General features: G+C 69.3%; 51 protein-coding genes, 1 tRNA gene and 2 pseudogenes. 19 read left to right on the top strand and 35 right to left on the bottom strand.

The features are described 5' to 3' along the window. Positions 1–484: 484 nt before the first annotated feature. The 3 genes from ACFVWY_RS22195 to ACFVWY_RS22185 all read left to right on the top strand — a co-directional run bounded on the left by ACFVWY_RS22195 (position 485) and on the right by ACFVWY_RS22185 (position 3,557). On the top strand, positions 485–1,774 hold the full coding sequence (locus ACFVWY_RS22195) for an MFS transporter (RefSeq protein ID WP_389875054.1): 1,290 nt from the start codon (positions 485–487) through the stop codon (positions 1,772–1,774). Positions 1,775–1,887: 113 nt separating this feature from the next. Next, positions 1,888–2,826, top strand: a complete 939-nt coding sequence (locus ACFVWY_RS22190) for a polyprenyl synthetase family protein (RefSeq protein WP_389875066.1) — start codon at positions 1,888–1,890, stop codon at positions 2,824–2,826. 658 nt (positions 2,827–3,484) lie between these two features. Continuing rightward, positions 3,485–3,557, top strand: a tRNA-Arg gene (locus ACFVWY_RS22185). A gap of 103 nt (positions 3,558–3,660) precedes the next feature. On the opposite strand, the gene ACFVWY_RS22180 is transcribed toward ACFVWY_RS22185, so the two are convergent. From ACFVWY_RS22180 to ACFVWY_RS22130, 11 genes are all read right to left on the bottom strand, one after another. Beyond that, the gene (locus ACFVWY_RS22180) at positions 3,661–4,812 is read right to left on the bottom strand and encodes a tyrosine-type recombinase/integrase (protein WP_389875051.1); all 1,152 of its coding nucleotides are present in this window, start codon (positions 4,810–4,812) and stop codon (positions 3,661–3,663) included. Further along, positions 4,812–5,003 carry a helix-turn-helix domain-containing protein gene (locus tag ACFVWY_RS22175; RefSeq protein ID WP_385207215.1) on the bottom strand — a complete coding sequence of 64 codons (192 nt, stop codon included), beginning with the start codon at positions 5,001–5,003 and terminating at the stop codon, positions 4,812–4,814. Before ACFVWY_RS22175 ends, ACFVWY_RS22180 begins: the two co-directional genes overlap by 1 nt. Continuing rightward, complete coding sequence (repSA, locus tag ACFVWY_RS22170) at positions 5,000–6,379, bottom strand: replication initiator protein RepSA (protein ID WP_389875064.1); 1,380 nt, start codon at positions 6,377–6,379, stop codon at positions 5,000–5,002. The genes ACFVWY_RS22175 and repSA overlap by 4 nt, the downstream gene beginning before the upstream one ends. Before the next feature lie 110 nt (positions 6,380–6,489). Further along, the gene (locus tag ACFVWY_RS22165) at positions 6,490–6,807 is read right to left on the bottom strand and encodes a SpdD-like protein (protein WP_389875047.1); all 318 of its coding nucleotides are present in this window, start codon (positions 6,805–6,807) and stop codon (positions 6,490–6,492) included. Between the two features lie 23 nt (positions 6,808–6,830). Further along, positions 6,831–6,986: a hypothetical protein gene (locus ACFVWY_RS22160; protein ID WP_266690365.1), complete on the bottom strand. Its 156-nt coding sequence runs from the start codon at positions 6,984–6,986 to the stop codon at positions 6,831–6,833. 13 nt (positions 6,987–6,999) lie between these two features. Next, the gene (locus ACFVWY_RS22155) at positions 7,000–7,191 is read right to left on the bottom strand and encodes a mobile element transfer protein (RefSeq protein ID WP_383920488.1); all 192 of its coding nucleotides are present in this window, start codon (positions 7,189–7,191) and stop codon (positions 7,000–7,002) included. A 1-nt stretch (position 7,192) separates the two neighbouring features. Continuing rightward, positions 7,193–7,387 (bottom strand): hypothetical protein, encoded by a 195-nt coding sequence (locus ACFVWY_RS22150; protein ID WP_384750044.1) that lies wholly within the window; start codon positions 7,385–7,387, stop codon positions 7,193–7,195. A gap of 19 nt (positions 7,388–7,406) precedes the next feature. Continuing rightward, complete coding sequence (locus ACFVWY_RS22145; RefSeq protein WP_389875046.1) at positions 7,407–8,072, bottom strand: DUF2637 domain-containing protein; 666 nt, start codon at positions 8,070–8,072, stop codon at positions 7,407–7,409. An 82-nt stretch (positions 8,073–8,154) separates the two neighbouring features. Then, the gene (locus tag ACFVWY_RS22140) at positions 8,155–9,510 is read right to left on the bottom strand and encodes an FtsK/SpoIIIE domain-containing protein (RefSeq protein ID WP_389875043.1); all 1,356 of its coding nucleotides are present in this window, start codon (positions 9,508–9,510) and stop codon (positions 8,155–8,157) included. Between the two features lie 3 nt (positions 9,511–9,513). Then, complete coding sequence (locus tag ACFVWY_RS22135; RefSeq protein ID WP_384221436.1) at positions 9,514–9,870, bottom strand: hypothetical protein; 357 nt, start codon at positions 9,868–9,870, stop codon at positions 9,514–9,516. Between the two features lie 139 nt (positions 9,871–10,009). Then, positions 10,010–10,789 carry a GntR family transcriptional regulator gene (locus ACFVWY_RS22130; protein WP_389875040.1) on the bottom strand — a complete coding sequence of 260 codons (780 nt, stop codon included), beginning with the start codon at positions 10,787–10,789 and terminating at the stop codon, positions 10,010–10,012. 18 nt (positions 10,790–10,807) lie between these two features. Here ACFVWY_RS22130 and ACFVWY_RS22125 point away from each other — a divergent pair, with 18 nt between their 5' ends. Further along, positions 10,808–11,272: an NUDIX hydrolase gene (locus tag ACFVWY_RS22125; protein ID WP_389875038.1), complete on the top strand. Its 465-nt coding sequence runs from the start codon at positions 10,808–10,810 to the stop codon at positions 11,270–11,272. 585 nt (positions 11,273–11,857) lie between these two features. Here the strand turns inward: ACFVWY_RS22125 and ACFVWY_RS22120 are convergent. Then, positions 11,858–12,709 carry a TIGR02391 family protein gene (locus tag ACFVWY_RS22120; RefSeq protein ID WP_389875036.1) on the bottom strand — a complete coding sequence of 284 codons (852 nt, stop codon included), beginning with the start codon at positions 12,707–12,709 and terminating at the stop codon, positions 11,858–11,860. 291 nt (positions 12,710–13,000) lie between these two features. Here ACFVWY_RS22120 and ACFVWY_RS22115 point away from each other — a divergent pair, with 291 nt between their 5' ends. Continuing rightward, positions 13,001–13,312 (top strand): GIY-YIG nuclease family protein, encoded by a 312-nt coding sequence (locus tag ACFVWY_RS22115; RefSeq protein ID WP_389875033.1) that lies wholly within the window; start codon positions 13,001–13,003, stop codon positions 13,310–13,312. Positions 13,313–13,587: 275 nt separating this feature from the next. Here the strand turns inward: ACFVWY_RS22115 and ACFVWY_RS22110 are convergent, their stop codons facing one another. The 6 genes from ACFVWY_RS22110 to ACFVWY_RS22085 form a co-directional block, all read right to left on the bottom strand. Further along, positions 13,588–14,355, bottom strand: a complete 768-nt coding sequence (locus tag ACFVWY_RS22110; protein ID WP_389875031.1) for a hypothetical protein — start codon at positions 14,353–14,355, stop codon at positions 13,588–13,590. A gap of 499 nt (positions 14,356–14,854) precedes the next feature. Next, the gene (locus ACFVWY_RS22105; RefSeq protein ID WP_389875028.1) at positions 14,855–15,604 is read right to left on the bottom strand and encodes a hypothetical protein; all 750 of its coding nucleotides are present in this window, start codon (positions 15,602–15,604) and stop codon (positions 14,855–14,857) included. Positions 15,605–16,532: 928 nt separating this feature from the next. Further along, positions 16,533–16,841 carry a hypothetical protein gene (locus tag ACFVWY_RS22100; protein WP_389875025.1) on the bottom strand — a complete coding sequence of 103 codons (309 nt, stop codon included), beginning with the start codon at positions 16,839–16,841 and terminating at the stop codon, positions 16,533–16,535. Continuing rightward, positions 16,838–17,569 carry a GntR family transcriptional regulator gene (locus tag ACFVWY_RS22095; RefSeq protein ID WP_389875062.1) on the bottom strand — a complete coding sequence of 244 codons (732 nt, stop codon included), beginning with the start codon at positions 17,567–17,569 and terminating at the stop codon, positions 16,838–16,840. The genes ACFVWY_RS22100 and ACFVWY_RS22095 overlap by 4 nt, the downstream gene beginning before the upstream one ends. 8 nt (positions 17,570–17,577) lie before the next feature. Then, on the bottom strand, positions 17,578–17,802 hold the full coding sequence (locus ACFVWY_RS22090) for a hypothetical protein (RefSeq protein ID WP_389875022.1): 225 nt from the start codon (positions 17,800–17,802) through the stop codon (positions 17,578–17,580). A 529-nt stretch (positions 17,803–18,331) separates the two neighbouring features. Beyond that, a complete protein-coding gene (locus ACFVWY_RS22085; protein WP_389875020.1) occupies positions 18,332–18,610 on the bottom strand; it encodes a hypothetical protein in 279 nt (92 codons plus the stop codon). Between the two features lie 78 nt (positions 18,611–18,688). On the opposite strand from ACFVWY_RS22085, the gene ACFVWY_RS22080 reads away from it, so the two are divergent. Beyond that, positions 18,689–19,444: a GntR family transcriptional regulator gene (locus ACFVWY_RS22080; protein WP_389875017.1), complete on the top strand. Its 756-nt coding sequence runs from the start codon at positions 18,689–18,691 to the stop codon at positions 19,442–19,444. Positions 19,445–19,725: 281 nt separating this feature from the next. Here the strand turns inward: ACFVWY_RS22080 and ACFVWY_RS22075 are convergent, their stop codons facing one another. The 4 genes and pseudogenes from ACFVWY_RS22075 to ACFVWY_RS22060 all read right to left on the bottom strand — a co-directional run. Beyond that, positions 19,726–20,805, bottom strand: a complete 1,080-nt coding sequence (locus ACFVWY_RS22075) for a hypothetical protein (protein ID WP_389875015.1) — start codon at positions 20,803–20,805, stop codon at positions 19,726–19,728. A gap of 390 nt (positions 20,806–21,195) precedes the next feature. Next, positions 21,196–21,462, bottom strand: a complete 267-nt coding sequence (locus ACFVWY_RS22070; protein ID WP_389875012.1) for a DUF6959 family protein — start codon at positions 21,460–21,462, stop codon at positions 21,196–21,198. A gap of 309 nt (positions 21,463–21,771) precedes the next feature. Further along, positions 21,772–22,473 (bottom strand): GIY-YIG nuclease family protein, encoded by a 702-nt coding sequence (locus ACFVWY_RS22065; RefSeq protein ID WP_389875009.1) that lies wholly within the window; start codon positions 22,471–22,473, stop codon positions 21,772–21,774. A gap of 215 nt (positions 22,474–22,688) precedes the next feature. Beyond that, positions 22,689–22,832 (bottom strand): annotated as a pseudogene (locus ACFVWY_RS22060) (site-specific integrase); the annotation flags it as partial. 206 nt (positions 22,833–23,038) lie between these two features. On the opposite strand from ACFVWY_RS22060, the gene ACFVWY_RS22055 reads away from it, so the two are divergent. The 3 genes from ACFVWY_RS22055 (at position 23,039) to ACFVWY_RS22045 (ending at position 27,892) form a co-directional block, all read left to right on the top strand. Then, complete coding sequence (locus ACFVWY_RS22055; RefSeq protein ID WP_389875007.1) at positions 23,039–25,117, top strand: restriction endonuclease; 2,079 nt, start codon at positions 23,039–23,041, stop codon at positions 25,115–25,117. Between the two features lie 586 nt (positions 25,118–25,703). Continuing rightward, the gene (locus ACFVWY_RS22050) at positions 25,704–26,930 is read left to right on the top strand and encodes an NAD(P)/FAD-dependent oxidoreductase (RefSeq protein ID WP_389875004.1); all 1,227 of its coding nucleotides are present in this window, start codon (positions 25,704–25,706) and stop codon (positions 26,928–26,930) included. Next, positions 26,927–27,892 carry an RNA polymerase sigma-70 factor gene (locus ACFVWY_RS22045; RefSeq protein WP_389875002.1) on the top strand — a complete coding sequence of 322 codons (966 nt, stop codon included), beginning with the start codon at positions 26,927–26,929 and terminating at the stop codon, positions 27,890–27,892. Before ACFVWY_RS22050 ends, ACFVWY_RS22045 begins: the two co-directional genes overlap by 4 nt. A 115-nt stretch (positions 27,893–28,007) precedes the next feature. Here ACFVWY_RS22045 and ACFVWY_RS22040 read toward each other — a convergent pair whose 3' ends face one another. Together ACFVWY_RS22040 and ACFVWY_RS22035 are read right to left on the bottom strand one after the other, a co-directional pair. Continuing rightward, positions 28,008–29,891, bottom strand: coding sequence for an MFS transporter (locus ACFVWY_RS22040; RefSeq protein WP_389874999.1), 1,884 nt, complete (start codon positions 29,889–29,891; stop codon positions 28,008–28,010). A 153-nt stretch (positions 29,892–30,044) separates the two neighbouring features. Then, on the bottom strand, positions 30,045–32,459 hold the full coding sequence (locus tag ACFVWY_RS22035; RefSeq protein ID WP_389874996.1) for a D-alanyl-D-alanine carboxypeptidase: 2,415 nt from the start codon (positions 32,457–32,459) through the stop codon (positions 30,045–30,047). Positions 32,460–32,640: 181 nt separating this feature from the next. Here ACFVWY_RS22035 and ACFVWY_RS22030 point away from each other — a divergent pair, with 181 nt between their 5' ends. Further along, positions 32,641–33,363, top strand: a complete 723-nt coding sequence (locus ACFVWY_RS22030) for a GPP34 family phosphoprotein (RefSeq protein ID WP_389874993.1) — start codon at positions 32,641–32,643, stop codon at positions 33,361–33,363. Here the strand turns inward: ACFVWY_RS22030 and ACFVWY_RS22025 are convergent. Next, positions 33,360–33,509 carry a hypothetical protein gene (locus ACFVWY_RS22025; RefSeq protein WP_389874990.1) on the bottom strand — a complete coding sequence of 50 codons (150 nt, stop codon included), beginning with the start codon at positions 33,507–33,509 and terminating at the stop codon, positions 33,360–33,362. The two genes, ACFVWY_RS22030 and ACFVWY_RS22025, sit on opposite strands and share 4 nt — an antisense overlap. A 95-nt stretch (positions 33,510–33,604) precedes the next feature. Between ACFVWY_RS22025 and ACFVWY_RS22020 the strand changes: the two genes are divergently transcribed. Next, positions 33,605–34,471 carry a helix-turn-helix domain-containing protein gene (locus ACFVWY_RS22020; RefSeq protein WP_389874988.1) on the top strand — a complete coding sequence of 289 codons (867 nt, stop codon included), beginning with the start codon at positions 33,605–33,607 and terminating at the stop codon, positions 34,469–34,471. Between the two features lie 254 nt (positions 34,472–34,725). Then, positions 34,726–34,932, top strand: coding sequence for a DUF397 domain-containing protein (locus ACFVWY_RS22015; protein ID WP_389874985.1), 207 nt, complete (start codon positions 34,726–34,728; stop codon positions 34,930–34,932). Between the two features lie 127 nt (positions 34,933–35,059). Here the strand turns inward: ACFVWY_RS22015 and ACFVWY_RS22010 are convergent, their stop codons facing one another. Beyond that, positions 35,060–35,965, bottom strand: a complete 906-nt coding sequence (locus ACFVWY_RS22010) for a hypothetical protein (protein ID WP_389874983.1) — start codon at positions 35,963–35,965, stop codon at positions 35,060–35,062. A gap of 91 nt (positions 35,966–36,056) precedes the next feature. Between ACFVWY_RS22010 and ACFVWY_RS22005 the strand changes: the two genes are divergently transcribed. Further along, entirely contained in the window at positions 36,057–36,839 is a 783-nt protein-coding gene (locus ACFVWY_RS22005; RefSeq protein ID WP_389874980.1) for an SDR family oxidoreductase, read from the top strand. Between the two features lie 23 nt (positions 36,840–36,862). Here the strand turns inward: ACFVWY_RS22005 and ACFVWY_RS22000 are convergent, their stop codons facing one another. Both ACFVWY_RS22000 and ACFVWY_RS21995 read right to left on the bottom strand, forming a co-directional pair. Next, on the bottom strand, positions 36,863–37,978 hold the full coding sequence (locus ACFVWY_RS22000; protein WP_389874977.1) for an ADP-ribosylglycohydrolase family protein: 1,116 nt from the start codon (positions 37,976–37,978) through the stop codon (positions 36,863–36,865). A 785-nt stretch (positions 37,979–38,763) separates the two neighbouring features. Next, positions 38,764–41,346: a bifunctional FO biosynthesis protein CofGH gene (locus tag ACFVWY_RS21995; protein ID WP_389874975.1), complete on the bottom strand. Its 2,583-nt coding sequence runs from the start codon at positions 41,344–41,346 to the stop codon at positions 38,764–38,766. A 236-nt stretch (positions 41,347–41,582) separates the two neighbouring features. Between ACFVWY_RS21995 and ACFVWY_RS21990 the strand changes: the two genes are divergently transcribed. After that, entirely contained in the window at positions 41,583–43,109 is a 1,527-nt protein-coding gene (locus ACFVWY_RS21990; protein WP_389874973.1) for an FMN-binding glutamate synthase family protein, read from the top strand. 52 nt (positions 43,110–43,161) lie between these two features. Beyond that, a complete protein-coding gene (locus ACFVWY_RS21985) occupies positions 43,162–44,067 on the top strand; it encodes a phosphotransferase enzyme family protein (protein WP_389874971.1) in 906 nt (301 codons plus the stop codon). Positions 44,068–44,278: 211 nt separating this feature from the next. Here ACFVWY_RS21985 and ACFVWY_RS21980 read toward each other — a convergent pair whose 3' ends face one another. Beyond that, positions 44,279–45,013: a translation initiation factor IF-2 gene (locus ACFVWY_RS21980; protein ID WP_389874969.1), complete on the bottom strand. Its 735-nt coding sequence runs from the start codon at positions 45,011–45,013 to the stop codon at positions 44,279–44,281. 123 nt (positions 45,014–45,136) lie between these two features. On the opposite strand from ACFVWY_RS21980, the gene ACFVWY_RS21975 reads away from it, so the two are divergent. Further along, positions 45,137–45,550: a GNAT family N-acetyltransferase gene (locus ACFVWY_RS21975; protein WP_389874966.1), complete on the top strand. Its 414-nt coding sequence runs from the start codon at positions 45,137–45,139 to the stop codon at positions 45,548–45,550. A gap of 171 nt (positions 45,551–45,721) precedes the next feature. Here the strand turns inward: ACFVWY_RS21975 and ACFVWY_RS21970 are convergent. Then, a pseudogene (locus tag ACFVWY_RS21970) lies at positions 45,722–46,469 on the bottom strand (AraC family transcriptional regulator). Between the two features lie 54 nt (positions 46,470–46,523). Here ACFVWY_RS21970 and ACFVWY_RS21965 point away from each other — a divergent pair. Further along, entirely contained in the window at positions 46,524–47,702 is a 1,179-nt protein-coding gene (locus ACFVWY_RS21965; protein ID WP_389874963.1) for an MFS transporter, read from the top strand. A gap of 498 nt (positions 47,703–48,200) precedes the next feature. Beyond that, positions 48,201–49,460 (top strand): esterase/lipase family protein, encoded by a 1,260-nt coding sequence (locus ACFVWY_RS21960; RefSeq protein ID WP_389874960.1) that lies wholly within the window; start codon positions 48,201–48,203, stop codon positions 49,458–49,460. A gap of 95 nt (positions 49,461–49,555) precedes the next feature. Here ACFVWY_RS21960 and ACFVWY_RS21955 read toward each other — a convergent pair whose 3' ends face one another. From ACFVWY_RS21955 to ACFVWY_RS21940, 4 genes are all read right to left on the bottom strand, one after another. Beyond that, positions 49,556–50,203 carry a LysE family translocator gene (locus ACFVWY_RS21955; RefSeq protein ID WP_389874957.1) on the bottom strand — a complete coding sequence of 216 codons (648 nt, stop codon included), beginning with the start codon at positions 50,201–50,203 and terminating at the stop codon, positions 49,556–49,558. Between the two features lie 284 nt (positions 50,204–50,487). Next, positions 50,488–51,534 carry an SGNH/GDSL hydrolase family protein gene (locus tag ACFVWY_RS21950; RefSeq protein ID WP_389874955.1) on the bottom strand — a complete coding sequence of 349 codons (1,047 nt, stop codon included), beginning with the start codon at positions 51,532–51,534 and terminating at the stop codon, positions 50,488–50,490. A 137-nt stretch (positions 51,535–51,671) separates the two neighbouring features. After that, positions 51,672–51,947, bottom strand: coding sequence for a histidine phosphatase family protein (locus tag ACFVWY_RS21945; protein WP_389874952.1), 276 nt, complete (start codon positions 51,945–51,947; stop codon positions 51,672–51,674). Then, positions 51,919–52,299, bottom strand: a complete 381-nt coding sequence (locus ACFVWY_RS21940) for a hypothetical protein (protein ID WP_389874950.1) — start codon at positions 52,297–52,299, stop codon at positions 51,919–51,921. Before ACFVWY_RS21940 ends, ACFVWY_RS21945 begins: the two co-directional genes overlap by 29 nt. 803 nt (positions 52,300–53,102) lie before the next feature. Here ACFVWY_RS21940 and ACFVWY_RS21935 point away from each other — a divergent pair. Beyond that, positions 53,103–53,531, top strand: a complete 429-nt coding sequence (locus tag ACFVWY_RS21935) for an SRPBCC family protein (protein ID WP_389874948.1) — start codon at positions 53,103–53,105, stop codon at positions 53,529–53,531. Between the two features lie 73 nt (positions 53,532–53,604). Here ACFVWY_RS21935 and ACFVWY_RS21930 read toward each other — a convergent pair whose 3' ends face one another. Further along, positions 53,605–53,727 (bottom strand): hypothetical protein, encoded by a 123-nt coding sequence (locus ACFVWY_RS21930; protein ID WP_389874946.1) that lies wholly within the window; start codon positions 53,725–53,727, stop codon positions 53,605–53,607. Positions 53,728–54,243 lie beyond the last annotated feature (516 nt).

Raw genomic sequence — 54,243 nt, 5'->3', positions numbered from 1 at the left:
ACCGCAAAACAAACGGAGTGCTGTAAGCCAAACTCCCCGGCGCAACCTGATCGGCAAGCCACAACCGACGCTGCCCGAACGACAACGCAACCCTGCGGTCTTCCGAGTTCAACTCGAGCCCCTCTCGCATCCCTGATGGGGGTTACCTGCCGAACGGCCTTTCGCTTATTGGACCTTACCAGCGAGGTCCGAGATACAAGAGTGCTTTGCGTGACGGGTACGAGGGCCGTGCCGAAGGAGCCCCCGAACCTCCACATGCGGCCTGAACAGAGTGACTGATCCCGGGCGTTCCGTACCCCCTCCCACATTCATAGAGTGACCGAGATCACTTCACAATCGACCCTCATAGCCTCTGCGATCCACAACACCTTGACAGCCATCGGAGCCGAGAGTTGGATGGCTCGCGGCCTCACTGAGTGGTTAGACAACGGGCCTTCGTTGCACGAGAGTCGAAGCAGACACGGCCCGCAAGGGAGCGCAGCAAGTGCAGTTTCTTCAACTCCCCACTCTGCAAGGCCCTCTACAGAGTCGAAATTTTCGGCTGCTCGCGACCTGCAATGCCATCTCTGTCACCGGCTCATCGATTGCGACCGTCGCAATACCCTTTGCCGTGCTCGAAGTTGGCGGTTCGGCCGGCGACGTCGGACTCGTCGCGACCGCCAAGCTCGTCCCTCTCACCGCCTTCCTCCTGATCGGGGGAGTGATCGCGGACCGCTGGCCCCGCCACCGAGTCCTGGTCGCCGCGAACGTTGTGCAGGCCACCGCCGAAGGTGCCGCAGCCGGTCTGGTCCTCAGCGGCCACGCCCAGGTCTGGCACCTGGGCGTACTGTCCGCGGTCGGCGGCATGGGCGTCGCCGTCAGCTACCCGGCCGCGCAGGGACTGCTCCCCCACACCGTGCCGGCCGAACTGCGGCAGCAGGCTGTGGCGCTGGACCGCATGTGCCGCAACACGGCATCGATCGGTGGTGCCGCGCTCGGCGGTCCGCTCATCGCGTTATGGGGTTCAGGGCTGGGCCTCGGCATCGACGCTGCGAGTTTCGCTGTCGCCGCGGCCCTCAGGTTTCGCATGACCTTCTCCAGTCTGCCTCGGATTCAGAAATCCAACATGGTTTCCGAACTCCGCCAGGGATGGCGGACGTTCACTTCTCGGCGCTGGCTGTGGGTGACCGTCACACTGTCCGGGGTCGTCACCACTGCGAGCTCGGCCCTGATCTCGGTATTGGGGCCGCTGTCCGCCGATCTGCACCTCGGCGGTGCACGCAGCTGGGGATTCATCGTCGCCGCGTATGGTTTCGGAGCCGTTGTCGGCGGTCTGGTACTCCTCAGATTCCGGCCGCGCCGCATACTCCTGGTGGGAATCCTTTCCTTTCCCGCCCTGTCCCTGCTGTTCTTCGCGCTCGCCATTCCTCTGACAACGCCGGTCAATATCGCCTTGTCCTTCCTGGCGGGCGCATTTCTCGAAATCTTCGAGATTGGCTGGGCCATCGCGCTACAGCAGGAGGTTCCGCCGGAAGAGCTCTCCCGTATTTCCTCGTACGACGCACTCGGGAATTACGCCCTCAGCCCGGCGGGAACCGCAGCAGCTGGTGGGCTGACCGACGCATTCGGCCTCCCAGCCGTCCTCGTCGGCAACGGCGTTCTCATTCTGCTCCTCAGCGTCGCCGCCCCGTTGGTGCCCGAGATCCGACGCCTACGCGGGCGACCACCGGGCCCCTCTACGGCCAAGGCGGTGAAGGGCGGGCACGGGGATGTGCAAACTGAACGTTCAGCGTGATTAGATACAATCGTTAATACGTGACTTGCTGGGTACAGTTGGAGATTTACGTGAGATCTGCTCTACCCGTGAATATTGCCGATGCGGAATTGGCCGACGAGCTCACCCTGAGCATGAAGCTGGTCGAGGAACGACTATTCGCCGCGGTAGAAACAGACAACGGCCTGCTGGCCACCGCTGCGCGCCACCTCATCAGCGCCGGCGGAAAGCGGCTTCGGCCGTTCCTGGTCCTTCTGGGCGCCCAGTTCGGAGCTCACCGAGGTGAGCACATCCTGTCGGCCGCGGCGTCCATGGAACTCACCCACATCGGGACGCTGTACCACGACGACGTCATGGACGAGGCCACCATCCGGCGCGGGGTGCCGAGTGCGCACGTGCTGTGGGGCACCAAGGTCGCCGTGCTCACAGGGGACTTCCTCTACTCACGCGCTTCTCAGATCCTGGCAGAACTCGGGGATGAGGCGATCCGTCTCCACGCACGGACCTTCAGCCGACTCTGCGAGGGCCAGTCGGCCGAGACGGCGGGCCCGCAGTCCGAGGCCGACAGGCTCCCTCACTATCTCGACGTCCTCGCCAACAAGACCGCATCGCTGTTCGCCGCCTCGGGCGAGCTCGGCGGCCTCCTTTCGGGTGCGCCGGGCGAGACCGTGGCGCGGATCGGCAGGGCGTGCGAAGCGTGGGGGATCGCCTACCAGTTGTCCGACGACGTGCTCGACATCACCAGCGAGGCCGACCAGAGCGGCAAACCCCCCGGGGCCGACCTCCGCGAGGGTGTCCCCACCCTGCCGATGATCTACGCCGCTCGCTCGTCCGTCGCCACGGACGCCCGGCTCGTGGAGTTGATGCGGTCCGGCCAGCTGACCGACCCCGCCCTGCACGCCGAGGCGCTGAAGCTCCTCCAGGAGCATCCAGCCGTCGAGATGACGCGGGCGGAAGTGCGGAAGTGGGCGGGCGTGGCCAGGCAAGAGATCGCGGATCTGCCCAGCTCACCGGCGCGTGACGTCCTTGAGATGCTCTGCGATTTCGTCGTGGACCGGACCGAGAACGGCTGACTCAGGAAGAGGCGGCTGGAGAGCTGAGTGACACCCGGCCTGGGTCGCCGAGCAGCGGGCCAGGAGGGTGTCACCGTGCCCGAGCCGCATCCGAAGGAATTCCGCCAGGGCAACGTACGGGCCGCACAACCGTGAACCCGGCGTCACGCCGGAGCACGTCGCCGCCGATTGCGCCGTCCGTACGGCCTCGTTGACGAAGCAGACCCGACGTGCCGAGACCGGGGAGCGCGGCGAGCCGCCCCCGCCGCTCCCGGCCCCGCAGCGATTCACGCTTCGGCATCAGCCGGTCGACAGGCGACCCGGCCCGCCGCGCTCCGCCATGAACGGCCGACGGCCTTCCCTCCCCCGGCCACCTCGGCTCCACGTCCGCGACGGAACGGACAAACCGGTCCTGCGCCACGCACAGACCGAGACGAACACCAGCCAGCACCGCACAGAAAACTGCAGGTCACCCCCTTCGCAACCCCCCACCCCCCGTACTCCACACCTCCGCTCCGCCTCGATCCGCTACGCTGTTCACGTCAGCGGTCAGGTCGCGCAGGACGTCCGCCCGGGAAACCGTCGCGAGCACCAGCGCACCCCCACTGACCAGCGGGCCTGTACACCTCGACTGAAGATCCACTCGCTGGGTTTTCTCCGAGATTCTCTACAGGCCCGGGCCTCCGTAGCTCAGGGGATAGAGCACCGCTCTCCTAAAGCGGGTGTCGCAGGTTCGAATCCTGCCGGGGGCACAAGAGATAAGGCCAGCTAGGAGATGTTCCTAGCTGGCCTTCGTCATGGCACCTAGGAACGTTCCTAGGTGGTGACATCCACATCTGACATCAACGAGGGCGGTCACTGACGACCGGGGCGCCTCCTGAGCAGCCGGTCCATGTGGCTCATGGCCTCCCGCTGCGTGTCCTGGACGACGTGGGTGTAGACGTCCATCGTGATGCTGATCTGAGAGTGCCCGAGGATCTCCATCACGACGCGGGGCGCGACCCCAGCCGCCGTGAGCAGAGTGGCCGTACCGTGTCGGGCATCATGCAGCCGGATCACGCGAAGGCCGGCGGACTCGGCGACGCGGGTGAAGGAGCGGTAGACGTTCCGCGGCTCGACCTGGCGGCCGGTGCGGGTGGTGAAGACGTAGCCGGACTCCTGCCACCGCTCCCCCGCCTTGGCACGAGCAGTTGCCTGCCGCATCCGGTGCCAGCGCAGGGGTGCGATACAGAGGGCGGGCAGTGGGACGACCCGGCGACGGCGGCTCTTGGGGTCGTCGTCGTACAGGACGCCCCGACGACGCTGGGTCTGCTGGCGGACGTGAAGAACGCGGTTGTCCAGGTCGAGGTCCGACCAGCGCAGTCCGACGATCTCACCCCGGCGAAGCCCCATGGCGATGGCGAGCACGAACGCCGCGTACAACGGGTCCTTGCGGGAGACCGCGAGGAAGTCCAACGTTTCGTCGAGAGTCCAGGGCTTCAGTTCGCGGCTGTCGGTTCGGGGCGGCTCGACAAGCTTGGCGACGTTGCGCGTGATCAGTTCCTCGCGGCAGGCGGAGGACAGCGCCGACCGCAGGACGCTGTGGGACTCCTTGGCGGTTGCCGCAGTGGTCTCCTTCTCCAGGCGGACGAGGAAGCGGCGTACGTCGGCGACGCCGAGCGCTTCGAGCCGCTTGGCACCGATCAACGGCACCAGGTACAGCCGGACATGCGCTTCGTACTTGTCATACGTGCTGAGCTTCCGCCGGGGCTTGATGACGTTGTCCAGCCAGTACGGCAGCCACTCGGAGAGCTTGGCCGACTTGGTGGGCACGGGCACGCCCTGGTCGACCTTGGCAAGCAGCTCACGGCGTTTGGCGTCGCACTCGGCCCAGGTCTTGCCGTAGGCGAACTTGCGAGCGCGGGTGCCGTCCGGCTGAAGGACGTACACAGCGCATTGGTAACGGCCGTCCTTGCGCTTCGTTATGGTGCCGGCGCCGTTGGGATTGCGCTTGCGGGTGCCAGCCATCAGGCAGCCTCCTCGATCTGTCCGAGGACGAAGTCACGAACGGCGATGTCGGGGATACGACGAGCCCCATCGATCTTGATCGAGACGAGACGGCGCGAGCGGATCAGGTCGTAGACCTTCGAGCGTCCGACTTTGAGACGCGCCATGACTTCCGGCACGGTCAGCAGTTCGGCGGTAATGGCGGTGGTCATGCTGCGGCCCCTTCCAGGGTGAGTTGGTCTTGCAGTGCTTCGCGCGCCGTCTCCCGGTTGAGCTGGAGATCCCTGGCGATTGAGGCGGCAAGGGCGGATTCACCGGGGGTGTGGCCGTGGCCGGCGTACTGCCAGTCGGTGAGGACGAGGACGGTGTCCGGTTCGCGGTCCTCCAGACCCAGGGCGGCGGCCTCCTGGGCGGCTCGGTAGTCGGCGCGGGCCTGGCGGAGAGCGCCGAGGGTGGTGGAGTAGCGGCGGGACTTGGAGGAGAAGTGGCCGCGGAAGCCGAGCATGTGCGCCCAGGCCCAGAGGCGCCGGTCCGGGTAGAGGCTGTCCAGGTCGCGGCATGCGGTGATCAGGCGGCGGGTGTGGTCCGGGACCTGGTGGCGGTCGAGTTCGGCGAGTTCTCCGATGCGGCGATCGAGGGTGCCGGTGTTCTCGGCTGCCTTGGTGGAGTACTTGGCGACGTAGGAGGCGACGGCCTGTTCGGTGATGTCGGAGCCGTCACCGAAGGCCTTCACCGGGCGGACGTCGAGCTGTGTTCCCCAGCGGAAGGACCGGGCCGGTTGGTCCCCGGCGGACGGGACGGAGACGGACGTGTAGGAGTGCGCCGCAGCTGCGTGGATCGAGTCGGCGAGCAGATCGACCGTTGCCCAGGCGGGTGGCGGCGTTCCAGGCCCCTCTGGGCCGTCGAGCCGGATCACTGCGTGGAAGTGCAGGGCGCCACGCTTCTGGAATTCGGCGACCTTGCCGTAGGAGACGCGGAGGCGGTCGGCGAGTTCTCGGCGGGTAAGGCCGGCGCGGGCGGCGAGTTCGCGACGCAGGCGGGTGGTGAAGCGCTGCCAGAGGTGTCCGGCGTGGTTGTTGAACAGGACGGCGCCCGCGTAGTCGTACGTGGCGGGGTCGAGGGCAGTGCCCAGTTCCGATGCGTCCGGGGTGTGCTGGACGCCGCAGCGGCAGACGCCGCGGTCGGGCCGGTTGTGGACCGGGCCGAAGGAGGGGGCGGTGAGGGTGGCGAAGACGCGGGGGTGGTCCCTGACGGTGGTGGGGACGTCCCGGCAGTCGTCACCGGCCAGGCCCGCGCGGATGAGGTGGTAGGTGTCGCCCGCGTAGGTCCAGGCGCAGGAGGGGCAGCGGGAGGCGCGGCGGTTGCCGCAGGCGAGGCGGAGACGTCCGCCGGGCTCGTTGAAGGTGGTGTAGTGGTGCAGGGTCTCGCCGGTGGTCTTGTCCTTGTGGAGGGTCCAGCCGGTCAGGTGGATGGGGTCGGAGCAGCCGCCGGTACGGCGGATCTGGTCTTCCCAGCGGGTGTAGTCGGGAGCCGAGGCCACCCGTAGGAGGTCGCCGAGGGTGGTCGGGTCGAGCAGCGGGGCAGGCATGGGTGAGGCGCGATGCGCCATGCTGGGTTCTTCCTTCCGGTTGTGAGATCGGACAGGGACGGCGCCCGGGCGGCGGATGCTTGGCGGTATCGAGGCCGCCCGGGGGCCGGTCAGCGTCGCTTGGCGTCGGTATTGACGAGGGAGCGGATCACCAGGGCACAGACGGCGACCGAGGCGCCGGTGATGGCGACCGCGAGAAGCATGGAGACCAGGACGGCGCCGACGACCAGGACCACGGCCGCCCCGCCGCCGACGAGGGCGAGGGCGGTGCCCGGGGTGAGCTGCACCGTGGGCCGTGCCGGCGCCGCAGCAACCGGGGCAGGGGGCGGAACCTGAGCGCTCGGTACGACGGTGGTCGGCTCCACGGCCACGGGCGGCATGACGTGGCCGGTGGGTGTGGGGTTGGTCGGGATCTTCGGGCGGAGCATCGATGTTCTCCCTTCGGGTCGTGTTACTTGACGAAGCCGTTGACGACGGGGGCAAGCACGCTGTCGGCGAGGAGGAAGCCGCCGAGGAGGAGCACGGCGATGAGCCACCAGGGCGGGCGGATGAGCTTGACGCCGAGGTAGCCGACGGTGAGCAGCGCGAGCCAGAGCGGAACGTCCATTGGGGTCGGCCTCCTAGCTGACGCGGCAGCGGTGGGTGCGGGCGGCGAGCTGTGCGGCAGACTGGCTGGAGTAGTCGGCGGACCAGCCGCACCCGTCGTTGGTACACACGGCGGCGTGCTTGGTCCGGCCGCGGCGGTCGCGGTGGGTGCCGATCTGCACGGGGCCGATCCGCATCACGGAGTGGAAGAAGTCGCGGGCAGGCATGTCAGTCGGTTTCCTCTCGGGTGGTGGTCGGGTCGGGGAAGGTGGCGCGGATGCCGGCGGCAGTGGCCGGGTCGGTGGTGCGCTGGGCGGCTTCCTCGGCGAGCAGGTGGGCGAGGTAGGGCCGGTTGGCGGCGGTCATCTCGCGGGCACCGTCGAGGTAGTCGGCCGCGGTCAGATCGGCCGGGTCACGGGTCATGGCTTGTCTCTCTTCTGGGTCAGGCGAGTTGGGCGGCGATGGCGTCGGCGAGATGGGGCGGTACGCCGAGGCGGGCGCGGAGGGTTTCGGTGTCGATCCGGGCGCCGGTGCGGGCGTGGTGGTCGTCGGCGACCTTGCGGGCGTGGGCGACCAGCGCGGCCGGGACCGGCACGGCTGTGGGCAGGGCCGGGGCTTCCTCGGGATCCGGGGCGGCGACGGGTTCGGGTACCCGGCTCGACTCAGCGGCGACGGCGTCGTGATCCGTCTCAGGCGCGGGGTCCGGAGCCGGGGCGGAAGGTGCCGACGGAGCCGGGGAGGGGTCCGCGGGTGAGTGGGCGAGGAGGGTGCCGCCCATGAAGGCCAGGGCGGGCCAGGCGGCGACGAGGATGCACAGCCAGGCCGGGACGTCGTTCAGGTCGAGCAGTCCGGCGGTGGCAACGTTGGCGCCGAGGGAGGCGACCAGGGCGATGAGGAACCAGCACCAGGCCAGCCGGGACGGCCCATCGGCACGCAGCCGACGCCAGGCGGCGACCAAGAGCAGGTCCACCGAGACCGGATAGGCCCAGGCCTTCCAGCCCGTCTGCCCGGCAGCGGCGGCAAGGTCGTGCAGGTGGGCGAAGGACAGTGCCCCGGCGATGACGGCCTGAACGAGTACGGCGTCGATGCGGAGAGCGGGGCGGGCCATCACGGCTCCTTCCTGTGATCAGGCGTGGCGGGGGTAGGGAACCGGCGCGAAGGGCGGCCGCGCCGACCGTGGGAGGGGTGGGTCAGGCGGTGGCGGGGGCTGTCTTGGACAGCGGCACGCGGGCCGAGTGCAGCGGGGCGACCGCGGGCCGGAAGGGCGCGAGGGCGGGCAGCTCGGGCGTGCGGTAGGCGTACTTGTTGCAGACGTTCACGGCTTGGCGCAGCGAGGTGTGCGGGGCGCGGATGCGGTGCCAGCCGCCGGTGGAGTCCGCGGCAATGGCGATGCCGCGCGTCTCGGCAGGAATCTGGATGGCGGCGAGTACGGCATCCGGCGCAATGTCGCCGAAGGCCATGTTCGCGGACGTCTCGTCGTTGACGCGGTGCGCGGTGCGGCCGGTGAGCTGGGCACGGAGCATCGTGATGCCCTTGCCGAGTTCGGAGCCGAAACGTTGCCCACAGATCTCCAAGTAGACGCCGGCCGCGCGGCCGAGCTGGGCGAGACGGACCAGGGCGGTGATGATCCGGTCCCGCCGCTTCTCTTCCTCCTTGTTGGCGAAGAGGGCGAGTTCGGCAACCTCGTCGACCAGGACGACGACCGGAACCGGCCGTAGATCCTCGGGCAGGTCCCAGATGTCGGCTGCGATCTCCGCGTCTGGCACAGCGACGCTGACCCGCTGCTCAGCGCGGATGAGCTGATACACGTCCTGCATGTGGGACACCAGCGCCTCCAGCAACTCCAATGCGGTGTCGGGGTTGTCGGCGAGCGCGGAGAACCGGCGTGCCAGCGGGAACAGTTCGACGCCTTGCTTGCAGTCAATGCCGACCAACGCGACGTTGTGTGGGGCGAGCCCGGCGACGAGGTTGCGCTGGTAGACGGACTTGCCGGACTCCGTGGCGCCGAGGGTCAGACCATGCGGGACAGCGCGATAGTCCCGGTAATGAACCGATCCGTCCTCTCGCAGGGCGACCGGGATGCGCATCGGTCGGGTGTCGGTCCTGACCGGCATCTGCACCCGTTTGAGTACGTCGTAGCCGGTCATCCGGATCTCGACCACACCCGAGCGCAACTCACGGGAGTTCACGCCGTACATCCCGAAGGAATGGCGCAGCCGGTCAGAGGCGGCGGCGACATCGAAGGCGTCCTGTCCCGGGCGGAGTTTGAGCCTGAGAACCAGGCCGGTGTAGGTGGGCCGCAGCCGCAGAATGCGCGGCGCGCGAGATTCCGGCGCCGGGCGGTTGGCTATCCGGGCCAGCATCAGCCGCCAGCGCGAGGGCGGGACCGTCAGCCCGCAGGCCTCCATGACGGAGGCGTAGCGGACCAGGACGCGCACGACAGCGAGCGCGACCCCGAAGGTCAGCCAGTACCAGGCGGGACGCCGCCACCGCAGGAGACCCGCAGCGGCGACGACCACCAGCAGCAAAACCGTCGGCCACGTCATGGCTCAGGCCACCTTCGAGCCCGTGCCTGTGGCTACCAGCGAGGTGACAGCGACGGCGCGGAAGGCAATGCCGTGCCGCTTCTGGCCGTTGAATTCGTTCTCCCACGGCCGGGCGATCAGCCCCGTGAGGGCGGCCGGGGTGCCCATGGTCAGGTCACCGGAGATGCCGGTCTCCGGAACGGTGATGGACAGGATCTCGACTTCGTCGTTGGCCGCGAACATCACGTCCACGGTCATCAACTGCGCGCCGGTCTCGGCGTCGGTGGCGATCTCGCCGGTACGGCGGTCCTTCACCTTCGGCTGCGGGGTCTTGGCAACCATCACGGTCGCGGCGGAGGTGTCGACCGGGATCTGACGCACAGTGGATCACTCCTCTATAGATGCCGAACTCCGCCACTCATGTATATGAGTGACATGAAGAAGAGTGCCTCACTCATGTACATGAGTCAACCCGCCGCGACATCGAAGTCGCGACGGGTTGCGGGAAGTTGAGCGGGCGTCAGTCGCCGGCCGGGATCCGATACTCGAAAACGAACTGGTCAGCAGCCATGAGCGTGTCGCAGACCTCAACCACGAGGCCGGTTGTCGTACGGGCCTCCCGGATGAGGTGAACCACCGGCGCACCCGGGCTGAGCGCCAGCTCGGTGGCTTCCGCCTTGGAGGCCGGCCGAGCTTGCAGCGTCTCGACAAACTCAGCGAACTCATGCCCGTGGTCTTCGAGTCGGGCGTAGATGCCACCGCCGCCGGGGTTCTCGGCGAACAGCTCCGGGATCTCCTTCACCACGTCCCACGGGAGATATGAGGAGGCGGTCTCGACCGGGGTGCCGTTGCGGAAGTAGAGACGCCGACGGGCGAGCACCTGAGTGCCAGCGGGGACGCCCAGTCGCTGGGCTGCATCCGCGGGGGCCTCCATGGGCCCGATGTAGAGGACGCTCACCTTGGCAGTGGCGCCGGACTGCGCGGACTCCGCGAGGTACGCGGCCTTGCCGCCCTGGCGGAGCGAGCGCCGGAAGCGGTCGGAGGAGCGGTGGCGTACCGGCGGCCGGTCTTTCACGATCGAGCCCTTGCCATGCCGGGTCTCGACGAGCCCGCTCGCCCGCACTTCGACCATGGCCTTGCGGATCGTGCCGCCGGACACGCCATAGCGCTCCACCAGCTCAGACTCACTCGGCACCATGTCGCCAGGCTTGAGCACACCAGCCCTGATCTGCTGCACGAGCTCGTCCGCGATCTGCACATACCGAGGGCCGGACCTGCCCCCCTCTACCGCAGTTCCCATAGTCCTTCCATGCCTCCTATGCTCCTGTACATGAGTCAACCACAGGAAGCAACGTCGCCGCCCCTGCACTCCGTATCCGTAGCCGGGGTAGTGGTGCGCGAAGACGGGCGCCTCCTGGCGATTCGCCGAGCCGACAACGGCACCTGGGAACTCCCCGGCGGCATTCTCGAACTCGACGAGACCCCCGAGGCCGGCGTAGCCCGCGAAGTCTGGGAAGAGACAGGCATCCACATCGAGGTCGACAATCTCACCGGCGTCTACAAGAACACCACCCGAGGCATCGTCGCCCTGGTCTTCCGCTGCAAGCCCTCCGGCGGCACCGAGCGCACATCAAGCGAGTCAACAGCCGTCTCCTGGCTCACGCCCGACGAAGTCAGCGAGCGCATGTCCGAGGTCTACGCGATCAGGCTCTTGGACGCCTTGGACGGCAACGGGCCCCACGTACGAAGCCACGATGGCAAGCACCTCATCCCAGCGGGATAAGACTTTCCCTACTTCATCAAGTGCCCGCGCAAGGCGCGGGCTGGCCCCTTATGCCCGGCCCTCTGCGCCTTCGGCGCCCAGGCCGGACCCCTGGGGCCGCAGCGAACTACGGCCCCTGAGTCGAGAACCAAGCCCGCGGCTTCAAGACATGCCTCCGGCGGGGGCGCTCCGACTCCGGGATGGACGGGGCGCCGTTCGCGAGTGCCGGCCGGAGCGTGGCGAGCGTCGTGGGCTCCCATCCCGACCACCTCCGGCCCAGGCAGAGCCGAGCAGCCGCGGCCCAGGGCGTCAAGGTCGTTCGTACAGTGGCGCGCTCCACCTTGACGCCCTGAACCACGACCGCTCCACGGTGTGTGGGTCAAAGGCGGACGGGATGGGAGCTGGGGTGAGTGGTGGGTTGAGGGGGTGGTGCGATACGAAGACCCAGGCTACGAGGCCCCCAGACCATCCACTCTCTCGTACGTGGCTTCCAAAGCAGCGCTGTGGGCAGAGGTCGGACAGGTCAATTCGCGAAGATTCCCCGGAACCGCCCGTCATGGCGGTACCAGATGATTCCCAACATAACCAGAGGCCGCAGAGAACCGATCACTTCTGTACTGGCTTAGCTCTATCCAAAGCCCTATGCAGTGCGCTCGCAACGGACAGCCACTCGGCTACTTCGTTCTGGTTGAAGTTTGGATCCGACGGACGATGTGCGCGAGGGTTTCTGGCCGCACGGTATAGCGCCATGCCAAGGTGCATGTACCCTTCCTGCTCACTCACATCGGACTTGGTTTCACCTTCGTTGATCGCGATCATTCTCCGACTACCGAGCGCGGTGCTCACCAGCGAAGCGCCGTCGTCGTCCAAACCACTAAGTTGGCGTATCCGAGCACCCACACTCTTGCATGCCTCTTCGACTGCCTCGTCACCGTGACCACTGGCCAGCCGCGCTAGGGCACTGGACCGGATGGCAGGATGCAAATGATGTAGCTGAGCCTCGATTTCGGCTCCTCCACTTGAACTCATCCTTGCCAGTTCAGGATGATTGATCGCCTGAAGGACGAACGCTTGAATACTCCTCACGAGTTCTTCGCACGTTCGCTTTACGGGCCCGGATGCGTAGACCCAGGAGGTCTCTCGCTGACTCTTAGAGAGAGTCACGGAGACGCACATGTCGGAATCATCGCCGTCACGTTCGGCGCGACTGATGTCTACCTCAGTGACATCTCTATGATCGTCACCCAATCCGATCTTGGCATCGATCAATGAGGTGTATCTCCCGTATAAATCCCGCTTACCCTTGACGGCGATATAAGTCTCCGCGTCAGGCCATTGGTCGGTCACTCTCTCCACTTCTTTAATGATCTCTTCAATCAGTACCCAATTCTGGTGGTGCCCATGGGGCACCAATGCGTTAGCGGAGAAATCTCTCCTTGCCATCCGCGTGACCTCCATTCAGTGTGAGGTAGCTGTGACCACCTAGCCCCTGAAGCATAGTCAGGACGTGCTCCCAGGGAGCGGCTCATCAGCAAGATCGATCAACGTACTTGACAGGGTGGGCGCTTGAGGGGATGTACCGCAGTGGAGTACAACAATCAGACCGCGGACCGACAGAGGCTGGAAACCAACGCGGACCCCCATGCCGTAGGGACTGGGGGCACCAGGCCTGTTGGGCTACTCGAAGATGTTCGGGAGGGGGATGCGGTTAACGCGGCGGTTAGCGTTCCACGCGGAGGCAACGGCCAAGTGAGGCGCCTTGAGTCGGCCCTTGGCGCCGTCGGCACGCGTGTTGTCGTTGGTGGCTATGTGGGCAGCGGCAAGCGGATGACCTTCGGAAAGGGCGGCGAAGCCGCCTTGAGCCAGTGGATGGTCGGCAACGCGCGAGTGTGCTGGATCAAGCAGAGCGAACCTTGGACCTTGGAGTCACAGTTCATCTCCCAACTCGATCTCCCGCTGAATCTCGACCCAAATCGCCACAACGCGTTCCACAGCCGCCTGAAGGAGCTTCGAGCCCAAGCGCGCTACCGGGCCCGGTGGAGGTTACCCATCAGCGTGTAGGGCAGTTGAGCCGCGCCGATCCTGCGCACGCGTGACAACGCCGACGCACAGCGGGGGACGGGCGCGGAGGCCTGCGGATCATCAGCGCAGGTGAAAGCCGCACCAGCCCAAGGCAGCACCCCCTGCCCAAGCTGCTTCGCGACAAAACGGTCACAGATTCAAATATCGCAACCCTGACAGCTGAACCTCTGAGTAAAGACCTTGATTTATCCACTTGAGCCTCAACTACGGGCCCAGGTGGGAGCTCGGGCCTAGCCAGTTGGCGCTTGGCCCGTTCAGTACCTCCTTGCGTCCGAGAGGGAAGCCGCAGCACTCTGAATGTTGTCGGCTGCGTTGTTGAGAGCTTCCGGCAACTCTGCCAGGCGCATCAAGGCCTGAGCGGCGGAAGTCAGCAAGCTGATGTTGTCTTGCAGGTGCGCAAGGTCGTCACCGGCCTCCATAAGCAAAGGCGCATTGTCCTGGAGATGCGCCAGGTTTCGGCTGGCCTCGAAGGCCATCCAGGCCGTTTCCTCCGAAATGCCAGGCGTACGCCCCTGTGTGCGCTCAAGGTCTGTCTTGAGGACCTTGAGAAGAGACGACAACTCCGGCACCTGTTTCGCGATGGCCCCCAACACTGGAGCGAGCCGATCGACGTACTGATCCTGAGCCTCTTGGATCATCTTTACCAACCGAGCCTCAGTCAGCCCGCTCAGGCCCGCAAGGGCGTCCTGCCCGTCGGCTTCGCGGACACGCTTCCACCCTTCAAGGATGTCCACGGTGTATTTCTCGCCGTCCACACCGTCGACACGCTTGTGGTGCACATTGCACAACAACAGCAGGTTGGCGAAGCTGTTCCGACCTTCCAAGCTCCACGAAGGGTCGTACCGTTTCCCGCCCATCTTCAAAGCACGAATGTGGGCGATGTCCAGGTTCAGGACGGGCTTGCCGTCGATGATGCGCACCGTCGGCGCTCCACAGCGGGGGGCGTAGCAGCCGCCTCTCGCTAAGGTCATGAGCGCGGCGATGGTGGTGTTGTCGTACTTCCTGTGCGTTTCCTCGGCCATGGTGCCTCCTCCAGTCGACAGAACTGCTTGGAACGATAGAGGCAGGTACCGACAACTGGTTTACCGTGCCCAGCGGTTGATCGAACCCATGTACCTCTGCCGCTGGCCGCAACCAAGGTCAGCGGGTGTGTTGATCGCTGGAACCTCGTACTAGGAACGTCGCTCGGTCGGGTGTGACCAACGCATGCGCATGCCGGTGGGAAGCGAGCGCGGAGAGTCCTACATCGGGCTCCTGTGGGTTACCTGTGGACGGTCGCCAGCCAACCGAGCGTCTGCAGGGCCCCAACCAGCGGCATCGCCTGGGAGCCAAGCGCTCTCCGGAGCTGTGTGCGCAGGTTTGAATCCTGCCGGGGAAATCGCCAAGGATTAGCGGGAATGACACGCCGACCAGGCTGGATGCCGACAGAAGAGAGCGGGCCCCAGCCTCACTGGGGCCCGCTCTTTCTCGTTGTTTCACGCTGGTCGCGATAGACCTGCGATAGAGGCAATCGCCGCCCGGTCAAGACCAGGAGGGCAAGTCATCCAGCCGCCCCAAGATAAGCTGATAAGCATTCCTCAGCCGCGTGAAGTCGTAGAAGTCGCCCTGCGGCTCGCGCTTGACGGTCAGCAGTCCCTGTACTTCGAGCTCCTTGCGACCCTTAGTCCACGTGTCCGAAGACAGGCCGTATCGCTGACGCTTCGCCGTGTGGATGTATTGCGGCTCCGAGTGCCCTCCGAGGGCATCTCTGAGGGCAAACAGCAAGGCTGTTGCCGTCGGCGACAACTGTAGGAGCCAACCGCGCGTCCAGAACTCGACCGGCATGCCAACGTACCGGCCTTCCTCTCTCGGCTGCGTGTACACCCCTCCATCACCGGTGGCACTCAGCAGCGTGATCGCTGAAGGCCGCCCCCACTGCGGCTGGAGGTCGATGAACTTGTTGTCCGCCAACCACTTCAAGTTGCTGGCAACTCGCCGTGGCCCCGTATTTGAGTCAAGTCCGAGCATCTGCGTCCAGCCGTTCGGGCCCGGCGGTCTCCGCAGATCAAAGGGCTCTTTCGTGGCCATCATGGTGATGCACATGTAAAGCCGGAGACGCACCATACCCCCACGCCCGCCTTGGATGAGCCGGGCAAGGGGCGGGGGCCCGCCGCCCCCCTCAGGCGTTATGACGAACGCCGGCGGAAACGGGATGTATCCCCGCCTCTTCGCCTTGTCCGCCGCCCCCCGCAGGTAGCCGAGCGCCTCAGATCGACGTTCACCAAGCGACACGTCTTTTACCTTCCTGCAGGAGAAACAGGGATACCGGGGGTACCAGGGGTACCAGGGGGTTCACTGGAGCTTCTATAGATTCCGTCACAGCGGTCGGGAGACTACAGCAAGAGCGCGTAATACTGCAGCACAAAGGGATATAACTCCTTCGCTACCGCAGATTTCTCCTTCTTGAACGACATTCACCCCTTTTGACCTGCTGTTTTCTTCCTGCCAGCATCGTCGTCAGTCAAGCAGGACATGGCAGAGCGGCCCGCGTGGATGTTGCCGCGATTCCACTGGTGAGGGGATTGATAGAGATTGTCCGATCACGACTCATCGCTTCGGGGCCTCTGGGCAGCGGTCATCATGCTCGGTGCGCTCGTCGCCGCAATGCTGAGCACGGCCGCTCTCTGGATGGTGGGAGCACCTGCGTACGCCTCGCTCGGGGCAGGAGGTGCCACCTTCATCGGTGTGGCCACCCTGGGGTTCGCCCTCAGGAAGTTCTTGACTGAGTAAGCCCCGATGGCGGAAGGCTTTGAATGACTGAAGGCGGGCCGATGGGCATTGACGCCCGACGGCCCGTCTTCCGGCTCCCCGTCTGGCAAAGGACGGAGCACGTGGACGGAGCACGTGACTGTATCGCGCCATGGCCATCGATGGTCAGCGTAGTGACGGCATCGGGCAGAACGCCGCCATGTGCGCGGGTGAGTGTCTGACTGCGTGACAACGCCGACGCGCGCAGCGGGGAACGAGCGCGGACGCCTGCGGACCATCAGCACAGGTGAAAGGCGCATCAGCCAAGACAGGCCCAAGTTGCTTCGGAACGAAGCGGTCCTCGGACTGTCCACGGTCGGCCGAAGCCGGCAGACAACGCCAGAAGCCCACGGCATCTGAGCGGGTCAGAGCCATGGGCTTCTCTTGCTGTGCAGGTCAGCGGGAGCGTGGATCAGTAGGCTGGCTCACGCAGTTCGCTCGCCGCCAGGAGGTGGCCGCGGCTCGTTGCGACGCGGAGGATGTCCCGCAGAGCCCCAGTTAGCTCCGTGACCAGGCACCGCATCTCGTCAAAAGTGGCGTCCTGGGCGTCGAGGGTTTCGGAGGTCTCTTTCAGCAGTTCGGCAGCCGTGCCGAGTTGGACCGCTTCGATGTTGTCCGCCAGGCGGGACACGTAGCCGCCCCGGTCGTCGGTGCTCAGGTAGCACGGCTTGCCGTCCGGGCCCGTCCACGGGAGGAGTCGTAGTTCGTTCGGTGCTGTCATCGTTGGGCCTTCCTCTCGTCGGTCACGTGGTGGGTAGTGAAGACGGCGTCTACGCGATCCCCCGGGAACGCCAGGAGCGTGGCTTCGACGACGCGGCCGGTGGAGTCGGCGGCGATGCGGGTGATGGAGAGGACGACCGACGCGTGGCCGATCCGGAGGGCCGATGCTTCGTCCAGCGTCGAGGGGCGAGCACACACCGTCTCTCGGAGAGCGGACGGCGGAGGGCCGAGGACGGCGAATCTGGTGACTGCATCCCGGCACATGAAGTCGTCATCAAGCACTCCGGCCGGGACCAGGTCGCGCGGCATGTAGGTGCGAGCCAGACCGTGCGGAGACTCCCCTTCATGGCTGATGCAGGTGATCTCCACGATGGGGCTGCCCAATGGCACCTTCAGCAGGGTCGTGAGGTGCGCTTGGGCCTGAACGATGTTGCTGCGGACGGTGACGCGCAATGCTGGCTCGGCGGCTGTCCACGGGTCCAAGGTGCCCCAGCCGCCGACGTACAAGATCTTGCGGTGAGGGCGACGGGCGAAGTTACCCTTGCCGTGGATCTTCTCCACGAGGCCTTCGCCCTGGAGCGCAGCGAGGGCTCTCCGCAGGGTCACCGTGCTGACCTTGTACTGGTCGGCAAGATCGGCTTCGGACGGCAGACGCTCGCTGGGCTGAATGCGGCCGGTGGTGATCTGCTGACGAAGATCGTCGGCAATGTCGGAGTGGCGTGAGCGCATGGAGCCGGTCACCGCCTTCTCGAAATGCGCATGGCGACAAACCGGGTACGCGCGTGCATGGTCAGGAGCTCGCCCGACTCGAAGAGCAATTGCTTCGCTCCCTGGGGAAGCTGAATAAGATCTCCCACCCGGCAGGCCTGGCCGCCGAGTTGGATGACGTCGCCGCGCCGAACAGTGGCCGCAGTGATCTCGATGCTGGAGACCAGCACACCGCCAGGGGCCCACGGGCTCACCGCGCCACCTCCATAGGCTCGGACGGGACGGGAGACGAGTGGCACGGGCAGTCACACGCCTCGCAGATCACCGCGACGTCGTCCGATACCAAGGCCGGGGAGGATTCCGTGCAGGAGGCGTGTGTGCCGATCCTGCAGTCGGTTGAGCGATAGGAGACGACTGAGATACCTGAGACGTGTGGTTGTCGACGAGGTGGCATCAGTGGCCTCCCGCGAGCAATGCCCGGCCATCCAGCGTCAGGTGAGAAGCAGTGATCATCGAGCCTGCCCGAGCACGCCTTTCTGAGGCCAGCACGTACGGGCGGACGAGCGCAACGTCTTCTCCTCTGAGCAAGGTTCGGTGGGGCGCCACGTCGGCAGCTGCCCGGCCCAGGAGAGGAGTCGGCACGCCAGCGGTTTCGCGGGAGGCGAGCGGGGACGCCGGAGGGCAGGATGGCGTTAACGCACGGCGGTGCCTGCCTTTTGAGCAGTAGCACGCCCTGGCGAGGGCGAAGGCGCGGCGGATACGGTTGAGCACGCTGTTCAGCTCCTATCGCTGATAGCTCGGTCCCCCGACATCGCCCGTCGTGGGGACCGCTTTGCGTACGACCGCCCATAAGGTGCGGCCGTTCATGCTGGTGGCGAGAAGTCCGAACCGATCAGCCTCAGCCACCACGTCCAGGACCTCCCGCCATGACTCGACGGAGAGCGCATCGGGCACCTGCGCTTCCACCGACGTATGCCGGGTTCGTTCCTCCGTTCGCGCGGGCAGCCCGAGGGCGGACAGCCGGGCAGCGATGGCCGCCGCGCTAACTCCCGAAGCGGGCACAGGTCAGCCTCCGTCACCAGCGATCACCTTCAGTGAAGCTAGTTAACTAGGTTAGAGCTAGTGGACTAGATTTTCCATATGCCTGAGCAGCCGCCCTATCTCCGCATCGCCGACGAACTCCGGCGGCGGATCGTGGAACACGAGTGGGAGCCCGGAGATCGCCTGCCCTCCCGTGCCCAGATCGGCCAGGAATGCGGCGTGGGCGAGAACGTGGTCCGCCGGGCGCAGGAGTTGCTGATCTCTCAGGGTGTGTTGGAGGGCCGCGCCGGGTCAGGTACCTACGTCGCCGAGCCCAGACAGCGGGTGCGGGTGGTGCGATCGTCGGCGCGCGAGCAGCCGACCAGATCGCCCTTCCGGGCCGACATGAAGGCATTGGGCAGACAAGGGGATTGGGAGAGCCGGACGGACGCCAAGGTGCCGGCCCCCGCAGATATCGCGACTCGACTCGGGATCACTGAGGGCGAGCTGTGCGTCCGCACCACGTACGAGTTCCTGGCGGACGGCAGGCCGGTGCAGCTGTCGACGAGCTGGGAGCCATACGACCTCACCGCCGGCACTCTTGTCGTTCTCCCCGAGGGAGGGCCGCACGCTGGGGCAGGTGTCGTGAACCGCATGGCCGCGATCGGCATCACCGTCAGTCACGCCGTGGAGCAACCGGAGCCGCGGCAGGCGACCACCGAGGAGGCGTCGCTTTTGGGCATCCAGAAGGCCGCCTTCGTCACGCACATCCGCCGGACGTACTACAGCGACCAGGGGCGGCCCGTGGAGACGGCGGACATCGTGGTGCCCGTCGCTCACTGCGAGATCGTCTATGAGATCCCGATCAACCGGTAACTGCGGTAACTGACAGGCGTCCGCCGCCCTGTGGATCTCCTCAAACCGGGGCCAGTTCGTGCCCCTAGCGTGCCCCTTCCGTGCCCGGTCGGGTGGGAACCCAAGGGGGGAGACACGGTGGCTGGCGGGCAGCAGGCAGCACAACGGCCCCCGACCGTCATGCCTGGCAGGGGCCGTTCAGCTGTGTGGTGGGTGTGGGATTTGAACCCACGGTGACTCGCGCCACGACGGTTTTACGAGATCTTTCAGAGCTTGACTCGGCCACTGTGGCTCCGTCGGCCTCAAAGTTGCGAATCGCACTTAAGGCACCCGTCCGGTATGGGGCCGCCCGTGTCGCAAGGACATTCAAGGCCAGGGAACCCACACCAGCGGCCCATGGATATTTCTTCACGAAGCTCATCCTCTGCGATCCGCCTCTCGTTAGCCAGGCGAGTTTTCCATTCGAGCGGGTCGCGATCGCCCGGAGGGTCCACTAGGCCATTTTCACCAATGTCGAGGCTGATCGGGAGGTTAATCGATTCAAACTCCTCGACGTCAGCAGTCAGGCCGCAGATTTGGCAAAAGTATGAATGCCCCACGAAGACGTGATGAATTTCGTTTGTGACGCCATCCCCCGGCTGCATCGAGTGCCCCACCAACATCCCACTGTGCCCTCCAGTGGGGCACGGTATGCCGTAACCGCTCTTGCCGGGGCCGAAGATTCCCTGCTGAGACCACTGGAGCGGCTCCCGGCGCGTGTTGGGATATAGCCCTCCATAGTTCTCCGCATCCCGTGCCCGCGCCCTGGCCAATCGCGCGCGCATGCGACGAGTCACCTCGTCTAGATGAGACTTCCCCAGGCTGTCCCGAACTTCAGCCCACGTAGACCAGTAATCAGCTCCCAACTTTTCTAGCTCCGCGAGTAGTGCATCGACGATATCGAAACATGTAACCAGGTTCGACTCAGCTGCAGACTTGTCAATAATACCAAGGTGCGCTACGCCATTTCGCGCTCGAAGCACAGACGTCCAGCGCTGATTACTGACTCGATCGAGACGCTTTGTGAATTCTCGCGCCAAATCTAGAGATTCTTTCGCGGTAATAGAGGCACCTGTCTCTAGATTGTGGTCCCCGGCGTGTCGCGTTCGATTATTGATCGCGCCTGTCACGTGCAGAAGCAACGTGGTGTTGTCTGCGATAAGTGCAGGATGCACGCTGAGAAGAAAACCCTTGAGTAGATGCTCAGTCGCAACTTGCGCATGATGAACGGCAAGATCGTACGCTGACGGCTCGGCTGAGGCATGTCGAAGAGCCTCGTGCATCCAACGTCGTGACGAGGCATAGAACTTGTCAGCGTCGAAAAATCCTCCATCGCTAAGCATGCAGAGATCGTAGCCAGACACTCGCGCGATGTAAGCAGGGTTTTCCATGTGGCTTGTGCTGGCGAGCCGGTGCATAGCTCGGAGATCCAATCTCTGCCCTCTATGCCACACAATGACCGGAATGACTGCCAACGGATGATCCGCATAGAGCTACGGATCAGAAGACGTAGCCTGTCGGGTGGTTGGGGCCGTCCGCACGGTAAAGGCCCGCGACCCGGGGTTCAACAAGGGTCGGCTACCTCACCACTCAGGGCCGTGCCAGACCCATGCCAGGTGGGCGGGGAGCTACGGGAACGGCGGACAACGAGGCCGTCAGACCACTCCCCTCACAGGTCAGACGTCCAACTGGCCCTAGAGCACCCGAGATTCCCAAGCTGATGGCCTGACGTCTCAGTACGGCCTCGGAATCTCATGCTCACCCGACACAGCCTCGTACCGCGCCAGCAGAGCATCCAGGTTCGACAGAAGAAGGCTGGCGGAGTTCCGGGCTTCTTCCAGGTCGCCACGCTCGCATGCCTCCAACACCTCGGCCACGTCACTGCGAAGGATGTGAAGGGAATCGCTCTGTGCCAGGATGCCGGGGAACTGTCTGCTGGACATGCGAACCATGGCGTCGTTGCCGCCATCTGTGAACAGCTCGGCCTCAATGCGCTCCATCGACCCATCCAACCTGACATCACCAGCTGACATCAACGACGTGGGACGCAGGCGGCCTTGAGCGCACGTTCGCGCCCCATCAATAGCGCTGCGAGGGCGATATGGGGACCGCGGGATCGAACTCCTAAAGCGGGTGTCGCAGGTTCGAATCCTGCCGGGGGCACCAGGGAAGAGGCCCGGACCGGTCATGGTCCGGGCCTTTTTGACGGCACCAGTTGACGGCAGTCCTGCCTCAGGCGTCCGGCAGGCGGCGCTTGCGCCGGCTTCGACGCGGCGTGGGGCGTCGGCTCCCGACCCTGACAGCCGGGGCTACAGGGTCTTGACGTACGCATCGATGACCGCGGCCGCCTGCCTGTATTCCATACGGAAGAACTCGCGATCGCCTCGGAGCCGGTACTCGGCAAGTAGCGTGTGAAGGTCGCCTTCCACGCGGCGCGCGTGTGGAACCATCCAGGCGCCTCTTGCCCCGTATGGGATGGGGACGCCTGTCGAGGAGCTGATCTCCCTCGCCCTTGTCGCCACGTCCCGGTCCGTGTAGCCCACCTTGAGGATGCCCGGCATCTCACGTGTCGACAGAACGTAGATGAAGCCGTGGTCCGGCTTGCGCAGGGGCGTGCCTTCGATGAACCGCTGGAGAGTCGCAGCCAGATCACGAGTGCCGAGCGCGGCGATCCGGCTGGACGTGGCTGTTGCGTCGCAGTCCTGTATCGCTCTGCGCAGGGCCAGCAGGTCGCCGGAGACGCCGCTGGCCGTCCGGTGGGGCGGAAAGCCGAGTTGACTCCACACCGTGAACCAGTCCCACTGGTCCTTCTTGTAGGTCCGGGTGAACATGCCCTTGATCACGGAGAGATCATCGATCCGCCCCAGGGCAGCCGTACGGCCATCCACCAGGGTTGCAAGCACGGTGCGGGCTGCCCGGATGCGTTCTGCCTGCACATTCGACTTGATCGGGGCCATGCCGAAGCCCCACTTCTGCTCGACGCGGGCCGCTGGCTTGGGTGCTGCTGTCATCCGTTGATCTTACGAAGCCCCCTGCGGCATCCCGACCCCAGCTCCCGCATGACCAGGGGAAACGCCGTTCGCAGGCGGGGATCCTGGGTTTACCTCGTTCGGGACGAAGCAGCAGGTGCGAATCCTGCCGGGGGCACCAATCCAGAAGGGGTCCACCTCCGGATGTCAGAAGGTGGCCCCCTTCTGACATCCAGATCTGACATCAACGGCGGCGGTCACTGACGACCGGGACGACTCCTGAGCAGGCGGGCCATGTGGCTCATGGCTTCACGCCGGGTGTCCTGGACGGTGTGGGTGTAGACGTCCAGGGTGACGCTGATCTGGGAATGGCCGAGCATCTCCGTCACGACACGCGGGGCGCGACTCCGGGCGGCGAACGCTCCGCCGACATGGGCCGGAACCGCTTGACCCCGGTTTGCACAGGTCAGGGCGGAGCGGAGGCGAACTAGGGCAAGGGCATGGGCGCACGACTGGTTGCCGACTAGAGTCACCTCATCACTGCTGGTTAGGGGACCAGGACGTGGCGCATGCCCGCCACGTCTCTGGTGGGGAGGGCCTGGAGAGCATGAGCCGTCGCTCCAATGGGTTGGCCGGTATCTGGGCTGAAGCGCAGCGCCAACAGCAACGTCAACGTGAGGCACAAGCCAGATACCAGCGGGACCAGGAAAGGCAGCAACGCGCCCACCAGCGAGAGCTCGCGCGCAGCCACCGCGAGCAGAAGGCGGCGTACCGGGAGCAGCGCGAGGCGGAGGCCCGTCGGCGTACGGAGGAACTCGACGCCCGGGTCGAGTCGTTGCAGGGCCTGCTGGCGGCGGGGTGCCGGGCCCCGGCCTTCAGGGCTAGCGCGCTGACCCGGGCGGAGCGGATCGAGGCGTTCTCCCCGGGGCAGCTGGCGTATCCCATCCACATGCCGGACCCGAACCAGTACCAGGCACAGGGTGGTTGGACCTCGGCACAGCGCGCTCAGGCACAGGCGGAGGCCCGGTCCCGGTTCGAGCGCGACTGGCAGGCCGCACAGGCCGCAGAAGCACAGCGTCAGCACCAGCTGGCCGCCTACCAGTCGCAGTACCAGCAGTGGGCCGAGAACCAGCTGGGCGAGATCCGTCGGCACAACGCCGGAATCGCCGAGATGACGACGGGGCTCCGCAACGGGGATCCCGAGGCCGCGGTGGAGTATTTCTCCGCGGCCCTCTACGCCTCGACCGGCTGGCCGGAGGACCTGCCGCGTCAGGTGTCCGCGGCGTACGACTCCGGCGCGCGCCAGTTGGTACTGAACTGGGAGCTGCCCACGTACGACGTCGTCCCGGAGGCGAAGTCGGTGCGCTACATGATCAACGCCGATCAGGAGAAGGAGTCGCCCCGGCCGGTCACGCAACGCCGCTCCCTGTACCGGGACGTACTCGCGCAGTGCCTCCTGCTGGTTCTGCGTGATCTCTTCGCAGCCGATGAGTTCGGTGCCCTGGAATCGGTCGCGTTGAACGGGTTCGTGGACGATCACGACCCGACGACCGGCAGACGGGTGCCCATGTTCCTGGGCACCGTCATGGCTTCGCGTGCGACGTTCGCCGAGCTGCACCTGGAGCAGGTGAACGCTGTCAACTGCCTCGTGGACGGACTCAGGGGGCAGCTGTCATCACGCCCCGACCAGTACGCGTCCGTGCGGCCCGGCCGGGTTCCCGAAGAGGTCGGAAACGGCGTCGTCACCCATGGCGGCGACGAGGAGCCGGACCTGTACGCGATGGATCCCCTCGCCTTCGAAGCGCTGGTCGCGGATCTGTTCCGGGCCATGGGCATGCAGGCCGTGACCACACAGCGCTCGAACGACGGTGGCGTGGACGTCGACGCGCTGGACCCGACGCCGATTCGCGGCGGCAAGATCGTCGTACAGGTCAAGCGGTACCGCAACACCGTGCCGCCGACCGCCGTCCGCGACCTGTACGGCACCGTCCAGGACGCCGGAGCCAACAAGGGTGTCCTGGTCACGACGTCCGGGTTCGGCCCCGGCTCGCACACCTTCGCCAACGGCAAGCCCCTGGAACTGGTGGCGGGCTCCGAACTGGTCGACCTGCTGCACCGCCACGGGCTGCGCGGGCGGCTGGGTGACGGCGAACGCCCCGTGCCCGCCCAGCGGACAGCGCCGGAGAACGAGACCAGCACGGACGACCACAATGTGCTGGGCATGTACTGGTCAGGCAACGTCGCCCTGGACGTGTGCGCGCTCGTCTGTCACGGCAACCGCGTGCTGGACGACGACCACTTCGTCTTCTTCAACAACCCCCGGACACCCGACGGCACCGTCCGCGCGCTCATCCCCGTCGCGCCGGACAGAGCCGCCCTCCACGTCTCCTTCGACGCGCTGCCGGCCCGCGCCGACCGTCTCGTCGTCATCGCCGCAGTCGATCCTGTCGCCAATCCCGCGGCCGACCTGTCCAGCTTCACCGACGCCGGTATCCGGCTGCTGGACGCGGAGAGAACCCCCCTCGACCAGTTGGAGGTCTCCGACGGCCGCACCGGCGAAACCGCCCTCGTGCTGGGGTCCTTCCGTCGCCGCGCGAACGGCGACTGGGAGTTCGTCAGCGGAGGGAAGGGGTACCGGGGCGGCCTGGAGGAACTCGTCCAGGACTACGGCATCGACGTGGCCTAAGGGCTGCCCCGTCATCCCTGGTGGATCAGCGTGCGGCGTCAGGCGCGGTGCATCGCACGGCGGAGGGCTGCCCGAATACTGGATGCATCCGGGCGTTCCGGCAACGCGGCGAGGTGCCGTGGCTGTCGTCGCACGCCCGCCAGGGATCACGGGACAGCCCTCAGGGATGCCTGACGGCCCTCCGCGGCTGTCGCGAAGCTCCCCTGCCGAGCACCTGCCGAGCCTTCACGGTTCAGAACGGACGCAGCGCGCATCCGGGCGCGAAGCCACACGGCGACGTGAGAACCGGGAAGAGGAGCCCTTCCTCCTGAAACAGGGCCGCGGGTTTGGATTCCGGCGGACGCGGGACACCAGGACACCCGGGACACCGGAATGCCGCGCGCGGGAAACGGGAAGCGGGAAGCGGGACGGCTCGGACGTTCCCTTCCGGACCGGCCCTGCGCCGCTGCGGCCCGCCCGCTCCCCGGACGACGGCCACTCCCGCGTGTCCCACGTCACATCCCCGTCATGTCACGGACGGATGGGCGGCCCGCATCTCGTGTAGGTCAGCCACGAGTCGAGGGCCAAGGGCCAAGGAGACGGAACCATGAACGCACGGTACGGAAGCGGAACCTCCGGCACGCACCGGGTGCTGGTGATCGGGGCGGGGTACGCGGGGGTGGCCGCGGCCGTGCAACTGGCGGGCCGGGTGGGGCGGCGGCAGGGGGTGGAAGTGACCCTGGTGAACGCGCGGGAGCGGTTCACCGAGCGGATGCGCCTGCACATGGCGGCCACCGGGCAGAGCCTGGCGGAGCTGAACCTTCCGGAACTCCTCGCGGGCACCGGCGCCGGATTCGTACGCGGCTGGGTGACGGCGGTCGACGCCAGCGCCAGGACCGTGCGGATCGACGACGCACGGGTGCTGCGCTACGACACGCTGGTGTACGCGCTCGGCGGGGTGGCCGACGCGGTAACGGTGCCGGGGGCCGAGGAGTTCGCGTACAGCCTGGACGGTCCCCGGGACGCCGGGGCACTGGCCGAGCGGCTCGGGCGGCTCGGGCGGCTGGGCGAGGAGGGGCGCGGCACGGTGGTGGTGTGCGGGAGCGGGCTGACCGGGATCGAGGCGGCGGCCGAGATCGCCGAGCGCCACCCGGGGCTGGACGTCGTCCTGCTGGGGCGCCAGGAGCCCGGGACCGCGATGAACGCGCGGGCCGGGGCGTATCTGCGGGGCGCGCTCGACCGGCTGGGGGTACGGGTGCGCGGCGGGGTGGAGGTGGCGAAGGTGCTGCCCAACGGGGTGGAACTGGTCGGCGGGGAGAGCGTCGCGGCGGACGCGGTGCTGTGGACGAGCGGTACGCGGGTGTCGCCGCTGGCCGCCGCCGCCGGGCTGACCGTCGACGAGCGGGGGCGGATCGTCACGGATGCCGCGCTGCGTTCGGTGTCGCACCCGCAGGTGTACGCGGTCGGCGACGCGGCGGCGGTCCGCCAGGCGTACGGGGTGATGCACGGGACCTGCCAGGGCGGGATGCCGACCGGGGTGCACGCGGCGCTGTCGATCGTCCGGACGCTCCGGGGCAAGCGGCCCAGAGCGTTCCGCTTCGGCTACTACCACACGCCGGTGAGCCTGGGCCGGAACGATGCCGTGGTGCAGTTCACCCGCCCCGACGACAGCCCGCGCCGGATCTGCCTGACCGGCCGGGCCGCGGTCCGGTACAAGGAGACGGTGACCGCCTCGCCCTGGCCGACGTACGGCCGCATGAAGAAGATGCCCGCCTCGGGCGCGTTCTGGCCGCGCGGCGGCCGTTTCACCCGTGGCGCCCGGGGGGACCGATGACCGGCCTCCGCGCGCACACCCACCCCGGCCAGCAGGTCTTCCACGAGCACCGTCGGCTGCTCTTCTCCGTGGCCTACCGCTTCCTGGGCTCTGCGGCCGACGCCGAGGACATGGTCCAGGACGCCTGGCTCGCGTGGTCGGCCGCCGATCGTGTCCACGTGGCCGATCCGAAGGCGTACCTGACGCGGATCGTGTCCAACCTGGCGCTGGCCCGGCTGCGTTCGGCGCGGCACCGCCGCGAGACGTATGTGGGCCCGTGGCTCCCGGAACCGATCCTGACCGGCGCGGACCGGGGCGCGGACCGGGGCTCGGGCGGTGACAGCAGGGACGTGGCCGATCTCGCCGCCGACGCCGAGTCGGTGTCGATGGCGATGCTGGTGGTCCTCGAAACGCTGAGCCCGCTGGAACGCGCGGTGTTCGTCCTGAAGGAGGTCTTCGACTTCAGCCATGCCGAGATCGCGACGGCGGTGGAGCGTTCCGAGCCGGCCGTGCGGCAGGCCGCTCACCGTGCCCGCGCGCACGTCCGGGCCCGCCGTCCCCGGTTCGACGCCGACCGGGCCCAGCAGCGCGAGGCCACCGAACGGTTCGTCGCCGCGTCGGCCGGCGGTGATGTGAACGCGCTGCTGGAGCTGCTGTCCCCGGACGTCACACTGTGGACGGACGGCGGCGGCAAGGTCCGTCAGGCCCTGCGGCCGGTGGTGGGCGCGGAGACCGTGGCGTCCTGGTTCGCGGCCATCGGCACCGTCACCTACCAGGGCATCGGGCCCGGGGACATGCGGACCGAGCTCGCCGAGATCAACGGCGGGCCGGGCCTGGTCTTCAGCGGGGCGGGCCGGGTCATCGCCACGGTCACCTTCGACTTCGACGCCGAGGGCCGGATCACGACCGTCCACAACGTGGCCAACCCCGACAAGCTCCGCTCCGTGAGCGGGGGCGTCCAGCACGACGTACGGACCCGCTGAAGGCGCCCAGGCTCAAGGCGCCGTGCCTTGTGCGCGCCGCGCGTCCCGTACGCCGTCGCTGCCACTGCCACCGTCGCCGTCGCCGTCGCCGTCGCCGTCGCCGCAGCCGCAGCCGTCAGCGGAGCTCCTCCGGGCAGGGGGTGCCGGGCGAGAACTGGTACGGGGCGCCCAGCCGGTACACACCCGCCCTGGGCGCCAGCAGCTCCGTCCACTCGTCGCCGTCCGCGTCCTCCTCGACCCTGAGGAGGCAGCCGTTGGTGTTGACGAAGGTGCGCGGGGTGCTGTCGTCCGTACGCCGCTTGGACTCCTCGGTCTCCTGCGGCCGCTCCACGCTGTTGCCCTCGGCGTCGATCAGGGCGAGCCAGCGCGAGTACGGGACGCGGATCAGGACCCGGCCCGGCGTCCTGACGTGAATGGTCAGCTCACCCGCGCCCGCCCGGTCCACCGTGGCGGGCGGGTCGGCCATCGGCACCGGGCGCTCCACCTCGAAGAGCCGCCAGTTGGCGTCGGACCACACCGGCTTCAGGTACGGAAGCCCCTGGTCGACGAGGTTCGCCTCCTGCACCGCACCGTTGGAGTCCGGTGTGCCCTTGGGCAGCACCACGTAGTGCACGGCCCAGCGGTCGAGCCACTGCCGGTAGTTGGCGCTGTTCAACGTGTCGTCGTAGAAGAGCGGGTTGCGCTCCATGTCGGCCTGCCGGTTCCAGCCGCGGGCCAGGTTGACGTACGGAGCGAGCGCGGACGCCTCCCGGTGGCTGCTCGCGGGCACGACCTCGACCCGGCCCTTGTCCGCGCCAGCCTGCTGCAACTGGTGGACGAGGGGGGCCAGCTCGCGCGCCCAGGAGGCGGTGGGGGCGGTGCGGACGATGTCGTCGACGCCCTTGAAACCGATCCAGAAGTTCAGCCCGGCGAACGCGATGACCAGCGCGTACCAGCGCCGGGAACGCGGCACGGTGTAGGGCAGCGCGGCGAGCAGCACCACTCCGGCGTAGAACATCGCCATGCGGGTGATGTTCGAGCCGATCTGCGAGTCGATCACGTAGGTGAGCAGCGTCCCGATCCCGTACACGGCGGCGGCGGTGCGGACCGTCCGCCAGTCGCTCGGTACGAGGACGAAGACGAGCACGGAGAAGAGGAACGGCAGCGAGAGCGTCGCGATCGACATCGGCTGCGTACCGGAGAACGGGAACAGCAGCGCCGACAGCGCCACCACCGCGACCGGGGCCAGCCCGATGGCGTACGCGCCGGGGCGCCGCTTGTTCAGGAAGAGCGCGGCGGCGATCACTCCGAGGAAGAGCCCGGCCACCGGGCTGCTCGCCGTGGCGAGCCCGGCGAGCGGCGCGGCCACGGCCGCCTTCGCCCACCGCTTGTACCGCCAGCGGTGCGGCCAGCAGAACACCGCGGCCGTCGCGCCGACCGCGAACATCATGCCGAGCCCGAAGGTCACCCGCCCGGACAGCGCGTTGCACAGGTACGCGAAGGCCCCGGCGAGCGAGCAGGCCAGCGGATTGCGGACGGCCCGGACCCGGACGAGGATCAGCGCGGTCAGCGCCGACGACACGGTCCCGGCGATCATCATCGTGGTCCGCACACCGAGCAGGGACATCACGTACGGCGAGACCACGCTGTACGAGACCGGGTGCATGCCCCCGTACCAGGCGAGGTTGTACGCCGTGTTGGGATGCCGTCCGACGAATTCGGCCCAGGCGTCCTGGGCCGCGAGGTCACCGCCGCTGTTGGCGCCGAGGAAGAACCAGAGCACGTGCGCGACGGCCGCGACGGCCGTCGTGATCGTCACCGGGTGACGCAGCAGCCGTCCGATCCGCCCCTCGCCCGCCGGTGCGGGGCGCGGCCCGAAGGCCTCCCGGGCCTCCGCTCCGTCCTGCGCCGGTGCGAGGGTCCGCGTGCTGCCGCCCTCGCCGCTGCCGCTGATGTCGCCGCCCCTGATGGCCGTGTTCTCGGCCGTTTCACGGCCGGGCCTCGGCTCCGCGGTGGTCACTCCGGCTCTCCCCGCTGTCTTCGAATCCGCCTGTCCCGTACCCCTGTGTCCGGTCTTGCCCCGGGGACGCTAACACGTACGAAGCACGAAAGGGGGTGCCTGTACCGGCACCCCCTTTCGTCATCGGGCCGAACCCCTCGCAGGGCCGTTCCCTCAGCTGATCCGGGTCAGCTTGTCCGCGAAGGTCGGCTCGGCCAGATCGCCCTGCAGCGCGACCGGCACCTTGACCTGGCTGGTGCCCTCACCCACGGTGAGCGTGCCGACGCGGGAACCGGACGCCGCCCCGTGCACCATCGCCTTGCCGTCGTCGGTCAGCTCGATCCGGACGGTGAGACCGGCCCAGCCGACCGCAGTCACGTCCTTGGTCGCGACCACGGGGACGCTGGTGCCGAAGCCGTTGTCGACGGTGCCGACGACATCGCCCTTCTTCACGACCTTGGCGCTGTCCAGGAGGTCCTGCGTCGCGACCATCACGTCCCTGCTGACCGCGTTCACGGTGTCGATGATGGGCGGCTGGTGCTGGCCCAGCACGGCGCCGACGATCAGCTGGTCGGTGTCACCGACCATCTTGTGGGCGGCGAAGAGCAGATTGCCACCGGCCTTGCTGGTGGAGCCGGTCTTGATGCCGAGTGCCCCGTTGTACGGCACCAGGGTGTTGTAGTTCCGCCACTGCTTGCCCGAGGGGTCGGTCCACGACGGCAGCTTGGTGATCTCCATCAGCGCCGGGATCTCCACCAGCTTCTGCCCCAGCTTCACCTGGTCCTCGGCGGAGCTCACCGTCGTCGCGTTGAGCCCGGACGGGTCGGTGTACACGGTGTTCTTCATGCCGAGCGACGTGGCGGTCTCGTTCATCTTCTTGACGAACGCCGCCTCGGAGCCCGCGTCCCAGCGCGCCAGCAGCCTGGCGATGTTGTTCGCGGAGGGAATCATGATGGCCGCCAGGGCCTCCTGCTGGGTGAGCTTGTCGCCCTCCGACACCGTGTTGAGGGTCGACTCGCCTTCCGCGTCCAGCTTGCCGTCGGACTCCGCCTTGGCGTCGACATCGATGGAGGGGCCCTTCTCGCCCTTCTTCAGCGGGTGCTCCTTGAGCACGATGTACGCGGTCATCGCCTTGGCCACGCTGCCGATGGGCACGGCCTTCTGCTCGCCGAACGAACCGACCTGTCCCAGGCCGGTCGCCGCCATGTAGCCCTGCCCCTCGCTGGGCCACGGCAGGGTCGGCTTGCTGCCCTTGAAGGTGTACGTGTCCTTCGCCGACATCTGGAGCACGGGTTCCGGGAGCGGGCGCACCATCTGCGCGATCGCAAAGACGATCAGTGCGAGCAGGGCCAGCGGCGTCCAGATCTTGACCCTGCGGACGGCGTTGCGGACCGGCGTCTCCGGCGGCGGAGGCGTGTTCGTCAGCTCGGCCAGCAGATCGAGCGGCGCCTTGGGCGGCATCGGCTGCTGCGTGGTCCGCTCGGCGCGGGCCAGCGAGGCGGGCTCCGCGACGGGGGCCCCCTCGGCACCCGCCCCGGGCGCCTCCGGCCTGCGCGGCGCGGGCGCCTTGGCGGGGTGCACGTCGTCGCTGCGCAGGGGGACGAAGGTGCTGGCCCGCTCGGCGGCGGCGCCAGCCTCCGCCTCGGACCCGGCGCCCGGCTTCGTGCCGGACTTCGGCTCCAGCGGGGGGACCTTGAGCGCGGTCGTCGGCTGGTCGACCCGGGGGGCGGGTGCCCGGAAGATGGCGGTCGGCTGGTCGACGCCGCGCTTTTCCTCGGCGTCGCCGTCGTCGGCCTTCTTGACGTCGGGCTCTGCCTCGGCCTTGGCGTCGGCCTTCTTGACCTCGGGCTCTGCCTCAGCCTTGGCATCGGCCTTCTGCTCGTCAGCCTTGGACTCGGGTTCGGCCTCGGGCTTGTCCTCGCCCTTCTTCCCGTCGGCCTTCGCGGCCTTCGCGGCCTGCTCGGGCTTCTCGGCCTTCTCGGCCTTCTCAGGCTCGGGCTTCTCCTCGGCTGAGGCGGCCTTGTCCCCGCCGGAAGCATCGGAAGCGCCGGAGGGAACGTCGAGGGACGGCTCGTCCGCCTCCGCTTCCTCGCCCTCCGCGTCGTCGGCGCACTCCGAGGCCTCAGGAGCCTTCTCCGGGCGTTCCGCGCCCTTCCCGGCGTCCTCCGTCTCTTCGGCACCCTCGGCGCTCACGGCACCGTCAGCGCCCTCGGAGCCCTCGGAGCCTTCAGAGCCCGAGACGTCCGCGGAGGTGTCCGCGTCACCCTCCGCACCGTCGCCCTCGCCCGCGTCGGCCTTCGCCGACTTCGTACGGAAGACTGCCGTGGCCGTGTCCTTCTCGGCTCCCTCGGCCCCCTCGGCCACGTCTACCGCCGCATCCTCGTTCTCGGACGCCGTGTCCTCGTCCTCAGCCGTCGGCTTCGTACGGAAGACGGCCGTCGCCGTGTCGCTCTTCTCGGCCGCCGTATCGTCGGCGGACTCCTCACGGAAGACGGCAAGCCGCGGATCACTCGCGCTCCGAGCCGTTCCCGACGACTTCTGCTGCTCCGACTTGTCGGGGGACTCGCCCGCCACCGATGCCTCCTCCATGCGGCGCGGGGGACACCCCCGCGCTGTCCGAACCATCTACCAGTGTCCCGTGGTGAACCACCGGCCCGGCTGCTAGACGAGAACGACATACCTACTGGTTCCCACTCAAAGCACCCAGGCGCTCTCGACAGACCAATGTGAGAGGGGTCACCCTGTCACTCATCCACGCGGGGAGGCATGGATGGGCAGGAGCCGCAGAACAATTCCGGAGGAGCTTCTGCTGCTCGCTCTGGACCCGGCCACGGGTACCACAGCGCAGCCGCAGTCGCTCGACCTCGGCCTCGCCGGAGCTCAGCTAGTGGAGCTGGCTCTGGCAGGACGGATAGCCCCTGACGGGGATCGTATCGCCGTGGTGATGCCACGGCCGACAGGAGATCCAACTCTGGACTCCGCACTGGAACTGCTGCGCCGACGCGGCAGCCCGGTTCGGGCGGTCCACTGGATTGGCGGGCCCCGGCTGGGGCTGCGTCAGATCTACCTCGCTCATCTGGAGCGGTGCGGCATGGTGCATGCCGTGGCGGGCCAGATGTGCGGAGTGCTGCCGACGACTCGCTACCAGGCGACGGAGACGGCGATCAGCCGGGACATCAGGACCAGGCTGGACAGTGCGATCCGCACCGGCGTACCGCCGGACCCGCGGACCGCGGCGCTCGCCGCGCTGGCCCACGCGGTCGGCCTCGGCAAGCATCTCTACCCGGGGAACGAGGGGCGTTCATCGCGCTCCAGGCTCCGGGACCTGATCAGGCACGACCCCATGGGCGGACTCGTGGCGCACGCCGTGATGGACGTTCAGAACGGGGCGGCCGCGCAGCCGCGCCGGAGCCAGGCGGCCGGAGTTTCGTTGCAGCCGCAAGCACCGTCGCAATCGCGCCGCAGCACCATGGCGCGCGCCGCGGCGCACTAGGCGCGCGGCACCAGCACCAGCACCAGCACCAGCACCAGCACCAGCACCAGCACCCAACCGAATACCGCCGCGCCGCCGTCCCCAAGACCCGGTTCGGGAGCCGCACCATGCGCGGGGCAACCGTCAACAACGGTTGCCCCGCGCACATTCGTATGGCCATTTCCCAGCGCGGCGGGTCAGGCGGGTGGCAATCTGCTCAGCAGTAGATACGCACAGCTACATAGCCGGAGGTGCCGTTTCCGTGCCGTCCAACGTCAATCCCACCGTCAGACGACGCCGGTTGGGCCAGGAATTGCGCCGCCTGCGCGAACTCAAGGGCATGACGGCCGAGGAGGTGGCGGAACGCCTGCTGGTCTCGCAGTCGAAGATCAGCCGTCTGGAGAACGGCCGTCGCTCCATCAGCCAGCGTGACGTACGCGATCTCTGCGGAGTGTACGAAGTCGAGGACCACCGGATCGTCGACTCCCTCATGCAGATGGCCAAGGATTCCCGTCAGCAGGGCTGGTGGCACGCCTTCGGCGATATCCCGTACAGCGTCTACATCGGTCTGGAGACCGACGCGGAATCACTGCGGGTCTACGAACCCCAGGTGGTCCCGGGCCTTCTGCAGACCCGGAGTTATGCCGAGGCACTGATCAACGGGGCGCTTCCGGAGGCCCCGCCGAGCGAGATCGACAAGCGCGTCAGCGTCCGGGCCCGCCGCCAGGACCGGATCACCGACCCGGAGAGCCCGCTGCGGCTGTGGGCGGTCATCGACGAGTCCGCGCTGCGTCGGCTGGTCGGCAGCAAGCAGGTGATGATCGAGCAGTTGGAGCAGCTGATCGAGCTGTCCCAACTGCCGCACGTGACCGTGCAGGTCCTGCCGTTCGAGATGGGTGCGCATCCCGGGATCAACGGGCAGTACGCCATTCTCGAATTCCCGGACGCCGCCGATTCCAGCGTCGTCTATATCGAGGGCGTCACCAGCGATCTCTACTTGGAGAAGGGCAACGACGTCCAGCGGTACAGCGTCATGTACGAGCATCTGCGGGCGCAAGCGCTGAATGTGGAGCAGACCCGGCACTTCATCGGCGGGATCGTGAAGGATTACGCGGATCTCAACGGCTGATTGTCCGGATTGACGGCAATGAAATCATGCGACGGGAGGGGTGGCCGTAAGGTACACCGCCACCCCTCCCGGGTGGAAGATCTTATTGGTACACACCACTCGGTCGAGTGAACGCCTCCTTTGCGCCACGGGCTTGGCGAGTAGCGTCGATCACACCAGCCGGAACAGTGTTTCCGGACATCGTCGGTGCCGGTCACCTTCGGTGACGGCAATCGTTGGTGTCATTCACGCGACTCTTCAGAACCGGAGTGAACATGGCCATTCGTCAGGGTGCTACGGACCAGTGGACGAAGTCCTCGTATTCCGGGGGCAACGGCGCCTGCGTCGAAGTCAAGTCCCCCGCTGTACAGGCGATTTCCGTGCGCGACTCGAAGGCTCCCGAGGGCCCCTCGATCGCCTTCGTCCCCGCCGCGTGGAACGCCTTCGTCCGGGATGTCGGCAAGGGTGCCGTCGACGCCTGATCGATGCGCTTCCGTCCGCGCCGCGGCACCGCCCAGGGTGCCGCCGCCGGCCCTCTCGACCGGTCCGCCGTCCTGGCCGAGGGGGGCCGGCGTGCGGTCGGCCCACGCGGCCGCCCGCGACCGGCGCTCATGTACGGCGCAGCCGGTCGACGTACAGATCGGTGCCCGGCACCGTCGGGATGAACGGCGCCACCAGCTCCACCCGCCCCAGGCCGGATTCCGCGACCGCCGCGTCGAGCCCGGTGAAATGCTCCTCCCAGCACTCCCCCGGGTCCTGCTGGAGGAACCACAGCAGGGTCAGCCGGGTGTCGACGCCCTCCACCTGCTTCACGTAACTCATCCGGTCACCGGGCAGCGGTGTCGGGCGGAAGATTGTCACCATCGCGGCCGGTGAGCCGGTCAGCCGCTTCGGCAGGTGCCGCGTGCGCAGCCACTCCAGCAGTTCGGCCCGCTCCCCGGCCCCTTCCGCGTCGATCACTTCGAGCACCAGTCCTCGGTAGGGGTGGTCGAGGGCGTGGAAGTCGCGCGGGCCCGCCGCACCGTCCCGGTAGACCGTCGCCTCGTGGTCCTGGAACGCGGTGAAGACGTGCGTACGGGCCTGGTGGACCCGGCCGTCCCGGTTGAGCCTCCGGTTGATGCCGACGGTCCACCGCATGTGGTCGTCGTAGCGCCCCTCCGTCACCCAGTACGTCGACAGGTAGCAGCCCGCCGTGACCGGCCGCGCCACCGCCGACGTCTCCGGATAACGCAGTTCCTGGAGCGCCCGGGTCGCCACCCAGCGCCGACCGGCGAACATCCAGGGCATGGCCATGGCACCCGCGTAGTAGTGGTCGTCCTCGTACCAGCGGTTGTAGGCGTACTCCTGGCCCGGGTGCGGCTCGACCATGGTGATCAGCGCGTGGCCCGGATGGACGCCGTACGGGCCCAGCGCGGCCAGTTCGGCGTAGGTCTCGCTCCGCGTTCCCTCGCCCCGCGTTCCCTCGCTCCGCGCCTCGTCGTCGCGTGGCCCCTCGTTCCGTGTCTCCTCGCTCATGACGTTCGTTCCTCCCCTTCCGTACTCTGCGGCGGCGTCCTACTCTGACGCACCGTCAGACGAACTGCCAGAGGGTGCCGGGAGGCCGCCGATGTTGCTCACGGGGAAGACCGTCGTGGTGTCCGGGGTGGGGCCGGGGCTGGGGCACCGGGTCGCGGCGGCGGTGGTGCGGGACGGCGGCAACGCGGTGCTCGGGGCGCGTACCGCGGCCAGCCTCGACACGTCGGCCGCGGAGATCGATCCGGGCGGCCTGCACACGGCCTGGCGGTCCACCGACATCACCGACGAGGCGCAGTGCGGGGCCCTCGCCGCGCTGGCCGTGGAACGGTTCGGGCGGATCGACGCGGTGGTCCATGTCGCCGCGCTGGACCGGCACTTCGGAGGGATCGAGGACGCCGACTTCGCCGCCTGGCAGTCGGTGCTCGACGTCAACCTGCTCGGCACGCTGCGGATGACCCGGGCCTGCCTGCCCGCGCTCAAGGAGCGGGGCGGGTCGGTGGTGATCATCGGTACGCAGTCCGCGGTGGCCGCGCCGGCCCAGGTCAGGCAGGCGGCGTACGCGGCCTCGAAGGGCGCGCTGACCTCGGCGATGTACTCCCTTGCCCAGGAGCTGGGGCCGCACCGGATCAGGGTGAACACGGTCCTGCCCGGCTGGATGTGGGGGCCGCCGGTGCAGGGGTTCGTACGGGAGACCGCGCGGCGCGAGGGAGTGCCCGAGGCCGAGGTGCTGGGCAGGCTCACCGCACGCATGGCGCTGCCGGAACCGGCCACGGACGGCGATGTCGCGGAGGCCGTCGCGTTCCTGGCCTCGGACCGGGCGCGGGCGATCACCGGGCAGTCCCTGCTGGTCAACGCGGGGGAGCTGATGCGGTAGCCACCGGGCGGGGCCCGTGCGCGTCAGACCCGCGGATAGCGGGCCAGCCAGCCCGGGGCGGCGGCGGCCGGGCCGTGCAGAGCGGGCCCCTGCGTCATCTCCATCGAGAAGTCGTCGGCGAGCTCCAGCACGGTGGCCCGGCCCTCCAGCTCGGCGAGCCAGGCCGGCGGCAGCGCGGTCTCGCCGTGCAGGGCTCCGAGCAGCGCCCCGCACAGGGCCCCGGTGGAGGCGGACGGCCCGCCGTGGTTGACGGCCAGCCGCAGCCCGTGCCGGATGTCCTCGCCGACCAGCGCGCAGTACACGGCGACGGCCAGGACCTCCTCGGCGGCGTCCGTGGCCCCCAGCGACTCGATCAGGGCGGGCCCCGGGATGCCCTGGCGCACCGTGCCGAGGGCCTGCCGCAGCGCCTCGGTCACCGGCTCGTGGCCGGGGCGCTCGGCGAGCAGGGCCAGCGCGTGCTGGACGGAACCGTCCAGGGTCTCGCCCCGGACCAGCCCGTGCACGATGACGGCGAGGGCCCCGGCCGAGAGAAGGGCGGTGGGGTGGCCGTGGGTCTGGGCGGCGCACTCGACGGCCAGTTGCAGGACGAGCTGCGGTTCCCAGCCGACGAGCAGGCCGAAGGGGACGGAACGGGTGAGCGGGGCGGCGTCGCGCGCGTCGGGGTTCTTGGGCTTGTCGAGGGTGCCCATGGTGGTGTCGCCGAGGCCGGTCAGGCATTCCCGGGTGGGGTCGCGGCGGTCGTAGAGCCATTCCACGCGGCCGAGCCAGCCGATGTCCTCGCGGCGTTCGTCGGGCCCCCAGTCGTGCTGGGTGGCCGCCCACCGCAGATGGGCCCGGTGGATGTCGGTGGGCGGGTGCCAGGCCCCGGTGTCACGGCGCACCTGGGCGCGTATCAGCCCGTCGACGGTGAAGAGGCCGAGCTGGGTGACGGCGGTGACGGTGCCGCGTGCGCCGTGCACGGGCAGCAGTTCGGTGACGCCGTCCGTGCCGTGGGCCGCCCGGATCTCCTCCAGGGTGAGCCGGTCGGCGCCCGCTCCGAGGGTGTCCCCCATGGCCCCGCCGAGCAGTGCGCCGCGTACCCGGCTGCGGAAGTCCTGCTGTTCGGCACGGCCCCACACGGCCGTGGTCCCTGCACTCACCGTGCCTCCCCCGCCGGGCCGCGATCCGGCCCGCCTGCGACTGCGCAGCACTGTAATCGAACGGGAACCGTCGGTAGAGAGCGGCGGAAGCGGGTACGCGTGGGTATGGCAACGGTCGTCCCGCAGGTCGTTTTTGGCCCTGCCGGTCCGTGCGGCACCCGCGTCAGCGAAGAGGGCGGCCCTTCGCACCCCGAAAGGGTACGAAGAATCCGGCATCCCTCCCCTATGCGGATGTCCGCCCTTTCGGTCGGCCCGCGCTGCGGCCATGGCCCTCCCCACGGAAGCCATCGGCGGCATGCCCCGTTCCCCCGAATCCCCCGTTCCCCCGAACGGCTGGCCGTGTTCGCCGCTCTCCGGTGCGGCGAGCTCGACGGCGAGGGGCTCGCGGACGTCCAGGCCCCGCGCCGCCGCGGACACCGTACGGCGGCCTAAGGAGGCGGGTTCGCCCGTCGTGACGGACGACGAGCAGGCCAGCCCCGGCTCTCTCCCCCAGCCGGCCGACGGGCTCCCCGGCCTCCCCCGCGTCCGCGCCCGGGTGGAAGGCACCGTGCCGGTGGCGCGGCCACGGGGAGCTCAGGGCCCGGAACGGCGGTGGCCGCCCGGCCTTCCCCCGGCCGGATACCCTCCGCCCTCCGCCCCTCCGCCCCTCCGCCCCTCCGCCCCTCCGCCCTCCGCCCCTCCGCCCCTCCGCCCCTCCGCCCTTCCGTCGTTCCGTCGTTCCGTCGTTCCGCCCTTCCGTCGTTCCGTCGTTCCGCCGTTCCGCCCTCCGCCGTTCCGCCGTGCTGTCAGTCGGGCAGGACCGGGAGCAGTTCCGGAAGGTGCCCGTCGGAGGCCGCGGCCGCCGCCACCCGCTCCTCGGGGACCTCCCCGTACAGCGTCGTACGCGGCTTCGCCGGTCGGCCCGCGCGTTCGGCGATGGCGATCAGGTCCTGGACCGAGCGGTACGAGCCGTAGCCGGAGCCCGCCATCCGGGAGATGGTCTCCTCCATCAGGGTGCCGCCCAGGTCGTTGGCGCCGGAGCGGAGCATCTCGGCGGCGCCCTCGGTGCCGAGCTTGACCCAGCTGGTCTGGATGTTGGTGATGTGCGGGTGCAGCAGGAGCCGGGCCATCGCGGTGACCGCCCGGTTGTCGCGGTCGGTCGGGCCGGGGCGGGCGATGCCCGCGAGGTAGACCGGCGCGTTGGTGTGGATGAACGGCAGCGTCACGAACTCCGTGAACCCACCGGTCTCCTGCTGGAGCCGGGCCAGCGTCCGCAGGTGGCCGAGCCAGTGGCGGGGCTGGTCGACATGGCCGTACATCATCGTGGAGGAGGAGCGCAGACCGACCTCATGGGCGGTCCTGATGACCTCCAGCCAGGTCGCGGTGGGCAGCTTGCCCTTGGTGAGGACCCAGCGGACCTCGTCGTCCAGGATCTCGGCCGCCGTGCCGGGGATCGAGCCGAGCCCGGCCTCCTTCGCGGCGATCAGCCAGTCCCGTACGGACATGCCGGTGCGGGTCGCCCCGTTGACGACCTCCATCGGCGAGAAGGCGTGCACATGGATGCCGGGCACCCGCTCCCGGACCGCCCGCGCGATGTCGAAGTACGCCGTACCGGGCAGGTCCGGGTGGATGCCGCCCTGCATGCAGACCTCGACCGCGCCGACGTCCCACGCCTGAGCGGCCCGGTCGGCGACCTGGTCGAGGGACAGGGTGTACGCGTCGGCGTCGGTGCGCCGCTGCGCGAAGGCGCAGAACCGGCAGCCGGTGTAGCAGACGTTGGTGAAGTTGATGTTCCTGGTGACGATGTACGTGACGTCGTCACCGACCACGTCGCGGCGCAGGGTGTCCGCGATCCGGCACAGCTCGTCGAGGGCCGGGCCGTCCGCGTGGAGCAGGGCGAGGGCCTGGTCGTCGGTGAGCTTCGTCGGGTCCGCGGCGGCCTGGCCGAGCGCCTGGCGTACGTCGGTGTCGATGCGGGAGGGCACCATGCCGGGGGCGGCGGCCTCGCGCAGCGCCTCCCAGTCGCCGTACACCTCGTCGAAGTCCTCGCGGCGGTCGCCGGTGCGGCCCTCGGTGTCGATGGTGCGGTGCAGGTCGGTGCGGCCGGACGCGCCGAACTGCTCGTCGGGCTCCTGCCAGGGCAGCCCGGCGGGCACGGCTCCCTCGCGGGCGAGCCCGGTCTCCGGGTCGGCCAGCGCGCGCACGTGCGGCAGCAGCCGGGGGTCCAGCCAGGGCTCGCCGCGCTGGATGAACTCCGGGTAGATGGTGAGGCGTTCGCGGAGCGCGAAGCCCGACTCGGCGGTCTTCGCGGCGAGTTCGTCGATGTGCGGCCAGGGGCGCTCGGGGTTCACATGGTCGGGGGTGAGCGGTGACACGCCGCCCCAGTCGTCGATGCCCGCGCCGATGAGCAGGGCGTACTCGGCGTCGACGAGGTTCGGCGGGGCCTGGATGCGGGCGGACGGGCCCAGGATGTGCCGGGCCACGGCGATCGCGGCGGCCAGTTCCTCCAGCTCGGCGTCCGGCATGCCGCGCATCGCGGTGTCCGGCTTGGCCCGGAAGTTCTGCACGATGACTTCCTGGATGCCGTGGTAGGCGCGGGCCGTGCGGCGCAGCTCGAAGAGCGAGTCGGCGCGCTCCTCGTACGTCTCCCCGATCCCGATCAGGATGCCGGTGGTGAACGGCACGTTGGAACGTCCGGCGTCCTCCAGGACCCGCAGCCGTACGGCCGGTTCCTTGTCCGGGGAGCCGTGGTGCGGGCCGCCGCGCTCGGACCAGAGCCGGGTCGCCGTCGTCTCCAGCATCATCCCCATGGACGGGGCGACGGGCTTGAGCCGCTGGAGGTCCGTCCAGCCCAGGACGCCGGGGTTGAGGTGCGGGAGCAGCCCGGTCTCCTCCAGCACCCGGATCGCCATGGCGCGTACGTAGGCGAGGGTGTCGTCGTACCCCTCGGCCTCCAGCCACTCCCGCGCCTCGGGCCAGCGGTCCTCGGGCCGGTCCCCGAGCGTGAACAGCGCTTCCTTGCAGCCCATCGCCGCGCCCTCGCGGGCGATGTCCAGCACCTCGTCGGGCGACAGGAACATGCCGTGCCCGGCGCGGCGGAGCTTGCCGGGGACGGTGACGAAAGTGCAGTAGTGGCACGTGTCGCGGCAGAGGCGGGTGAGCGGGATGAAGACCTTGCGGGAGTACGTGATCACTCCCGGCCGGCCCGCGGCCTCCAGCCCGGCGTCCCGTACCCGGGCGGCGGAGGCCGCGAGATCGGTCAGGTCGTCGCCCCGCGCCTGGAGCAGCACGGCGGCCTCGGTCAGGTCGAGGGCGACACCGTCGCGGGCCCGCTTGAGGGCGCGCCGCATGGCGTTGGTGGTCGGGCGTCCGTGCTGCTGATCCGTCATGGCCCCGAGCATACGAGCGGGGCCGGTGCCCCGGACCGGGGCCTCTTCATCGCCCGGCCCGCGCCCCCGCCACCGCACGGGCCGCCCCGTCCGTTCACCCGTATGCCTCTACTATCGTGTGTCATTTCGCCGTCGCACACCGGCCCTGTCCGGCCGGATCCGACGGAGCAATGCCCGCGACGACCGCCGTACGGCACAGGGGTCGGGGGTCGAACAGCCGAGGAGAGGAACGTTTCATGCGCGCTCGGAGCATCGGTGCGGCCGCCGCGACGGCACTGGCGGTGGTGGCCGCCCGCGACCTCGTCCAGAAGAAGCACGCCCTCCTCAGGAACTTCCCCGTGGTCGGGCACGCCCGCTACCTGCTGGAGACGATCGGACCGGAGCTGCGGCAGTACGTCGTGACCTCCAACGAGGAGGAGCGCCCGTTCAGCCGTGACCAGCGGACCTGGATCTACGCGTCGGCGAAGGAGGAGAACAACTACTTCGGCTTCGGCACCGACGTGGACGTCGAGCACGTCCAGGGGCACGCGTACATAAAGCAGCGCACCTTCGCCGGTGTGCTGCCCGATCTGCATGACCCGCAGGCCCCGCTGCCCTCGGCGAAGGTGCTGGGCGGCCCGCGCGGGCGTGCCAGGGCCTTCCGTCCGGCGAGCGTCGTGAACATCTCCGCGATGAGCTTCGGCTCGCTGTCCGGCGCGGCCATCACGGCACTGAACAAGGGCGCGGCGCTGGCCGGGACGATGCACAACACGGGCGAGGGCGGCCTCTCCCCGTACCACCGCAACGGCGGCGACCTCGTCCTCCAGATCGGGACCTCGTACTTCGGCTGCCGCAACGAGGACGGCACCTTCAACCTCGACAAGCTGAAGGAAGTCGTCGCCGGGGCCCCGGTCCGGGCGATCGAGATCAAGCTCTCCCAGGGCGCGAAGCCGGGGCTCGGCGGAATGCTGCCGGGCGCGAAGGTGACCCCCGAGATCGCCGCGATCCGCGGCATCCCGGCCGGGCGGGACTGCGCCTCCCCCTCCCGGCACACGGCGTTCCACGACGTGGACTCGATGCTCGACTTCGTGGAACTGCTCGCCACCGAGACGGGCCTGCCGGTCGGGATCAAGAGCGCTGTGGGCGAGATGAGCTTCTGGCAGGAGCTGGCCACGCTGATGGCCCCCGGTGACCGCGGGGTCGACTTCGTGACCATCGACGGCGGCGAGGGAGGCACCGGAGCCGCTCCCCTGATCTTCAGCGACTCGGTGTCACTGCCGTTCCGGATGGGCTTCTCCCGCGTCTACGGCACGTTCGCCGAGCACGGCCTGACCGACCGGCTCACCTTCATCGGCTCCGGCAAGCTCGGCCTGCCGGAGAACGCGGCGGTCGCCTTCGCCCTGGGCGTCGACATGATCAACGTCGGCCGTGAGGCGATGCTGTCGATCGGCTGCATCCAGGCGCAGAAGTGTCACACCGACAAGTGCCCCACCGGCATCGCCACCCAGAACCCGTGGCTGGTGCGCGGTGTCGACGCGCCCTCGAAGTCCACCCGGGCCGCCGTCTACCTGCGCACCCTGCGCAAGGAGCTGCTGAAGGTCTCGGGAGCGGTCGGCGTCGCCCATCCGGCACTCATCACCGCCGACGACATCGAGATCATGAACGGCGACTACGAAGCCCGCACCCTGGCGAGCGTCTACGCCTACAAGAACGGCTGGGGCGAGCTCGGCCCCGACCTCGCCCAGGAGATCACCACGCTGCTCACCGCCGGGCCGTCCGACTGACCCGGCCGGCGCGAGGAACCGACGACCACGCCCGCGCGGAGGAGCCGCCAGGATGACCGACCGCCCCGCCCCGTACACCGTTCCGTCCGTCGCCCGGCTGCTCGTGGAGCACTGGGGCCTTCGAGCGGACGACGTCACGCCTCTCGAAGGCGGCATGAACTCCCTCACGTGGGAGGTGTGTTCGGGAGACACGCGGTGGGTGGTGAAGGCGGTGGCGCCGGAGGCCGGGGACGCGTTCGTCCATGGCCTCCGGCTGGCGGAGCGGCTGGAGCGGGCGGGCATCCCGGCTGGTGCCCCCGTGCCGACGACCGACGGCCAGCCGGTCGTCCGCTTCGCCGACCGGACGGCGGCCCTGCTGCGCTGGGTCGAGGGCCGCGGGCTGACCGGGGAGTCCCGCGCCGAGCTGGAGACGATGGGTTCCACGCTCGCCCGCGCCCATCGCGTCCTCGGCACCGGGGACGGCCCGGCCCCCGCTCCCGTCCCCGCCCGTCTCTTCCTCCCGACGGACCATCTGGACGTCCGTCCCTGGCTCCGGCCCGTGATCACCAAGGTCATGGACCGGCTGAACGGCCCCGGCCTGACCACGCTGACCTGGGGTCCGGTGCACGGAGACCCGGCCCCGGACGTCTTCCGCGCCGACCCGGTCAGCGGTGTCTGCGGGATGATCGACTGGAGCGGGACGGGCGTGTGGCCGCGGGCGTACGACCTGGCGGCGCTGGTGATGTACCGGGGCGCGGAGCCCATGCGCCCCCTGCTCGACGCCTACGTAGCGGAGGGCGCCCTGACCCGCGTCGAGCTGGACCGTTCGCTGGACCTCCTGCTGGACTACCGCTGGGCCGGTCAGGCCGTGTACTTCGCGAGCCGGATCGCCCGCGGTGATCTCACCGGGCTCCCCGACCCGGCCATGAACGAGACCGGCCTGGAGGCCGCACGCCAGTGGTTCGCCGGACGGAAGTGAACGACGCGAGCGGGGCGGTCGGCCCGCACGGACCGGTACGCGCCTGAGGTACGGGCCTGCACGCACCGGTACGGCCGGTACGCGCCTGAGGTGCGGGCCTGCCCTGAGGTACGGGCCTGCACGGACCAGTGCGGCCGGTCATGCGATATCCCGTTCGCCGGTCGAGTCGGCGCCACGACGAGGATCGGGGGTGACGGAGCCGGGTACCCGTTCAGTGCGGTGCCGCTATCGGGTCCAGGGCGTTGCCGACACTGCAGCCGCCCTCCCCGGGCATCCGCTGCATCCGGGACGGAACCCACACCCTGGTGGCTCCAGGGGCCACCCGGGCGAGAAGGCAGTCCTGCGGGTCGAAGCCGTTGCCCTTCACCGACAGGAGAACGCCGACCCGGCCGCCGTCCGCCTTCACCTCGGTACGGATCCCCGGACTCAGGTCCAGAGCGGCGAGCACGCGGCGCACCTCGGTCTCGTCCGCCCGGCCGCCCTCCGGCACCCGGGGAAGTTCCGCGCGAAGCTCCTCGTACGGCAGCCGGGGCGGTTCGGGCAGCGGGGCGAAGGTCATCGGAAGGCCACCCGGGCATTCCACGTCACGGGGCTGCTCACGCCACTCCGACTTGGGCGAGACCCGCACGGCGAAGCAGCGCCGTACGACGACCTCCTCGGAGTCGAACCAATCGCGGTAGGCCGAGCCCGAGGTACGGATGACCGCTTCGATACCGTCCCCTTCATGCGTCGACGTGCCCGTCACCCGCATCACCTCCACCCCGTCGATGCCGGAAGCGGAGCGCCCGACCTCCTCCGCCGTGCGCGGACGCTGGCTGTAGAGCAGCTCACCCGCCCGTGCGGCCACCTCGCGCGCGATGTCCGTCGCCTCGTCCTCGGAGGACTGCACCACCCCGCAGCCGACGGTGAGCAGCAAGAGCGGTGCGAGCAGCAGTAGTTGACGCATGCGCCCACTCTCCCGGCGCCGCGCCCGGCGGGCAACCACTCGGGTTCCACTGGCGGGCAGAGTCCGTCCGGCTCCCCCGTCGCCTCCTCCGCCACGACCGTGCGGCATGGCAGTCTGCTCCGCATGCGGATCAATGAGGGAGCGCGCGGCGACGACGAGGTGCTGACCGTCCGCCCCCGCCTGACGGACGCGGAGCTCAACGAGTTGTTCGCGGCGTCCTGGCCGGATCACCGGCCCGCCCTCTTCGCGCCGGTACTGGCCCGGAGCTTGGCGTGGGTCGGGGCGCGCCGGGGGAGCCGCCTGGTCGGATTCGTCAACGTCGTCGGTGATGGTGGCGCGCACGCCTTCATCCTGGACACGACCGTGCACCCGGACGAGCGCCGCGCGGGGCTCGGCGTACGGCTGGTACGGGCGGCGGCCGACGAGGCGAGGGCACGCGGCGCGGACTGGCTGCATGTGGACTACGAGCCGCACTTGGCGCCCTTCTACGGGCAGTGCGGCTTCCGGCCCACGGCCGCCGGACTCATGCGGCTGTGAACCGACGAGGGGCTGCTCCGGCCGGATCCGGCCGGAGGCACCGGGCCGGTGTGACCGCCGCAGCTGGCCGAACTCCTCGCTGGCGTATGGAGGAACGGCGCTCCGGCCGAACCGGTGGACCGGGGCTTCGTCCGCACCGAAGCGGCACGTCCGGGGCCGTGGCCCGTCGCCTCACCCGCCCGCGGAGCCCGGGGTGTGGCCGAAGGTGCGGCGGAACACGTCGATGAAGGTGCTGGCCGACGACCAGCCGCAGCGGTGGGCGACCGCGGTGACGGGGGTGTGGTCGGCCAGCAGGATCAGCGCGTGGTGGAGCCGGATCTGGGTGCGCCACTGCGGGTAGCCCAGGCCCAGGTCGTCGTGGAGGCGGCGGGAGAGCGTGCGGGCGCTGGCGCCGATCGCGTGGCCGAGCTCGCCCAGGGTGCGGGGGTCCGCCGGGTCGGCGCGCAGGATGGTGTGGAGTGCGCGGAGCAGCGGGTCCGTGGGCGTCGGCAGGTGCAGCGGCAGCCCCTCGAAGAGCGGGCTTTGAAGCTGGTCGAGCAGCACGGCGCGCAGCCGCAGCATGGGCGGGCTGCCGTCCTCCGGCGCCCCCCGTGTACGCCACGATCAGCTCGCGCAGGAGCGGGCTCACGGCGAGCACGGCGGGGCGGTCCAGGCCGAGGGGGTTCTCCGTGGCGGGCAGCCCCACGAGGTGGAGGTCCAGTTCGCCGTGGGCCTGATGCCGGTGGACGGTACCGGCGGGAATCCAGATCGCCCGGGTCGCGGGCGCCACCCACGCCCCGGCGTCCGTGGTCACGGCGATGGCGCCCCGCCCCGCGTAGGCGATCTGGTGGCCGTCGTGGCGGTGGGCGTCGATCTCCCCACCGGACACGAGGTGTTGGGTCGCGGTCGGGGCCACGGGCGTGTGGCGGGTTTCCTGCATCACCTGGCAATGTACCGAAAGCGGGACACCGGCCGGGCACTCCAGCATGGAGCGATGCGAAGAAGAGCATCGATATCCCTGCTCGCCGCGGGGCACGCCTGTGTGGACGTCTACCAGGGCGCCGTCGCGGCGCTGGTCCCGTACTTCGTGTCCGAGCGCGCCTACGGCTACGCGGTGGCCTCCGGCATCGTGCTGGCCGCGTCACTGCTGTCGTCGGTGGCCCAGCCGGTGTTCGGGGCACTGACCGACCGGTGGGCGATGCCGTGGCTGCTGCCGGTCAGCACGGTGACGAGCGGTGTGGGCATCGCGCTGAGCGGCCTGGGCGGTTCGTACGGGCTGACACTGGTCTTCGTCGCGGTCTCCGGGATCGGGGTCGCCGCGTACCACCCCGAGTCCGCCCGGGTGGCCCGGCTGGCGAGCGGGGGCAGTCACACCGCGATGAGCTGGTTCTCCCTCGGCGGCAACGTGGGCTTCGCGCTCGCCCCGCTCCTGGTCGCGGTGTCGGTCGGGCACGGTTCGCTGCGCTGGACGCCGGTGCTGGTGCTGCCCGCGCTCGCGGGTGCCGCCCTGTGCGTACCGGTGCTCCGGATGCTGGCCCGGGAGGAGGCCGCGAAGCCCGCCGCGGGGACATCGGCGGCCCCCGGCACCGACGACCTCGCCTCGTTCCTGAGGCTGTCCCTCGCCGTGGTCCTCCGCTCCGTCGTCTTCACCGGCCTGAGCACCTTCATCGCCCTCTACGCCCAGCAGCGCGTCCCCCACGTCCCCGGCGGCGCCCCGGCCGGAACCCTCGCCCTCTTCCTGCTGTTCCTCGGCGGCGCGGTCGGCTCGCTGCTGGGCGGCGCGCTGGCCAGCCGGTACGACCGGGTCCGTGTCTCCGCAGGGGCGTACCTGGTCACCGTGGCCGCCGTCGCCGGAGTGGTCTGCGTACCCGGCCCGGTGATGTTCCTCTTCGTGGCCCTGACCTCCGCCGGGCTGTACGTCCCCTTCTCCTTGCAGGTCACCCTCGGCCAGGACTACCTTCCGTCCCGGATCGGCACGGCCAGTGGGGTGACCCTCGGTCTCACCGTCAGCATCGGCGGCCTGGCCAGCCCGCTGCTGGGACGTCTGGCCGACGCCACCTCTCTGCGGACGGCCCTCACCCCCTTGATCGCCCTGCCCCTCCTGAGCTGCCTGCTCCTGCGCACCCTCCCCGAGCCGGCGGCCCCCCAACGCACCGTCCGGCCGGGTCGTTGACCGCCGCCGGTCACCGTTCGGCGCGAGGTCCGCCGGGTGCTCGTCACGGCGGCGGCTGGTCCGGGGGCCAGGGTCGGCGAAGGCGACAGCGCTCACCGCTGGGATCAGGGACAGGTCCGGGTCGTGGTGCGCGGAGTTTGCCGGTCCGCGCGGCACACTGGCTCCGCCGCACACCGCTCCGATGACCCACGGCCGGGCCGGACGCGACGGGCCCTCGCTTCGCGGGCGGTCTCACTCCCCCGCGAAGAGCGCTGCCTTCCGCCTCCAACTCCCTTGCTACAAGCAGGTGTTCCGGGCCACGGCGCCACGCGGCAAAGCTGTCATGAACGGCGCAGTATGCCCAGGCCCACAGGCGCACACACTCTCTGAGGCGAAGGCGCACACCTTCGCGTGAACCCCCTCGCCCGATGCCCTCGGCGGTGATGCCCCACTCCTTAGTGTGCCGCGTGGGGTCAGCCGTTCGGCGGACCTGTGAACTGCGCGAGGAGTCAACTGACCATGACCGCACCCGTCGTCGACGTCTGGGGCCGGATCGCCCCCGGGGCCCGTGCCGCCTACCCGTGCGCCCCGGAGCCGCACGAGGAGTGGTCCCTCTCCGGCGGCACCGCCTGGGTCTACTACAGCCCGCTGAACCGCAGGCAGCTCATCAGGCCCGTCATCCTCTCCGACGGCTTCTCAAGCGGGGCGAGCAACCTCGACCAGCTCTGGAACGGCCTGGAGGAGAACGGCGACTACCGCTTCGTCTCCGAGCTCCACGCGACCGGCCGGGACGTGATCATCCTCGGCTACGACGACCGGACGGCATCGATCACGGACAACGCCGACACCGCCATCGACTGCATCCGCCGGACGCTCGCCGAGCGGGTGGGCCGGTCGAAGCTGGTGGTGGGCGGCTTCAGCATGGGCGGCATGGTCACCCGCTACGCCCTGGCGAAGATGGAGAACGACCCCTCGCTCCCCGACCACGAGACGTCCCTCTACGTCTCCTACGACTCCCCCCACCAGGGCGGATGGCTGCCCATCGCCCTCCAGGGCTTCATCCGCTTCGCGACGGACAACTGGGGGGACGCGCCCTTCGTCGGGCCCGCCCTGCAGCAGTTCTCCGGGCTGCTCAACAGCCCCGCCGCCCGGCAGATGGCGCGGTGGCACATCGAGAAGACCGGCGACCCCGCGAAGCCCGCACCGGAACGGGTGGCGTTCCTCAAGGCGCTCGACGAGCTCGGCGGCTGGCCGCGCCAGGTCCGGAGGATCGGCGTCGCCAACGGCGTGGACACCGGCACCGGCAACGGCGTCCGGCCCGGCACGGTCGCGGTGAGGTGCGATGGAAAGACCCTGGCCGACACCTGGCTCAAGACCCAGGCGCAGGGCGACCAGGAAGTCGCACGCCTGCAGAAGACGGACGAGCAGCCGGTACCGGTCCGCACCACCGGGCTGCCCGACATCGACGGCGCCCCCGGCGGCCTGTTCACCCTGCCGACCCCCGAGGGCGACCCCGGCAGCTTCGGTCTGGCCAGTCTCCTCATGAGCCTTCTCGGGAACGAGGTGGACGCGGACTCCCTCGCCACGTCCTGCTTCATCCCCAGCGTCAGCGCCGTCGACGCCGGGGACATCGGCGACTCGGAGACGCTCTACCGGCCCATCACACCGGAGAACAGCGCGCTCGACGCCTTCCTGTGCGCCAGCCGCAACGAAGGACACACCACCATGACCGAAGAGCTCGGCGCGTGGATCGTGAACGAGATCGTCTCGGGCGGGTGATCCCCGGGGCGGGCGGGCCACGCCGACGCCCCCGCCCGCCCCGCCACAGGCCCGGACCACAACGAGGTCCGGGCCTGTGGGCTTCCCCGCCCCGCTCAGTCCGCCAGGGCCAGGCGGAGGCCGAAGCCCGCGATGACGGTGCCGGTGATCCGGTCCAGCAGGCGGCGCGCCCGGGGCTCGCGGAGCCAGCCGCGCAGGACGCGGGCGAACCCGATGAGGACGGCCGACCACACCAGGCCGAGGAGGATGTGCACCGTGGTGAGCAGGAGCCCCATGGTGAAGTGGCTGGCCCCGGCCGGAATGAACTGCGGCAGGACCGCCACGTAGAAGGCCCCCATCTTGGGGTTCAGGAGATTGGTCAGCGTGCCCTGCCGCCACCCGCCGCCGACCGAGTCCGCACCGGAGAGCAGCGCCGACTCGGCCGCGTCCGCCCCCGGCCGCTCCCCGGCGCGGGCGAAGGTGTCGCGGAGCATCCGCACCCCCATCCACACCAGGTACGCCGCACCGGCCCACCGGAGCGTCGTGTAGGCGAGGTGGGAGGCGGTGAGGAGCGCCGTCACACCGAGCGAGGTGAGCACACCCCAGAGCAGGGTGCCGGTCTGGATACCGAGGACGACACCCCAGGCCCGCTTGCGACGTCCGACGGCCGACGTCCGCAGAATCAGGGCGGTGTCGAGCCCAGGGGTGAGAGTGAGGAGCCCTACGACGAGGGCGAAGGACCACAACGCGGTGCTCATTGTCATGGAATGCCAGCGTACGTCACCCGGCTACGCGCCCGGCGCCACGCTCACCGCCCCGGCTGGCGGTGCGGTTCCCGACGGTGACGGGGTGACCGGCGGTGAGAAGCGTGCGGGTGCGGCGCGAAGGCCACGCCCTGGCCGACGTGGCCACGCCCCCGTGCGGGTAGGCACCGGGCCGCCCCTCGGATGGCGCGGAGGTGCTCCGGGAACCCGTGGCCCGCACGGGGTGCGCACCGGGTCGCGGCCGTCACGGCCCGGTGCGGAAGGCACCCGGGGCGTCGCCCGCGTCAGCGTTCGAGGAGAGCGGTGCGGAGGGCACGTTCCACCCGGGCCGCCGTGTTGGCGTGGCCCTCGGCGTTGGGGTGGACCAGTGTGACGCGCTTGCCGATGACCGCGCAGTTCAGCGGTGTGCCGGGAAGCCTGGCGGGCCAGTAGTCCGCGGCGTCGCCGCAGAGCCCCTCGACCCACTTGGTGCCCGCGGGCTGGCAGACGTCGTGGCCCACGCTGGAGGGGTAGACGTCGACGTAGCGGTCACCGAAGAACGACGCGACCCGCTGGATCGTGCTGTTCACCGGCTTGAAGACCTCGTCACGGAGCCAGTCGATGTCGGTGCGGGTGATCGTGCCGAGCTCGGTGAGGGACAGCCGGGCACAGTCACCGGCGTCGTCGGGCAGCACGGCCTGGTAACCGACCGCGATCACCTTGGCGTTGGGTGCGGACTGGTGCACGTCGGCCAGCATCCGGAGGTACTCGTCCTGGATGCGGGCGAGCTTGTCCTGGATGTTCTCCTCGCCCTCGGGCGGATCGGTGTAGTAGTCGCGGCAGGACGCGCCGACCGCGCCCAGTTCGAGGCACTTGAGGAGCATGCCGCCGAAGGGCAGGCTGTTGCCGCCGATGCCGAGGGTGACGATGTCCGTCCCGTCCCCCAGCCCGGCCCGCCGCGTCTGCGGGTCCACCTCGGGCCAGCCCCCGGCGGGCGGCTCGACCGGGCTGATCGGCGTCTGCCGGGCCGTGGCGATGTCGGCGATGGTGGCTCCCCCGCAGCTGACGTCCGTCAGGTGGACGTACCCGCCCGGCGGGAACTCGGCGAGTTCGCGCGCGACGACGCCGGGGTAGGCGTCGCCGGTGCGGTCGCAGCCGTCGCGGGAGGGGTCGCCGAGCGCGGGCTCCGGATTCCCGACGAAGACTCCGGCGGTGTACGAGTCGCCCAGCGCGGCCCACTCGTACCGGTCGGCCGCCGCCCCGGCGGGGCCCGCGGGCAGAAGCGCGGACGCGGTCAGCACGAGTCCCAGGGCCAGGGCGCGCGCTCGCAGGCGGAAGAGAGGGGGTCGCATGAGTCCTCCGTGATCTGGGGAAGACGCCCGGGGCCACAGCGCGGCTCCGGGCGGTGGACACGTCGGCCGAGATCATCCACGCTGCTGACCGGCCCCCTCCGGGAATCGGGCCTGCGCCCCTCCATCGGGCTAAATGGTCAGATGTATCGCCGCGCCGCCGACCGGGCTACGGGACGTTCCGGGCGGAGACGCCCGGCCGGCTCGGCGGTTCTCGTGGCCCGGATCAGCGGGCTGCTGAACACACCGCCGAGACGGCGGTGTGCCAGCTTCGGAGCGAGCGCCCCGGCCGCCGCCTCGCCCGCGTCGGCCAGCGGAACGCCGGTCCTTCCGGCAGGCCGCACCGACCCGCTCCAGGCCGTCTGGCCATGCCTGATCACGGTCAGTTCACCCGTCGGCGGGCTCGTCGCCGTCATCCGGCTCCTCATCCGGCTCCGCGGGCCCGAGGTGGCGCAGGACCGTCGTGTACTCGCCCGAGGCGACGAGCCCGTCGATGACCTCGGCCATCGCCGTCAGCCCCGGTTCGCGGACGATCAGGCCGTCCCAGCACCACCAGTAGTCGCCCTCCGGGTCGCCCGCCTCGCGCTGCCGGTCCATGAGGCGGCGCACTTGGTCGAGCGTGACCACGGTCGCGGACCAGCGCTCGCCGTCGTCACGGATGACCCACATGTCGACGTCGCAGACCTCGTCCAGCTTCTCGCCTCCTCCCGGTACGAAGCAGATCTCGTACCCGTCCCGCTTGAGGCGGTAGAAGGGGCTGTCCCACATGCGCGTGCTCCTCGATGCTCTGTCCACAGGGTGTGCGCCGGGTCGTGACGGTCACGGCCCGGTGGACCGGGCCGCGGTGGACCGGGCCGCGGCCTCGCAGGGCGTGAAAGGTCGTGAGTCCGTGTCGTGAGGACGCCGGGGCACCCCGGTGTCGTGAGGACGCCGGGGAACCCCACCCTCCACCGCCTGTCACCTGCGGCTCCCCAGGTCACTCGCCCGGGTTGTTCTGGTCGGCCGCGCTGGGTTTCGGGACTGCTCGCGGGCCTGCGCTCGCACCCCCCGCACCCCCCCACATGCGTCGGCCCTCGGCCGGGCCCGCCACCGTACCGGGAGCCTGACCGGCAAGGAAGTGGAGACTTCCCCGGAGCGAGACCCGCCTCCCCGTCGCGCCGCGCGAAGGGGAGGCCCACGGCCGCCTCAGCCGTATCCGCCAACGCCTCCCCGACGGCGGGGCCGTCACCCGCACCCGCTCGTACGGCCGGCCGCTGGAGCAAGGGGACCGTCACCGACGCCCGGACCCCCGTCCCGAACGTCGCCGACCGGCCCCCGCTCCCGCACTGCGGCCTCTGCGACCGCGCCCCGCGCGCCGCGGAACCGGGCCACTGCGGCGCGTGCGCCCGCGAAGGCGCCCGAGAAGAGCGTGCGCCGGGCGAAGGGCGCGGCGCGCATGGTTTCGGGTACGGCCAAAACGTCGGGCAGCGCGGACCGGCCGTGTCGCGGAGGACCTCGCCACCGTTAGCAGGCAGACGGCACGCCAGCCGTCCAACTCACCTCAGGGACCACAGACTTCAGGAGACCTGACCATGGCCTCGACGACCATCAGCCGCACGGTGCCCGCCTCCCCCGACCAGGTGTGGGCCCTCATCGGCGGCTTCCACGCCCTGCCCGACTGGCTCCCGTACGTCCCTCGGAGCACCTCACTCGACGGCGGACGCGTCCGGCGCCTGGACGACCCGGCCAACCCGGAGGGCATCGTCATCGTCGAACGCCTCGTGAGCTTCAACGACGCGGAACGCCAGCTGAGTTACGTGATCGTCGAGGCGCCCTTCCCCGTCGACGACTACCTCGCCACCCTCCGGGTCCACGCGGTGCCCGGCCGGGACGACGTGGCCGAGGTCCAGTGGTCCGGGCGCTTCAACCCCCACAACGCCACCGAGGAGGAGGCCATCGCCGTGTTCAACCAGATCTACAGTGAGGGACTCGAATCCCTGCACAAGACCTTGTCCGCCTGACCGGCAGCCGCTGACGACGGCCGCAGCGGGCGAAACGGCGGTGGCGGGGCATGGAGCGGCGGGCGCGGAGCGGTCAGCCGCCCCCTTCGCCGCCGTCACGATGGTTCTTCCGGCCGCCCGTCACAGCGGACACGATCCACGCCACCAGGACGACGAGGAAGAACACGACCATGATGGTCGGGAGCGCGGAACTCACCAGCAGGTCCCCCTATGGGATGCGTGGCCGCTCCTGCCCGACGCGTGCGGTGCCTGGGGCGGCTTGACCTAGGGCCCCTCGTTCAGGACCGCCCGGATCCTACGCGGCACCCGCGACCTCCCACCAGCACCAGGAGTTGGGGGATTTCGTGGGGAGGGAACGGTCCGCCGCCCGTGCCGCACGGACCGGGCCCCTCACCCGGCTGACCGGACGCCCGCGACCGGGCCGAAGCGCCTGCGCGCAGGCCGCGTTGTGTTCTCCGGGCCGGGAACCGGTCCGGTGCCGTCACGGGGAAGAGCTCCGGCGACACGGCGACACGACGGCATCCCCACCACGGCGTGACGCTTCGAAGACACTGGCCCTACACGCCCTTGACCTGGGCTTCACGAAATCCGACGCCGCTTCGCGGAACCGATTCGCTGCGACAGAACCTGGACATCCGCGGGATCATTTCAGGATCGACCCAGCCCTAATGTCGTCGCTGTCAGCAGGAAGAGCCCCACCGACAGCCGCTGG

The sequence above is a fragment of the Streptomyces sp. NPDC058195 genome (genome assembly GCF_042883525.1).
In the GTDB taxonomy this organism is placed as follows: Bacteria; Actinomycetota; Actinomycetes; order Streptomycetales; family Streptomycetaceae; genus Streptomyces.
The sequence above is the reverse complement of the archived record's forward strand: the minus strand, read 5'-3'. Positions and strand labels throughout refer to the sequence as shown.

Excerpts from the sequence above, each read along its gene's own strand:
- ACFVWY_RS22180 (WP_389875051.1), bottom strand. The coding sequence starts at position 4,812 with ATGGCTGGCACCCGCAAGCGCAATCCCAACGGCGCCGGCACCATAACG.
- ACFVWY_RS21975 (WP_389874966.1), top strand. The coding sequence starts at position 45,137 with ATGCGGATCAATGAGGGAGCGCGCGGCGACGACGAGGTGCTGACCGTC.
- ACFVWY_RS22070 (WP_389875012.1), bottom strand. The coding sequence starts at position 21,462 with ATGGAGCGCATTGAGGCCGAGCTGTTCACAGATGGCGGCAACGACGCC.
- ACFVWY_RS22120 (WP_389875036.1), bottom strand. The coding sequence starts at position 12,709 with ATGGAGGTCACGCGGATGGCAAGGAGAGATTTCTCCGCTAACGCATTG.
- ACFVWY_RS21995 (WP_389874975.1), bottom strand. The coding sequence starts at position 41,346 with ATGACGGATCAGCAGCACGGACGCCCGACCACCAACGCCATGCGGCGC.
- ACFVWY_RS22045 (WP_389875002.1), top strand. The coding sequence starts at position 26,927 with ATGACCGGCCTCCGCGCGCACACCCACCCCGGCCAGCAGGTCTTCCAC.
- ACFVWY_RS21980 (WP_389874969.1), bottom strand. The coding sequence starts at position 45,013 with ATGCGTCAACTACTGCTGCTCGCACCGCTCTTGCTGCTCACCGTCGGC.
- ACFVWY_RS22125 (WP_389875038.1), top strand. The coding sequence starts at position 10,808 with ATGCTCCTGTACATGAGTCAACCACAGGAAGCAACGTCGCCGCCCCTG.
- repSA (WP_389875064.1), bottom strand. The coding sequence starts at position 6,379 with ATGCCTGCCCCGCTGCTCGACCCGACCACCCTCGGCGACCTCCTACGG.
- ACFVWY_RS22010 (WP_389874983.1), bottom strand. The coding sequence starts at position 35,965 with ATGAGCGAGGAGACACGGAACGAGGGGCCACGCGACGACGAGGCGCGG.
- ACFVWY_RS22035 (WP_389874996.1), bottom strand. The coding sequence starts at position 32,459 with ATGGAGGAGGCATCGGTGGCGGGCGAGTCCCCCGACAAGTCGGAGCAG.
- ACFVWY_RS22150 (WP_384750044.1), bottom strand. The coding sequence starts at position 7,387 with ATGACCCGTGACCCGGCCGATCTGACCGCGGCCGACTACCTCGACGGT.
- ACFVWY_RS22015 (WP_389874985.1), top strand. The coding sequence starts at position 34,726 with ATGGCCATTCGTCAGGGTGCTACGGACCAGTGGACGAAGTCCTCGTAT.
- ACFVWY_RS21960 (WP_389874960.1), top strand. The coding sequence starts at position 48,201 with ATGACCGCACCCGTCGTCGACGTCTGGGGCCGGATCGCCCCCGGGGCC.
- ACFVWY_RS22095 (WP_389875062.1), bottom strand. The coding sequence starts at position 17,569 with ATGCGCTCACGCCACTCCGACATTGCCGACGATCTTCGTCAGCAGATC.
- ACFVWY_RS22005 (WP_389874980.1), top strand. The coding sequence starts at position 36,057 with ATGTTGCTCACGGGGAAGACCGTCGTGGTGTCCGGGGTGGGGCCGGGG.
- ACFVWY_RS21950 (WP_389874955.1), bottom strand. The coding sequence starts at position 51,534 with ATGCGACCCCCTCTCTTCCGCCTGCGAGCGCGCGCCCTGGCCCTGGGA.
- ACFVWY_RS22140 (WP_389875043.1), bottom strand. The coding sequence starts at position 9,510 with ATGACGTGGCCGACGGTTTTGCTGCTGGTGGTCGTCGCCGCTGCGGGT.
- ACFVWY_RS21955 (WP_389874957.1), bottom strand. The coding sequence starts at position 50,203 with ATGACAATGAGCACCGCGTTGTGGTCCTTCGCCCTCGTCGTAGGGCTC.
- ACFVWY_RS22030 (WP_389874993.1), top strand. The coding sequence starts at position 32,641 with ATGGGCAGGAGCCGCAGAACAATTCCGGAGGAGCTTCTGCTGCTCGCT.
- ACFVWY_RS21935 (WP_389874948.1), top strand. The coding sequence starts at position 53,103 with ATGGCCTCGACGACCATCAGCCGCACGGTGCCCGCCTCCCCCGACCAG.
- ACFVWY_RS21965 (WP_389874963.1), top strand. The coding sequence starts at position 46,524 with ATGCGAAGAAGAGCATCGATATCCCTGCTCGCCGCGGGGCACGCCTGT.
- ACFVWY_RS21990 (WP_389874973.1), top strand. The coding sequence starts at position 41,583 with ATGCGCGCTCGGAGCATCGGTGCGGCCGCCGCGACGGCACTGGCGGTG.
- ACFVWY_RS22190 (WP_389875066.1), top strand. The coding sequence starts at position 1,888 with ATGAAGCTGGTCGAGGAACGACTATTCGCCGCGGTAGAAACAGACAAC.
- ACFVWY_RS22130 (WP_389875040.1), bottom strand. The coding sequence starts at position 10,789 with ATGGGAACTGCGGTAGAGGGGGGCAGGTCCGGCCCTCGGTATGTGCAG.
- ACFVWY_RS21940 (WP_389874950.1), bottom strand. The coding sequence starts at position 52,299 with ATGTGGGACAGCCCCTTCTACCGCCTCAAGCGGGACGGGTACGAGATC.
- ACFVWY_RS22165 (WP_389875047.1), bottom strand. The coding sequence starts at position 6,807 with ATGCTCCGCCCGAAGATCCCGACCAACCCCACACCCACCGGCCACGTC.
- ACFVWY_RS22055 (WP_389875007.1), top strand. The coding sequence starts at position 23,039 with ATGAGCCGTCGCTCCAATGGGTTGGCCGGTATCTGGGCTGAAGCGCAG.
- ACFVWY_RS22175 (WP_385207215.1), bottom strand. The coding sequence starts at position 5,003 with ATGACCACCGCCATTACCGCCGAACTGCTGACCGTGCCGGAAGTCATG.
- ACFVWY_RS22065 (WP_389875009.1), bottom strand. The coding sequence starts at position 22,473 with ATGACAGCAGCACCCAAGCCAGCGGCCCGCGTCGAGCAGAAGTGGGGC.
- ACFVWY_RS22160 (WP_266690365.1), bottom strand. The coding sequence starts at position 6,986 with ATGGACGTTCCGCTCTGGCTCGCGCTGCTCACCGTCGGCTACCTCGGC.
- ACFVWY_RS22050 (WP_389875004.1), top strand. The coding sequence starts at position 25,704 with ATGAACGCACGGTACGGAAGCGGAACCTCCGGCACGCACCGGGTGCTG.
- ACFVWY_RS21945 (WP_389874952.1), bottom strand. The coding sequence starts at position 51,947 with ATGACGGCGACGAGCCCGCCGACGGGTGAACTGACCGTGATCAGGCAT.
- ACFVWY_RS21985 (WP_389874971.1), top strand. The coding sequence starts at position 43,162 with ATGACCGACCGCCCCGCCCCGTACACCGTTCCGTCCGTCGCCCGGCTG.
- ACFVWY_RS22075 (WP_389875015.1), bottom strand. The coding sequence starts at position 20,805 with ATGCTTAGCGATGGAGGATTTTTCGACGCTGACAAGTTCTATGCCTCG.
- ACFVWY_RS22110 (WP_389875031.1), bottom strand. The coding sequence starts at position 14,355 with ATGGCCGAGGAAACGCACAGGAAGTACGACAACACCACCATCGCCGCG.
- ACFVWY_RS22100 (WP_389875025.1), bottom strand. The coding sequence starts at position 16,841 with ATGACAGCACCGAACGAACTACGACTCCTCCCGTGGACGGGCCCGGAC.
- ACFVWY_RS22155 (WP_383920488.1), bottom strand. The coding sequence starts at position 7,191 with ATGCCTGCCCGCGACTTCTTCCACTCCGTGATGCGGATCGGCCCCGTG.
- ACFVWY_RS22080 (WP_389875017.1), top strand. The coding sequence starts at position 18,689 with ATGCCTGAGCAGCCGCCCTATCTCCGCATCGCCGACGAACTCCGGCGG.
- ACFVWY_RS22145 (WP_389875046.1), bottom strand. The coding sequence starts at position 8,072 with ATGGCCCGCCCCGCTCTCCGCATCGACGCCGTACTCGTTCAGGCCGTC.